General features: G+C 66.1%; 48 protein-coding genes (2 of these 48 only partly in view). 27 read left to right on the plus strand and 21 right to left on the minus strand.

The features are described from left to right. Positions 1-842 carry the 3' portion of a cytochrome c gene (locus XI04_RS02235; RefSeq protein ID WP_271608774.1) on the plus strand. 85 nt of this gene lie to the left of the window's left edge, so 842 of the gene's 927 nt are visible here — the last part of the coding sequence; the start codon falls outside the window, past its left edge; the stop codon is at positions 840-842. 1 nt (position 843) lies between these two features. Here the strand turns inward: XI04_RS02235 and XI04_RS02240 are convergent, their stop codons facing one another. Further along, positions 844-1,089 carry an Lrp/AsnC ligand binding domain-containing protein gene (locus tag XI04_RS02240; protein WP_018317369.1) on the minus strand — a complete coding sequence of 82 codons (246 nt, stop codon included), beginning with the start codon at positions 1,087-1,089 and terminating at the stop codon, positions 844-846. A 95-nt stretch (positions 1,090-1,184) separates the two neighbouring features. Next, complete coding sequence (locus XI04_RS02245) at positions 1,185-3,167, minus strand: PAS domain S-box protein (RefSeq protein ID WP_442869372.1); 1,983 nt, start codon at positions 3,165-3,167, stop codon at positions 1,185-1,187. A 311-nt stretch (positions 3,168-3,478) separates the two neighbouring features. On the opposite strand from XI04_RS02245, the gene thiD reads away from it, so the two are divergent. The 4 genes from thiD (at position 3,479) to XI04_RS02265 (ending at position 7,600) form a co-directional block, all read left to right on the plus strand. Beyond that, complete coding sequence (gene thiD, locus XI04_RS02250) at positions 3,479-4,279, plus strand: bifunctional hydroxymethylpyrimidine kinase/phosphomethylpyrimidine kinase (RefSeq protein WP_271608772.1); 801 nt, start codon at positions 3,479-3,481, stop codon at positions 4,277-4,279. A 405-nt stretch (positions 4,280-4,684) separates the two neighbouring features. After that, entirely contained in the window at positions 4,685-5,497 is an 813-nt protein-coding gene (locus XI04_RS02255; RefSeq protein WP_028143308.1) for a UDP-2,3-diacylglucosamine diphosphatase, read from the plus strand. A gap of 13 nt (positions 5,498-5,510) precedes the next feature. After that, positions 5,511-6,554, plus strand: a complete 1,044-nt coding sequence (locus tag XI04_RS02260) for a glycosyltransferase family 4 protein (RefSeq protein ID WP_028143307.1) — start codon at positions 5,511-5,513, stop codon at positions 6,552-6,554. Positions 6,555-6,616: 62 nt separating this feature from the next. Next, positions 6,617-7,600: a threonine/serine dehydratase gene (locus XI04_RS02265; RefSeq protein ID WP_028143306.1), complete on the plus strand. Its 984-nt coding sequence runs from the start codon at positions 6,617-6,619 to the stop codon at positions 7,598-7,600. Between the two features lie 182 nt (positions 7,601-7,782). Here the strand turns inward: XI04_RS02265 and XI04_RS02270 are convergent, their stop codons facing one another. Continuing rightward, positions 7,783-9,570 carry a caspase family protein gene (locus XI04_RS02270; protein WP_028143305.1) on the minus strand — a complete coding sequence of 596 codons (1,788 nt, stop codon included), beginning with the start codon at positions 9,568-9,570 and terminating at the stop codon, positions 7,783-7,785. 165 nt (positions 9,571-9,735) lie between these two features. On the opposite strand from XI04_RS02270, the gene XI04_RS02275 reads away from it, so the two are divergent. Further along, positions 9,736-10,179 (plus strand): RbsD/FucU family protein, encoded by a 444-nt coding sequence (locus XI04_RS02275; protein ID WP_028143304.1) that lies wholly within the window; start codon positions 9,736-9,738, stop codon positions 10,177-10,179. Here the strand turns inward: XI04_RS02275 and XI04_RS02280 are convergent. Continuing rightward, positions 10,176-10,559 carry a glyoxalase gene (locus tag XI04_RS02280; protein WP_028143303.1) on the minus strand — a complete coding sequence of 128 codons (384 nt, stop codon included), beginning with the start codon at positions 10,557-10,559 and terminating at the stop codon, positions 10,176-10,178. The genes XI04_RS02275 and XI04_RS02280 overlap by 4 nt on opposite strands. 149 nt (positions 10,560-10,708) lie before the next feature. Here XI04_RS02280 and XI04_RS02285 point away from each other — a divergent pair, with 149 nt between their 5' ends. Further along, positions 10,709-11,068 (plus strand): hypothetical protein, encoded by a 360-nt coding sequence (locus tag XI04_RS02285; protein ID WP_038971722.1) that lies wholly within the window; start codon positions 10,709-10,711, stop codon positions 11,066-11,068. A 215-nt stretch (positions 11,069-11,283) separates the two neighbouring features. On the opposite strand, the gene XI04_RS02290 is transcribed toward XI04_RS02285, so the two are convergent. After that, on the minus strand, positions 11,284-12,723 hold the full coding sequence (locus XI04_RS02290; RefSeq protein WP_271608771.1) for a hypothetical protein: 1,440 nt from the start codon (positions 12,721-12,723) through the stop codon (positions 11,284-11,286). 75 nt (positions 12,724-12,798) lie between these two features. Between XI04_RS02290 and XI04_RS02295 the strand changes: the two genes are divergently transcribed. Next, positions 12,799-13,995, plus strand: coding sequence for an MFS transporter (locus XI04_RS02295; protein ID WP_028143300.1), 1,197 nt, complete (start codon positions 12,799-12,801; stop codon positions 13,993-13,995). Here XI04_RS02295 and dgcA read toward each other — a convergent pair. Continuing rightward, positions 13,965-14,960: an N-acetyl-D-Glu racemase DgcA gene (dgcA, locus tag XI04_RS02300; RefSeq protein WP_212428656.1), complete on the minus strand. Its 996-nt coding sequence runs from the start codon at positions 14,958-14,960 to the stop codon at positions 13,965-13,967. The genes XI04_RS02295 and dgcA overlap by 31 nt on opposite strands. Before the next feature lie 134 nt (positions 14,961-15,094). Between dgcA and XI04_RS02305 the strand changes: the two genes are divergently transcribed. From XI04_RS02305 to XI04_RS02335, 7 genes are all read left to right on the plus strand, one after another. Then, entirely contained in the window at positions 15,095-16,228 is a 1,134-nt protein-coding gene (locus tag XI04_RS02305; RefSeq protein ID WP_028143298.1) for an MlaE family ABC transporter permease, read from the plus strand. 2 nt (positions 16,229-16,230) lie between these two features. Next, entirely contained in the window at positions 16,231-17,001 is a 771-nt protein-coding gene (locus XI04_RS02310) for an ABC transporter ATP-binding protein (protein ID WP_212477431.1), read from the plus strand. Between the two features lie 42 nt (positions 17,002-17,043). Beyond that, on the plus strand, positions 17,044-17,916 hold the full coding sequence (locus tag XI04_RS02315; RefSeq protein ID WP_028143296.1) for an MlaD family protein: 873 nt from the start codon (positions 17,044-17,046) through the stop codon (positions 17,914-17,916). Positions 17,917-18,274: 358 nt separating this feature from the next. Beyond that, on the plus strand, positions 18,275-18,451 hold the full coding sequence (locus tag XI04_RS02320) for a DUF3311 domain-containing protein (RefSeq protein WP_028143295.1): 177 nt from the start codon (positions 18,275-18,277) through the stop codon (positions 18,449-18,451). Next, positions 18,441-19,931, plus strand: a complete 1,491-nt coding sequence (gene mctP, locus XI04_RS02325; protein WP_271611387.1) for a monocarboxylate uptake permease MctP — start codon at positions 18,441-18,443, stop codon at positions 19,929-19,931. The genes XI04_RS02320 and mctP overlap by 11 nt, the downstream gene beginning before the upstream one ends. A gap of 149 nt (positions 19,932-20,080) precedes the next feature. Then, the gene (locus tag XI04_RS02330) at positions 20,081-23,626 is read left to right on the plus strand and encodes a hybrid sensor histidine kinase/response regulator (protein WP_271608769.1); all 3,546 of its coding nucleotides are present in this window, start codon (positions 20,081-20,083) and stop codon (positions 23,624-23,626) included. Next, a complete protein-coding gene (locus tag XI04_RS02335; RefSeq protein WP_212477461.1) occupies positions 23,623-24,276 on the plus strand; it encodes a response regulator in 654 nt (217 codons plus the stop codon). The genes XI04_RS02330 and XI04_RS02335 overlap by 4 nt, the downstream gene beginning before the upstream one ends. A gap of 72 nt (positions 24,277-24,348) precedes the next feature. Here the strand turns inward: XI04_RS02335 and XI04_RS02340 are convergent, their stop codons facing one another. Continuing rightward, a complete protein-coding gene (locus XI04_RS02340; RefSeq protein ID WP_271608768.1) occupies positions 24,349-30,189 on the minus strand; it encodes a negative regulator of septation ring formation in 5,841 nt (1,946 codons plus the stop codon). Positions 30,190-30,586: 397 nt separating this feature from the next. Here XI04_RS02340 and XI04_RS02345 point away from each other — a divergent pair, with 397 nt between their 5' ends. Together XI04_RS02345 and XI04_RS02350 are read left to right on the plus strand one after the other, a co-directional pair. Beyond that, a complete protein-coding gene (locus XI04_RS02345) occupies positions 30,587-30,961 on the plus strand; it encodes an Hpt domain-containing protein (protein ID WP_271594866.1) in 375 nt (124 codons plus the stop codon). Positions 30,962-31,125: 164 nt separating this feature from the next. Next, complete coding sequence (locus XI04_RS02350) at positions 31,126-31,446, plus strand: 2Fe-2S iron-sulfur cluster-binding protein (RefSeq protein WP_018317347.1); 321 nt, start codon at positions 31,126-31,128, stop codon at positions 31,444-31,446. Between the two features lie 27 nt (positions 31,447-31,473). Here XI04_RS02350 and XI04_RS02355 read toward each other — a convergent pair whose 3' ends face one another. Further along, positions 31,474-31,944 (minus strand): acyl-CoA thioesterase, encoded by a 471-nt coding sequence (locus tag XI04_RS02355; protein WP_095425598.1) that lies wholly within the window; start codon positions 31,942-31,944, stop codon positions 31,474-31,476. A 182-nt stretch (positions 31,945-32,126) separates the two neighbouring features. Between XI04_RS02355 and XI04_RS02360 the strand changes: the two genes are divergently transcribed. The 3 genes from XI04_RS02360 to XI04_RS02370 all read left to right on the plus strand — a co-directional run bounded on the left by XI04_RS02360 (position 32,127) and on the right by XI04_RS02370 (position 34,536). After that, positions 32,127-33,155 (plus strand): NAD(P)/FAD-dependent oxidoreductase, encoded by a 1,029-nt coding sequence (locus XI04_RS02360; protein WP_038949076.1) that lies wholly within the window; start codon positions 32,127-32,129, stop codon positions 33,153-33,155. 106 nt (positions 33,156-33,261) lie between these two features. Then, positions 33,262-33,855 carry a DUF2147 domain-containing protein gene (locus tag XI04_RS02365; protein ID WP_095425596.1) on the plus strand — a complete coding sequence of 198 codons (594 nt, stop codon included), beginning with the start codon at positions 33,262-33,264 and terminating at the stop codon, positions 33,853-33,855. A gap of 294 nt (positions 33,856-34,149) precedes the next feature. Continuing rightward, positions 34,150-34,536 carry a hypothetical protein gene (locus XI04_RS02370; protein WP_081494309.1) on the plus strand — a complete coding sequence of 129 codons (387 nt, stop codon included), beginning with the start codon at positions 34,150-34,152 and terminating at the stop codon, positions 34,534-34,536. 52 nt (positions 34,537-34,588) lie between these two features. Here the strand turns inward: XI04_RS02370 and XI04_RS02375 are convergent, their stop codons facing one another. The 3 genes from XI04_RS02375 to XI04_RS02385 all read right to left on the minus strand — a co-directional run bounded on the left by XI04_RS02375 (position 34,589) and on the right by XI04_RS02385 (position 37,095). Then, positions 34,589-34,858, minus strand: a complete 270-nt coding sequence (locus XI04_RS02375; protein ID WP_028143285.1) for a hypothetical protein — start codon at positions 34,856-34,858, stop codon at positions 34,589-34,591. Positions 34,859-35,053: 195 nt separating this feature from the next. Continuing rightward, on the minus strand, positions 35,054-36,418 hold the full coding sequence (locus XI04_RS02380; protein ID WP_028143284.1) for a sensor histidine kinase: 1,365 nt from the start codon (positions 36,416-36,418) through the stop codon (positions 35,054-35,056). Then, positions 36,415-37,095, minus strand: a complete 681-nt coding sequence (locus XI04_RS02385) for a response regulator transcription factor (protein WP_028143283.1) — start codon at positions 37,093-37,095, stop codon at positions 36,415-36,417. Before XI04_RS02385 ends, XI04_RS02380 begins: the two co-directional genes overlap by 4 nt. A gap of 350 nt (positions 37,096-37,445) precedes the next feature. Between XI04_RS02385 and XI04_RS02390 the strand changes: the two genes are divergently transcribed. Next, a complete protein-coding gene (locus XI04_RS02390; protein ID WP_271608767.1) occupies positions 37,446-38,333 on the plus strand; it encodes a MipA/OmpV family protein in 888 nt (295 codons plus the stop codon). A gap of 6 nt (positions 38,334-38,339) precedes the next feature. Further along, positions 38,340-39,080: a hypothetical protein gene (locus XI04_RS02395; protein ID WP_271608766.1), complete on the plus strand. Its 741-nt coding sequence runs from the start codon at positions 38,340-38,342 to the stop codon at positions 39,078-39,080. Positions 39,081-39,095: 15 nt separating this feature from the next. Here XI04_RS02395 and garD read toward each other — a convergent pair whose 3' ends face one another. The 8 genes from garD to XI04_RS02435 form a co-directional block, all read right to left on the minus strand. Continuing rightward, complete coding sequence (gene garD, locus XI04_RS02400) at positions 39,096-40,637, minus strand: galactarate dehydratase (protein ID WP_038971697.1); 1,542 nt, start codon at positions 40,635-40,637, stop codon at positions 39,096-39,098. Between the two features lie 124 nt (positions 40,638-40,761). After that, entirely contained in the window at positions 40,762-42,210 is a 1,449-nt protein-coding gene (locus tag XI04_RS02405; protein ID WP_038971696.1) for an aldehyde dehydrogenase family protein, read from the minus strand. 83 nt (positions 42,211-42,293) lie between these two features. Further along, a complete protein-coding gene (gudD, locus tag XI04_RS02410) occupies positions 42,294-43,637 on the minus strand; it encodes a glucarate dehydratase (RefSeq protein WP_271595624.1) in 1,344 nt (447 codons plus the stop codon). Between the two features lie 24 nt (positions 43,638-43,661). After that, a complete protein-coding gene (gene kdgD / locus XI04_RS02415; RefSeq protein ID WP_271608765.1) occupies positions 43,662-44,606 on the minus strand; it encodes a 5-dehydro-4-deoxyglucarate dehydratase in 945 nt (314 codons plus the stop codon). A gap of 129 nt (positions 44,607-44,735) precedes the next feature. Beyond that, on the minus strand, positions 44,736-45,641 hold the full coding sequence (locus XI04_RS02420) for a LysR substrate-binding domain-containing protein (RefSeq protein WP_018317334.1): 906 nt from the start codon (positions 45,639-45,641) through the stop codon (positions 44,736-44,738). A gap of 123 nt (positions 45,642-45,764) precedes the next feature. Continuing rightward, positions 45,765-47,117 carry an MFS transporter gene (locus XI04_RS02425; RefSeq protein WP_271608764.1) on the minus strand — a complete coding sequence of 451 codons (1,353 nt, stop codon included), beginning with the start codon at positions 47,115-47,117 and terminating at the stop codon, positions 45,765-45,767. Between the two features lie 344 nt (positions 47,118-47,461). Further along, positions 47,462-49,414 (minus strand): hypothetical protein, encoded by a 1,953-nt coding sequence (locus tag XI04_RS02430; protein ID WP_271608763.1) that lies wholly within the window; start codon positions 49,412-49,414, stop codon positions 47,462-47,464. 86 nt (positions 49,415-49,500) lie between these two features. Beyond that, positions 49,501-50,583: a lysylphosphatidylglycerol synthase transmembrane domain-containing protein gene (locus tag XI04_RS02435; protein ID WP_271608762.1), complete on the minus strand. Its 1,083-nt coding sequence runs from the start codon at positions 50,581-50,583 to the stop codon at positions 49,501-49,503. A 431-nt stretch (positions 50,584-51,014) separates the two neighbouring features. On the opposite strand from XI04_RS02435, the gene XI04_RS02440 reads away from it, so the two are divergent. The 3 genes from XI04_RS02440 to XI04_RS02450 all read left to right on the plus strand — a co-directional run bounded on the left by XI04_RS02440 (position 51,015) and on the right by XI04_RS02450 (position 55,583). Then, complete coding sequence (locus tag XI04_RS02440) at positions 51,015-51,521, plus strand: YciE/YciF ferroxidase family protein (protein WP_028143273.1); 507 nt, start codon at positions 51,015-51,017, stop codon at positions 51,519-51,521. A gap of 139 nt (positions 51,522-51,660) precedes the next feature. Next, the gene (locus XI04_RS02445; protein ID WP_152102687.1) at positions 51,661-53,070 is read left to right on the plus strand and encodes an MFS transporter; all 1,410 of its coding nucleotides are present in this window, start codon (positions 51,661-51,663) and stop codon (positions 53,068-53,070) included. A gap of 113 nt (positions 53,071-53,183) precedes the next feature. Next, the gene (locus XI04_RS02450; protein ID WP_152102688.1) at positions 53,184-55,583 is read left to right on the plus strand and encodes an EAL domain-containing protein; all 2,400 of its coding nucleotides are present in this window, start codon (positions 53,184-53,186) and stop codon (positions 55,581-55,583) included. A 62-nt stretch (positions 55,584-55,645) separates the two neighbouring features. Here the strand turns inward: XI04_RS02450 and XI04_RS02455 are convergent, their stop codons facing one another. After that, entirely contained in the window at positions 55,646-56,080 is a 435-nt protein-coding gene (locus tag XI04_RS02455; protein WP_271608761.1) for a hypothetical protein, read from the minus strand. Between the two features lie 66 nt (positions 56,081-56,146). Here XI04_RS02455 and XI04_RS02460 point away from each other — a divergent pair, with 66 nt between their 5' ends. Further along, on the plus strand, positions 56,147-56,734 hold the full coding sequence (locus XI04_RS02460; protein ID WP_028144326.1) for a hypothetical protein: 588 nt from the start codon (positions 56,147-56,149) through the stop codon (positions 56,732-56,734). Between the two features lie 62 nt (positions 56,735-56,796). Further along, positions 56,797-57,396, plus strand: a complete 600-nt coding sequence (locus XI04_RS02465) for a YdcF family protein (RefSeq protein ID WP_038951242.1) — start codon at positions 56,797-56,799, stop codon at positions 57,394-57,396. A 14-nt stretch (positions 57,397-57,410) separates the two neighbouring features. On the opposite strand, the gene XI04_RS02470 is transcribed toward XI04_RS02465, so the two are convergent. After that, positions 57,411-57,671, minus strand: partial view of an aminotransferase-like domain-containing protein gene (locus tag XI04_RS02470; RefSeq protein ID WP_028144327.1) — the 3' end only. It continues 1,083 nt past the right edge of the window; 261 of the gene's 1,344 nt are visible here — the last part of the coding sequence; the start codon falls outside the window, past its right edge — the gene reads right to left on this strand; its stop codon occupies positions 57,411-57,413.

The following is a 57,671-nucleotide window of genomic DNA, read 5'->3' on the forward strand; positions in this document are numbered from 1 at the left end:
CGGCTGTGGGCAACGCGCCGGCGCATGTGGCAAACCTCGCCAACGGCGAGGCCATGTTCAACGCCGGGGGCTGCGCCTCGTGCCACGCCACGCCCGACCAGCCCGACCGTGTCAGGCTCGGTGGCGGCCTCGCGATCAAGTCGCCGTTCGGAACGTTCTACGCGCCGAACATCTCCCCCGATCCGAACGACGGCATCGGCAAATGGACCGACGCCGACTTCGTCAACGCGGTTATGCACGGGGTTTCGCCAGGCGGGCAGCATTATTTTCCCGCCTTCCCCTATACGTCCTATCAGCACGCAAGGCGCGAGGACGTGCTCGATCTCTTCGCCTATCTGAAGACGCTGCCGCCCGTTGCAGGCAAAGTGCGAGACCACGACGTCGGCTTTCCGTTCAACATCCGCCGCAACATCGGCGTCTGGAAATTCCTGTTTCTGCACGACAAGCCTTTTGTCGCCGACGGCACCAAGTCGCCGCAATGGAGTCGCGGCGCCTATCTCGTCAATAGTTTTGGCCATTGCGCCGAATGCCACAGCCCGCGCAACGCGCTTGGCGGCATCATCCAGGGCCAGCGCTTTGCCGGCGGGCCCAATCCGGAAGGCGAGGGCTGGGTGCCGAATATCACGCAGAAGCGCCTCGGCGAGTGGAGCGCGAAGGATCTTGCCTACTTCCTCAAGACCGGCGACTTGCCCGACGGCGACAGCGCCGGCGGCGCGATGAAGCGAGTGATCAAGAACACCTCGCAGTTGTCCGAGGCGGATATTGCGGCGATGGCGGACTATCTCAAATCGCTGCCGCCGGTCGACGGTCCGCCGCGGCCCAAGCGCAAGGAAGCTGGTTAGCTCAGCTGGCGCCGAACGCCTTGAAGGTGATGATGGTGAGGGTGTCCTGGATGCCCGGCAGCACCTGCACCTTCTCGTTGACGAAATGGCCGATGTCGGTGTCCTTGTCGACGTAGAACTTCACCAGGAGGTCGTATTGGCCGGCCGTGGAGTAGATCTCGGAAGCGATCTCGGCTTCGGCAAGCGCATTGGCGACCGTATAGGACTGGCCGAGCTTGCATTTGATCTGGACGAAGAAAGGAACCATCGCGGGCACTCCGAAAGCGTATCTGGCGGCTAATAGGCCAAACCCGGCACCATTTAGCAAGCGGACTTGCCGGCCACCAGATGTCGGTCCGGCGCCTAGGAGGTCACCACGGCCGCGGCGAATGCGTCTCTGAGCCGCTGGGCAAGCTCGACCTTGCGATAGGGCTTGGTCAGCACGATCGCCTGCGCATGCGCGTGGCCCTGCTCGACCAGGGTCTCCAGCGCGTAGCCCGAGGTGAACAGGACCGGCAGGCCGGGGCGAATCCGCCGCGCCTGATCGGCAAGCTCCCAGCCGCTCATGCCGCCGGGCATCACGATGTCGGTGAACAGGATGTCGATACCGGGCTCGGTGCGCAGCTGCTGCAGGGCCTCCTTGCCGTTGACCGCGGCAACCACGCGATATCCGAGAGCTTCCACCCTGCGAATGGCGGAGGAGCGAACGAACGGATCGTCCTCGGCGATCAGGATCGTCTCGTATCCTCGGGGCGCCGCGTCCTCGCCATCGGAAAGCTCGGCGTGCGATGATCCGATGTCCGCGCGCGGCAAATAGATCCGGACCGTCGTCCCAAGGCCCGGCTCGCTGTAGATCGAGACGTGGCCATTGGATTGCTTGGCGAAGCCATAGACCATGCTGAGCCCGAGGCCCGAGCCCTTGCCGACCTCCTTGGTGGTGAAGAACGGCTCGAAGGCGCGCCGGGTGACCTCGGGCATCATGCCTTCGCCGTCGTCGGTGATCGAGATCAACACGTAGCTGCCGGATGCGACTTCGGGGTGAAGGGCGCGATAGTCGTCGTCGAGTGTCGTCAACTCCGTGCTCAGGGTCAGGTGGCCACCGGCCGGCATGGCATCCTGCGCATTGAGCGCAAGGTTGAGCACGGCGGATTCGAGCTGGGCCCGATCCGCGAAGGCCACGATCGTGCCGGGCCTGGAGGCCGTCCTGATCTCGATGTCCTCGCGCAAGGTGCGCTTGAGCAGCTTGAACATGGACTCGAGCAGGCCGCGGCAATCGATCGTCTGGGGCTGCAGCAACTGGCGGCGACTGAATGCGAGCAGGCGCTGCGTCAGCTCGGCACCCCGTTCGCCCGATTGGCAGATGTCCTCGGAAAAGCGGCGCAGGTCGGGCCTCGCCTTGAGCTGCTCGCTCAGGTGCTCGGCGTTGCCGATGATGACGGTGAGCAGGTTGTTGAAGTCGTGGGCGATGCCGCCGGAGAGCTGACCGACCGTCTCCATCTTCTGCGCCTGCTGGAGCTGCTGCTCAGTCAGCTTGCGCGCGGTCAGGTCGTGGACGATGCCGACGAAGATCAATTCGCCGTCCTGCCGGGTCCGGCCGACCGACACGTCCATCGAAAAGGTCGATCCGTCCTTGCGCAGGCCGATGGCCTCGCCGGCGGTCGCGAAATGCCTTGCGTGGCTGTCGGGCGGGGTGCCCGCCTCGGGCATCAGCATCCTGACGTTCCGGCCCATGACCTCGTCGGCAGAGTAGCCGAACAAGCGCTCGCAGGCCGGATTGAACAGCAGAATATGGTCCTGCGCGTCGAGCAGGATGACCCCGTCGACCGCGGTCTCGACGATCGCGGTGAGGCGCGCCACGCTCTCGCGCATGGCGCGCTGGGCGTCGCTGACCTGCTGGAGCAGGAGCGTCGCGTCCCGGCTCTTGATTTCCTCCTCCTCGAGCGCGGCCTGGACCTGCCGCAGCTCGAACGGCGAGGGGATCGTCAGGATCTTCGGCAGCAGCGGCCAGAGCGCGCCCGCCGTGACCACGGATGCCACCGCGGTCGCCGCCTTGACCATGCCCTCGATGCCATAGACCGGGACCCAGAGCGTGTAGATCGACAATACGTGGGTCAGGCCGCACGCCATGATGAAGATCGCGAAGGCCCAATAGACCCAGCCGAACTTGAGGTCGCGCCGCTTGGTGACCAGAATCGCAAGGGCAAACGGAATCGAAAAATAGGCGGCGGCGATGCAGGCGTCGGAAACGACGTGAAGCCAGATCAGCTCAGGCTCCCACAACAGGCAGATGCCGTGCGGCGACAGCATGGACGAGTCGAGGAGACGTTCAAAAAAGGCCCACATCATTCCACCCCAAGATTCCGTTCCAGGCGGCTTGCGGGCCGGGAGCCCGCAACATGGGTGTCGCTGGACAGTTCCACTCTCACCTCGCGCTCCGGCGAAGCAGGTAAGGTTCGAGACTATACCAAGGGTCCGGCGCGGTTGCATTTTCAAGTCCGCACGATTGCGGGGCGTGCCGGCCCGCTGCTTGCCTGATTCGCAGGGAATACACGGCGTCGCGAATCACTGTCGAACACGGCTCGGCGCGCTTGCCGGTGTTCCACGGCCGCGCTAGGACAGGCCATGGCGGTGTCCTTATCCAGCAAAGGTGCCCGGCGATGACGACCCCGGTCGCACTCACCATCGCCGGCTCCGATTCGAGCGGCGGTGCCGGCATCCAGGCCGACCTGAAGACCTTTGCCGCGCTCGGCGTCTATGGTGCCTCCGCCATCACGGCGCTGACGGCGCAGAACACGCGTGGCGTTACCGGCATTCATCCGGTCCCGGCCGAATTCGTCACCGCGCAGATCGATGCGGTGTTCTCCGATCTCGACATTGGCGCGGTGAAGATCGGCATGGTGGCTGAGGTCGCCGGCATCGATGCGGTCGCGGCCGCGCTGTCGCGCTGGTCGCCGCGGCATGTCGTGCTCGATCCCGTGATGGTGGCAACCTCCGGCGACCGTCTGCTGGCATCCGAGGCCGTCGACGCGCTCCGCACAAAACTGATATCGCTGGCGTCGGTGATCACGCCCAATCTGCCGGAAGCCGCGGCTCTGCTCGACGAGCCGGTCGCGGCAAGCGAGGCCGAGATCGAACGCCAGGGGCGTCGCCTGCTGGCACTCGGCTGCCGTGCGGTCCTGATCAAGGGCGGACACGGCGAGGGCGCCGAGAGCATCGATTATCTCGTCGATGCCCAAAACACGATCGCGCTCGCCGCGCCGCGCGTTGCGACCCGCAACACCCATGGCACCGGCTGCTCGCTGTCCTCGGCGGTCGCGGCTGGACTGGCCAAGGGCGAAGATCTGGAGCTTGCCGTGCGCAACGCCAAGTCCTGGATCAGCGCGGCCATCGCAGCCGCCGACCGCTTCAGCGTCGGGCACGGCCACGGCCCGGTCCATCATTTCCACAGGTTCTACTGAGGCGGGCCGTCCGCGGAAGCGCGGCCATCGATCCGTTGAGCGCTGGCTTCATCGTCCCCAATGCCTTGTGGCGACATCGAGCAAGCGCCTCTCCTTCGAGACGACCGCTTCGCGGTCTCCTCAGGATGAGGCCGAACTGCGTCGGTCCGCTTTGAATTTGCAGCCGCGCACTCCGCCCTCATCCTGAGGGCCTGCCAACGGCGGGCGTCTCGAAGGTTGTGCCGCGGGGGAGCTGGCCTCAGGGAAGAGTAGGGTCCCGGCGCCTCCTGCGGCGCCATGTCGCCTGATTGTCGCATGCGGCTGATATTCGCAGGCAGGCGAGGCAAGGCGTGATTCGTATCTGAGGGTGCCTCAAAAGTTCAATTGGTCATCCCCCTGTCACGGGACATTGTTACAGGCTGGCGCATGGGAAGTTACGATGTGAGTGACGAGAGCCCGGAGCGGCGCTTTCGCACGTTGTTCATCTCCGACGTTCATCTCGGAGCCCGCGGTTCTCAAGCCGATCTTCTGCTCGACTTCCTACGCTACCATGATGCCGACACGATCTATCTCGTCGGCGACATCGTCGACGGCTGGGCGCTGAAATCGAGCTGGAACTGGCCGCAATCCCACAACGACCTCGTGCAGAAGCTGCTGCGCAAGGCGCGCAAGGGCGCCAAGGTCGTCTACATCCCCGGCAATCACGACGAGTTCCTGCGCAACTATTACGGCACGCATTTCGGCGGCATCGACGTCGTCGAGAACACGGTCCACACCGGCGTGGACGGCAAGCGTTATCTCGTCATCCATGGCGACATCTTCGACCTCGTGGTGCAAAACGCGCGCTGGCTCGCCCATCTCGGCGACAAGGCCTACGACTTCGCGATCCAGATGAATCGCTTCGTCAACTTCTTCCGCCGCTTGTTCAAGGTGCCCTATTGGTCGCTGTCGCAATGGGCCAAGCAGAAGGTCAAGAACGCCGTCAATTACATCGGCGCGTTCGAGCAGGCGCTCGCCGCCGAGGCGCGGCGCCACGACGCCGACGGCGTGATCTGCGGCCACATCCATTACGCCGTGATCCGCGACGAGGGCGGCATTCGCTACATGAATTGCGGCGACTGGGTCGAGAGCTGCACGGCGCTGGTCGAGCACGACGACGGTCATTTCGAGATCATCACCTGGGCGGATCATTTGCAGAAGCCGGCAGCCGTCCCGCAGGTTGCAGCCAGAGCTGCGTAGAAGAGGCCGCGTGATGCGCATCCTGGTCGCAACCGACGCCTGGCACCCGCAAGTCAACGGTGTGGTTCGGACGCTGACCAAGCTCGCCGACGCCGGCAAAAGCCTCGGCGTCGAATTCACGTTCCTGACGCCGCAATCCTTCCGCACCTTTGCAATGCCGAGCTATCGCGACGTGCGGCTGGCGATGCCCCGCCCCGCACGGATCGCGAAGCTGATCGAGGGGGCGCGGCCCGAAAGCATCCACATCGCGACCGAAGGGCCGATCGGCCTGATGGTCCGCCGCTATTGCCGCCAGCGCAAGCTGCCGTTCACGACCAGCTTCCACACCCGCTTTCCCGAATATGTCCGCGCCCGCGTGCCGGTGCCGGGCTCGCTGATCTGGCGGGCGCTGCGCCGCTTCCACGCGCCCAGCCGCGCCGTGATGGCGGCAACGCCTGCGCTCGCCCGCGAGCTGACCGAGCGTGGTTTCGACAATGTCGTGCTGTGGCCGCGCGGCGTCGACACCCATCTGTTCCACCCCCGCGCCATCGACCTTTGCCTGCCGGGACCGGTGTTCCTGTCGGTCGGCCGCGTCGCGGTGGAGAAGAATCTCGAGGCCTTCCTCGATCTCGAGCTGCCCGGGACCAAGGTCATCGTTGGTGACGGCCCCGCGCGCGCCTCGCTCGAAGAGGCCTATCCCGACGCGATCTTCCTCGGCGAGAAGCACGGCGAGGAACTGGCGGATATCTATGCGGCCGCCGACGTCTTCGTGTTTCCGAGCAAGACCGACACGTTCGGCCTGGTCCTGCTGGAAGCGCTCGCAAGCGGCCTGCCGGTGGCCGCCTTCCCGGTGAAGGGCCCCCGCGACGTCATCGGCGATGCCCCGGTCGGCGCACTCGATCACGACCTGCGCAGCGCCTGCTTCGCGGCGCTGGACATCTCCCGGCAGGACTGCGTCGCGTTCGCCGCCAATTACACCTGGGAAGCCTCGGCGAGGGCCTTTGTGGCCAGCATTGAGGCGGTCGGCGCGGTGCTGCCTGGCCGGAACGCCGCGGAACAGCCGCGCTTCGTCGCCTGAAGAGAAAAATCCTCGCGCGGAGGTGTCTTGCCCGCGCTGCGGTGGCCGCGATAAGGTCTGATATGACCGAACAGCTCCTCCCGATCGGCCCTGCCGATATCGACGCCGCAGCGCGCGTGATCGCGCCCTACGCCATCCGCACCCCGCTGTTGTCCTTTCCCGTGCTCAACGAGCGCGTCGGCGCCAAGGTCTTCCTGAAGCCGGAGATGCTCCAGCGCACCGGCTCGTTCAAGTTCCGCGGCGCCTTCAACAAGGTGTTCTCGATCCCGCAGGACAAGCGCGCCGGCGGTGTCGTCGCGTTCTCCTCCGGCAACCACGCCCAGGGCGTGGCGGCGGCGGCAAAGATTCTCGACATGCAGGCGACCATCGTGATGCCGGCGGATGCGCCGCTGTCGAAGCGCGAGCGCACAAAATCCTACGGCGCCGAGGTCGTGCTCTATGATCGCGACAAGGACGACCGTGAGGCAATCTCGCGCGGCATCGCCGAGAAGCGCGGCGCGACGCTGGTCAGGCCTTACGACGATCCGTTCGTGATCGCAGGGCAGGGCACTGCCGGCCGCGAGATCGCGGAGGACATGGCAACGCTCGGTCTCAGCCCCGACATCGTGGTGGCGCCGGCGTCCGGCGGCGGCCTGATCGCGGGCGTCGCAACCGCCGTGAAGGCGCGCTATCCGCTAGCCGAAATCGTGGTGGCCGAGCCCGAGGCGTTCGACGATCACGGCATTTCGCTGAGCGCAGGCCATCGCGAGCCGCATCCGCCGGCGGGCCGCACCATCTGCGATGCGCTGATGGCGCTGATTCCCGGCGAGATGACGTTTGCGATCAACAGCAAGCTGCTGGCGCGCGGCGTTACCGCGTCGGACAAGGAAGTCGGCGCCGCCGTTGCCTTCGCCTATCGCGAGCTGAAGCTCGTGGTGGAGCCGGGCGGTGCGGTGGGTCTTGCGGCGCTGCTGGCGGGGCGTCTCGATGTGGCCGGCAAGAACGTCGTGATCGTGCTCTCCGGCGGCAATGTCGATGCGGATTTGTTTGCGGAGTTGGTCGCCTAGCCGCCATTCCGGGGCTCGCGAAGCAAGAACCCGGAATCCACTTCTCCGCCGTCTCTGCCGCACAATGGATTCCGGGCCTGCGCCTCACGGCGCATCCCGGAATGACGATCGTCGAGGGTCGACATGAAGAAGGGGCAGAGCGTTTCCGCTCTGCCCCTTCTTCGTTGTGTGGCTCGCTGCGATCAGCGCATGAAGCCGCGGTGGTTATTGCCGCCGCCCGTGCTCGGGGCCTGGTTCATCGACTGGCGGAAGTTGTTGCCGCCGTTGTTGACGTTGCGGTTCGTGGCGTTGAACTGCGGACGGTTGTTGTTCTGGACCTGCACCTTGTTCACCGGGTTGTTGTTGGGCTTCACGATGCCGGTGTTACCGTTGTTGACGCGGATCGGGTTGTTCTGCGTCTGGACGTTGACCGGCTTCGTCTCGATCTTCGGGCCGCCCTTGCCGACATTCACCGGCACGCTGACGATCTTGCCGGGGGTGCCGTTGCCGGCGTCCGGCTTGTTGTTGGTCGCGGGCAGGGTCACGATCTTGCCGATGCCGCCATTGCTGGTGGTCGTGTTGGTCGGCGCAGGCAGGGTGACGATCTTGCCCGGGGTCTGCGACGGCGTGCCGTTCGGCTGGTTGTTGCTTGAGGGCAGATTGCCGATCTGGCCGCCATTGCCGAGCTTGCCGATCACGTTACCGTCGACCGGCTTCTGCACGATCGGCAGATTGCCGTTGATCTGGTTGCCATTACCCTGCTGCAGCGGCATGTATTTGGGCTGGCCGAGATTGCCGATCTTGAAGGTCGGAGCAATGTTCTGCGGAGCCAGGAACTTGGTCGCCTGCATCAAGGGGATCTGCTTCGGCTGCGTCTGCAGCTTCAGCGCCATTTGCGCATAAGGGCTGTTGCCGTAGCTGTCGTAGAAGCTCTTGTAGGCAACCGGCGAATTCACCAGCACCGCCTTGTGCCAAGCCTGCGAGAGCAGGATGTTGTTGAGCAGCCAACGGACGTGGTCGCACAGCGGGTCGTGCGGATACATCTGGATGAACTCCTGATAATATTCCGGCCGGCCCTCGGACACGACGTAGTCATAGGCCTGACGCGTCGAGCGGCTCGGCAGGTTGGAGGCCATCTGCACCACCGGCGCCCTGACGGGCGCGCGGTTGGCGGCAACCGCGGTGTCGCCGAAGAAGGTGAAGTCCGAGGTCAGCGAGGAGCTCTCCCACGGGATCTGCGCGCCGCTGGTGGACTGGTTCACCTGCAGGCGGACGCGCTTGAACAACTGCTCGATCGGCACGTTGGGTTCGCGCGCGACGTTCAGGAACGCCTGCGTGTAAGGGCTGTGACCGCCGGTGCCGTCGAGCGCTTCGGCGCCCGGTGCGGTCGAGTAACCGACGATCGAGCCGTTCGGCGCATCGACGATGGCGAGGCCGCGGCCGGCGTCGTTGACATCAGGGAACGGATTGTTGCGGCATGCATCGAGGATGACGATGCGCATGCGGCTCGGGATCGTCTCCAGCGTCGACATCACGTCGACCAGCCGCACCGAATTATTGACGAGCTCGGTCTGGCTCGACACCTTGGCGTCGACGGGAACGAGATAGTTCTCGCCGGCGAGTTGCACGCCGTGACCGGCGTAATAGACCATCGCCACCGTGTTCGGACCGCGCGCGGACACCTTGGCGGAGAAGTCCTGGACCACACGGAGCATGTCGTTCTGGGTCAGGTCGGTCGCGGCAACCACCTCGAACCCCGCCGAGTTCAGGAACTTCGCCATCGACTCGGCGTCATTGTCGGGATTGGCGAGTTGCGGCGCGTTCTTATAGTTCGAATTGCCGATCACCAGCGCCACCCGCTGCTCCGGGCCCTGCAGCGCGGTGGGGGCCGGCTCGACCGGGGCAACTTGCGCGGAAACGGGGCCGCAGGCGAAGCCGAACAGGCTTCCCACAAGGCTGGCTGTCATCAGGAAAGGCTTTAGGCGGAACATGGCGTGCTCCTTTGGCACTGATCTCGATGCGAGATTGGTTGCCGGGGAGCCTCGCCGCGTTCGAGCTTGAGGTCCGTGATCCCCCTCACCATGGTGGCCTTGCGTGATCTGAATCACGCTCGGAACCTGCTATGGTGAGCGATCGATAAGGGGAACTGCCGTCACATGCTGAAATCGATCGATCCGATCCTGACGCCCGACCTGCTCTGGCTGCTGGCCTCCATGGGCCACGGCGACGATCTCGTGGTCGTCGACGCCAACCACCCGGCCACGCACATCGCCCGCAGCACCTCGTCGCAGCGCCTGATCCAGCTGCCGGGCATGACGATGGAGACGGCCGTCCGAGCCATCATGACGCTCTATCCGCTCGACGATTTCGATCCCGACCCGGTGCGCGTGATGGCGCCGGTCGACGATCCCGACCGCGTGCCCGACGTGCAGCGCGCCGTGCTGGCCGAGATCGAGCGTGCGGTCGGACGCGCCGTTGCTCCCGGCAAGCTCTCGCGTCCGGATTTTTACCGCGCGGCGGCGGCGGGGTTTGGTGTCGTGCAGGTGGGGGACAGCAGGGGTTACGGCTGCTTCCTGATCAGGAAGGGCGTGATCGGCTAGCCGGATTGGCGCATCAGCTCCGACGGCCAGCCAACCCGGACGAGAAGGCCGTCGGGGCCGTTGATGCCGACTTCATACATGCCCCATTCGCGGTGGCGCAGCACGCCGCCGGGCCGGATGATGAGATCGTCCACGCGCGCGGCAATGGCCTCGACCTCGGGCGTGCGAATGAAAATGCCAAAGGGATTGTGCTCCGGCACGCGCCACGGGCCATCGCCGGCTTGCGTGAGATGCACCTCGCATCCCCAGCCGCTCATGATGACATAGCCGGCATCGCCGCCGATGCGCGCAAAGCCGAGCCGTTCCCAGAACGGAATTGCGGCGGGAAGATCGTTGCTGGGAACGATCGCAAAGGCGCCGACGCGCGGGCTCTCAGGCATTCGGTCACTCCGGCACATGCAAGCGGTCCGCGCCGCGTTCACGCTGCGCGTTGCGAGCTTATCGAGAGCGGCCGCTCGGCAGAAGCGGCGAAACGTCCCGCACTCGAATTTGAATGGCGCGGCGGGAACTGACTGTCTATGGTTTCTCCATGTCCCGCTTTGTGTGTCTATTCGTTGCCATCATCCTATCGCTGCTGCCGACTGTGGCGTCCGCTGAGCCCGTTCAAAAGCGTCCCAAGCCCGTCTGGAAGGGCTACGGCTTCCTGCCGGGCTATCGTCAGCCGCTGAGCAACAGCATTCCGCTCTACAAGCAAAAGGAAGCGATGCGCCGAATGTCGCGCGCCGACCGGCGCCATTGGTACATCGACCCGGTGCCGCAATATTACCGCTGGGACGGCGAGTGGCACTATTTCGGCCGCCCCGGCTTCAACGGCGGCCGCTACAATGGCGGCAGTTTTGGTCCGTGCTGGACGCGCACGCCGATTGGGGCGGTGTGGAATTGCGGGTGACCAGCTGATCGCGTCGTCGCTGCGCTCGCAATGACGATGCGGAGAAAGTGTGCGCGCCTTCTCGCTTACTCGTGCCCCGGACGCAGCGCAGCGCTTCTTCAGCGGTGCGCTGCTGAGCCGGGGCCCATGTGGCAGCGGAGAGCATAGCCTCTGGGTCCCGGCTCTGCGCTGCAACGCTGGCGCGTTGCAGCTTGTCCGGGACACGATGCTCCCCCTTACGAGAAGAACGCGATCTTCTCGGCCTGGGTCATGCGGCGGATCGGGGCGAGGGGATCGTTGGCCGGCGCGCGGGGCTTTTGCAGGATGCCGCTGGCGAGGATGGTAGCGCCGAGCGAGGTCTCGGGCAAGGAAGCAGACAAGGGCGTGGGCGTGGGCAGCGACGTTGTCGGCGCTGCGGCGAAATTCGCCGTCGCGGCCATGGCCGGGGCCTGCTGCTCCATCACCTCGGCGGCGGCCTCCGCAATGGCGTCGGTGAGGCGCGCGAGCGAATCCATTGCGATCGGCGCGTGGGCGGCGGGCTCCTCCGCCACCGCTGCGACGACCGGCTCTTCCGCGATCGGTTCGGAAAGCTCCGCGGCATCGGGCGCTGCGGCCTCCGCCACCATCAACTCCGCAATGGCCGCTTCCATCTCGACCGGCGCGATGATCTCGTCGAAATCAGGATCGGGCGCGGCCATCTCGAGCGCGATGGCCTCGAGCACGGCGTCGTCCTCGGCTTGCGCGGCTGCATCGAGCGCGAACGCGTCAGCGACTTCCGCGAAGCCGACGGGTTCAGGGGCCGGCTCTTCGAACGAGACGGCTTCGTGCGCGACGTCTTCAGGCGCGGCTTGGTCGAGCGCGGTGCTCTCGACAGCCATCTGGCTCTCGGCCGCAATCGCCGGCGTAACAGCCGCGTCCATTGCCTGTTCCGCCTCGGCGAACCCTTCGGTGGCGACGGTCGCGTCAGCGGCTGCTTCGGGCTCGGCAGCCTCGGCGAGATCCTGCGGTGGCTCCGTAAAGGCCACGGGTGCTTCGCTCGCCATCGCAGCGGGCGCGGTCTCGGCAGGCGGAGCTTCGGCGGCGAATGACGGCGCCTCCTGCACCGGAGCGGACGCGGGAGCCGCCGCCTGCGGCGTTGCGTCGCCGTCGGTCTGCTCGACCCGATCCCTGAGCAGATCGAATGCGGCTTTGAGCTCGACGCGGGGGTCGATGGTCGAAATCTGTCCGCAGGCGGCTTCGATCGAGGCGAGCTGCGAATCAATGAGGTCGCAGATTCGCCCGTCGGCACCGATCTCGCGCCAGCGCCAGGAGATCTCCTTGATGATGCGCACGCCGCGCGGAATCGCGGCGAGGCTCGTCTCGATCGCGGCGGGATCGAAGGCGGCGATGGCGATCGTCTCGGCCTCGCGGATCGCGCGGCGAATCTCGATCAGGGCTTCGGGCAGGCGGTCCTCGACGACGGGTTGCCGCTGTGCCGCAAGGGTTTCTTCGATTTTCGCGACCGCGTCGAGCACCATGCTCGTGTCGGCGTTGCGGTTGCGCTTGGCGTATTCGCCGAGGAACCAGCGGCCGCGCGCCGTCTCCATGAAGGCTTCGCGGATCGCGTCGTAATCCTGCTCGTTCGGCTCGGCCGCGCGGGCAGACATGGGCGAAAGGGCGAATGCTTCGTTGGCCATTGCGATCTCGTCGCGCAAATCACCGCGCGTTACAGTAACGATCACCACGATATCGACCGAATCGCAATTGGTTTGATGGCACCCGAATCACAAATCCCCACGCCAGCATCGGCGAAACGGCGATTCGCCGTCAGCCTCGCCCTGTTCTATTCGGCCGTCTTCGCGGTCTCGGGCACGCATCTGCCGTTCTTTCCGGTGTGGCTGAAGGCGATCGGCATCGACGCGGCCTGGATAGGCCTCATCAATGCGCTGCCGGCGATCACGCGCTTCACCACGCTGCCGCAAGTGACGTCCTTCGCCGAAAAGCGACATGCCATTCGCGCCGGCATGATGGTGTCGGTGCTGGCGACCGCGATCGGTTTTACGGCGGTCGGCCTGCAGCAGCAGCCGCTGGCGCTGTTCCTGATCTACGCGCTGACCTGCATGATGTGGACGCCGACGATGCCGCTGACCGATGCCTATGCGTTGCGCGGCGTCGCTCGTTACGGGCTCGATTACGGACCCTTGCGGCTGTGGGGCTCGGCGGCCTTCGCCGCCGGCTCGCTCGCCTGCGGCTATCTCGTAGACCACATCGCCGCGCGCGACCTGATCTGGGTCATCGTCGCATGGGCCGTCGTTGCGGTCGCCGCCGGCCTGCTGCTTCAGCCGCTGGACGATGTCAGGCGCAAAACCACGGAGAGGCATGCCGGCAAGGCGCTGCTGCGCGATGCCGGCTTCTGGGCCGTCATCGTCTCGGCCGCGCTGATTCAGGGCAGCCACGTCGCGTACTACACCTTCTCCGCCATCAACTGGCAGCTCCATGGGATCAGTGGGCTGACGATCGCGGGCCTGTGGACGTTGGGCGTGATCGCGGAGATCGTGGTGTTCGCGCTGTCGCCGCGCTTCTCGCTGCATCCGTCCACCATGATCGCGATCGGGGGTCTCAGCGCCGTGCTGCGCTGGATCGTCACTGCCAATGAGCCGCCGCTCGCGCTGTTGGCGATCGTCCAGCTCGGCCACGGCCTCAGCTTCGGCATGACCATCGTCGGCACGATGAATCTCCTGGTGCAGCGCGTGCCCTCGCATCAGATCGCGCGGGGGCAGGGCTATTACGCCGCGTGCAACGGACTGCTCGGCGCCGCGACCTCGATCGCGTCAGGTGCGATCTACGCCCGCATCGGCGATGGATTGTATTACGTGATGGCTGCGATGGCGGCGGCCGGCGCGCTTCTGATCTGGTCGGCGCGGCACCGGCTCAAGCCTCAGCCCCAGAGCGAAACGTCCGGCGGATAGACGAGGCTGTCATCGTAACGCAGGCCGTGATCGCGGTCGCGCGCCAGCAGCAAGGGGCCGTCGAGATCGACGAAGCGCGCCTGTGGCGTCACCAGCATCGCGGGGGCCATCGACAGCGAGGTTGCGACCATGCAGCCGATCATGATCTCGAAGCCGAGCGCCTGCGCGGCGTCCGCCATCGCGAGGGCCTCGGTGAGGCCGCCGGTCTTGTCGAGCTTGATGTTCACGGCGTCGTAGCGGTCGCGCAAGGGGACCAGCGAGGAGCGGTCATGCACGCTCTCGTCGGCGCAGACCGCGAGCGGGCGCTTGATCCGTGCCAGCGCCTCGTCCCGGCCGGCCGGCAGCGGCTGCTCCACCAGGGTGACGCCGGCGGCATCGCAGGCGGCGAGATTGTGCGCCAGATTGGCCTCGGTCCAGGCCTCGTTGGCATCGACGATCAGCTCGGATTCGGGAGCCGCCTTGCGCACCGCGGCGATCCGCTCGGGATCGCCGTCGCCGCCGAGCTTGATCTTGAGCAGCGGCCGGTGCGCCGCCTTGGCGGTGGCGGCCGCCATGGCCTCGGGGGTCCCTAACGAGATCGTGTACGCCGTGGTGCGCTCGCCCGGCACCGGGCGGTCGAGCAGGTTCCAGGCCCGCAGGCCCCCCGCCTTGGCCTCCAGGTCGATCAGGGCGCAGTCCAGGGCATTGCGGGCCGCACCGGGCGCCATGGCGGCCTGCAGGGCTTGCCGCGTCAGCCCGTCCGCGACGGCCTGCTGCATGGCCTGGATGGCCGCCAGCGTCGCCTCGGGCGTCTCGCCATAGCGGGGATAGGGCACGCACTCGCCGCGGCCGGTCAGCCCGTCCCGGGTTACCTCCGCTACGATAGTCACGGCCTCAGTCTTGGCGCCCCGGCTGATGGTAAAGCTGCCCGCGATCGGGAAGCGCTCGATTCGCGCCGCCAGGGCAGCAAATTTCATGGAAGTCATTTTGAACTCTGGCGAAATCTGAACCTGCTAGTTACCTCTAGCAACTAACATTAACCACTTGGGGATACCTTCTCTGGGTAAGGGCGCGTGCGCAACTATCTGATTTTCTCCGCCCCGGCACGGGAGCGGACATCTTGAATAGCGATCCGAAGCTGGAACGGATTGCCAAGGGCAACGCGCTGGCACTCTGCGCCACCGGGACGTGGACGGCCAGCTTCGCGCCGGTCCTGGAGCGGATGGTGGCCGACGCCGAGAAGCTCGCCGGCGGCCAGCAAAGCATCTTCATCGACGTCTCCGAAGTCGCCAAGCTCGACACGTTCGGCGCCTGGCTGATCGAGCGGCTGCGCCGCAGCCTGACCCAAGGCGCCGTCGAGGCGCAGATCGCGGGTCTCTCGGCCAATTATTCCAGCCTCGTGGACGAGGTGCGGCGGGTCAGGGCGACGGCCGTGGTCGACGGCGGCACCGTGACCATCACCGGCATGCTGGAGCAGATCGGCCGGGCCGTGGCCGGCGTGGGCGGCACGGTCGCGGGTCTCGTCGACATGCTCGGCGCCGTGCTCGCGGCAGGATTTCGCGTCCTGATCCATCCGCGCTCGTTTCGCCTGACCTCGACCGTGCATCACATGGAGCAGGTCTGCTGGCGCGCGGTGCCGATCATCGTGCTGATCACCTTCCTGATCGGCTGCATCATCGCCCAACAGGGCATCTTTCATTTCCGCCGCTTCGGCGCCGACATCTTCGTGGTCGACATGCTGGGCGTGCTGGTGCTGCGCGAGATCGGCGTGCTGCTGGTCGCGATCATGGTCGCGGGCCGCTCGGGCAGCGCCTACACCGCCGAACTCGGCTCGATGAAGATGCGCGAGGAGATCGACGCGTTGCGCACCATGGGCTTCGACCCGATCGAGGTGCTGGTGCTGCCGCGCATGATGGCGCTGGTGCTGGCGTTGCCGATCCTGGCCTTCCTCGGCGCGATGGCCGCGCTCTATGGCGGCGGTCTCGTCGCCTGGCTCTATGGCGGGGTCGAGCCCGAGGCCTTCCTGCTTCGTTTGCGCGACGCCATCTCGATCGACCATTTCATCGTCGGCATCGTCAAGGCGCCGGTCATGGCGGCCGTGATCGGCATCGTCGCCTGTGTCGAGGGCCTCGCCGTGCAGGGCAGCGCGGAATCGCTGGGCCAGCACACCACGGCCTCGGTGGTGAAGGGCATCTTCTTCGTCATCGTCATGGATGGCGTGTTCGCCATCTTCTTCGCCTCGATCGGGATGTGACGATGGCTCCCGAGATCCAAAATCCGATCATCCGCGTGCGCGACATCACCGTGCAGTTCGGCTCCACGCGCGTGCTCGACGGCCTCAACCTCGACGTCAGGCGCGGCGAGATCTTGGGCTTCGTCGGCCCTTCCGGTGCGGGCAAGTCGGTGCTGACGCGCACCATCATCGGTCTCGTGCCGAAGGTCGCGGGCTCCATCGAGGTGTTCGGCGTCGACCTGGATTCCTCCAACACGTCGCAGCGCCGCAACGTGGAGCGGCGCTGGGGCGTCTTGTTTCAGCAGGGGGCGCTGTTCTCCTCGCTGACCGTGCGGCAGAACATCCAGTTTCCGATGCGCGAATATCTTCGGGTCTCGCAGCGGCTGATGGACGAGATCACCATGGCCAAGCTCACCATGGTCGGCCTCAGGCCCGAGGTTGCCGAGCGCTTCCCGTCCGAGCTCTCCGGCGGCATGATCAAGCGCGTCGCGCTGGCGCGCGCGTTGTCGCTCGATCCGGACCTCGTCTTCCTGGACGAGCCGACCTCGGGCCTCGATCCGATCGGCGCTGGCGACTTCGACGAGCTGGTCAGGACGCTCCAGCGCACTTTGGGGCTCACCGTTTTCATGGTAACCCACGACCTCGACAGCCTTTACACAGCGTGTGACCGCATCGCCGTTTTAGGGAACGGTAAGATCATAGCGGCAGGGTCGATCGCCGACATGCAGGCCTCGCAGCATCCCTGGCTGAGGCAATACTTCCATGGCAAGCGCGCCCGCGCGGTCATGGGTTGAGTGGCGGGGTTGAGTAGCTGTGATGAGTAGCCGGAGCACCTGATGGAAACGCGGGCAAACTACGTCTTGATCGGGTCGTTTACGCTGGCGGTGATCGCCGCGGCGATCGGCTTCGTGCTCTGGTTCCAGTCGCTGCACACCACCAAGCAGCGCAGCCCCCTGCGCGTCGTGTTCGAGGGCCCGGCGGCGGGCCTGCGCAACGGGGGTAGCGTCAACTTCAACGGTATCCGGGTGGGCGAGGTGGTCTCGGTGAAGCTCGACAACCCGCGGCGGGTTGTCGCACTCGCCATGATCGAGAACAACGCCCCGATCCGCAAGGACACCCTGGTCGGCCTCGAATTCCAGGGCCTCACCGGCGTCGCCGCCATCTCGCTGAAGGGCGGAGACGAGGCCGCGGCGCCGCCGCCGCTCGACCAGGACGGCATCCCGACGCTGACGGCCGACCCCAACAAGCTCCAGGACGTCACCGAGGCGATCCGCGGCACGCTGCAGAACATCAACAAGATCGTCGCCGACAATCAGGAATCGGTGAAGAACTCGCTGAAGAATCTGGAGACCTTCACCAACTCGCTCGCGCGCAATTCCGAGAAGATCGACGGCGTCATGGCCAAGGTCGACGGCGTCATGCTCAAGGCCGACAACCTCATGCTCGGCCTCAACACGCTCGCCGGCGGCAAGGACGGCGGCGAGCTGTTCCAGGCGGTGAAGTCGATCCGCGAGCTGGCCGACGATTTCGACAAGCGCTCCGGCGCGTTGATGAGCGACGGCCGCCGCACCCTCGGCGACATCAGCCGCGCCGTGAACAATTTCGACCGCAACCCCACCCGCGTGCTGTTCGGCGCCAGCAACAGCAGCGCCCCACCGCCTCCGCCGCCCGAGCCGCCGAGGCCGGCCGCGCCGGAGCGCAGGCGGTAGCAGCGCGTCGTCCACGGACCTCTCCACTCGTCATTGCGAGCCAACGGGTTCGCGTAGCGCGGACCGATGACAGGCTCCGCGAAGCAATCCGGACTGTCTCTGCGGGACGATCTGGATTGCTTCGTCGCTTCGCTCCTCGCAACGACGATTGGCGTGTCCGCCCCGTTATCGATTCCGTCATCCCTCAATAAGGGTGACGGGTTAGACCTCTCTTCGCAATGACAGGGCCGATACGAAAGTATGGGGGTCTGGCCGAGCCAAGGTAGGGGGAGGGGCTGGCCGTCATTGTCCGCTATATCGCGCTCAAGTCGCGCTCACGAAAAAGCGCGTCGACTTCACACACAGGGGAGGAGAGCGCGTGGTACGCCTGTTGCTGTTGTTGCCGTTCATCGGCCTGATGATCGTGCCGTTCTACAATATCGGGGAGCCGCATCTGTTCGGCTTTCCCTTCTTCTACTGGTATCAGCTCGCCTGGGTGCCGCTGACCTCGCTCCTCACCTACATCGTTTACAGGAGCGCGCGCCGTGCTGACTAATGTCGATAGCGCGGCATTCGCCGTATTCCTCGCACTGTTCGTCCTCGTCACCGGCATGGGCTTCGTCGCCTCGCGCTGGCGCAAGCCGGAGACGCTCGCCCATCTCGACGAGTGGGGCCTCGGCGGCCGCAAGTTCGGGACCTGGATCACCTGGTTCCTGGTCGGCGGCGACTTCTACACCGCCTACACCGTGATCGCCGTTCCCGCGCTGGTCTACGCGGTCGGCGCCTACGGCTTCTTCGCGCTTCCCTACACCATCATCGTCTATCCCTTCGTGTTCGCGGTGATGCCGGTGCTGTGGAAGGTCGCCAAGGAGCGCGGCTACGTCACAGCCGGCGACGTGGTGCGCGGCGCCTACGGATCGCGTGGGCTCGAGCTTGCCGTTGCCGCCACCGGCGTGCTGGCGACGATGCCCTACATCGCGCTCCAGCTCATCGGCATGGAGGTGGCGATCAAGGCGCTGGGCCTGCACGGCGAAGTGCCGCTCGTTCTCGCCTTCCTGGTGCTGGCGCTCTACACCTATTCGTCGGGCCTGCGCGCGCCGGCGCTGATCGCCTTCGTCAAGGATATCATGATCTACATCGTGGTGATCGCCGCGATCGCGATCGTGCCGTCCAAGCTCGGCGGCTACGGTGCGATCTTCACCGCGGCGGATGCGGCCTTCGCCAAGAAGGGTTCGGGCGGCATCCTGCTGTCGCCGGCGCAGATCGTGCCCTATGCCTCGCTGGCGCTGGGCTCGGCGCTCGCCGCCTTCATGTACCCGCACACGCTGACCGGCATCTTCGCGTCGTCCGGCGGCAACACGATCCGCAAGAATGCGATGTTGTTGCCGGCCTACACGCTGCTGCTCGGCCTGCTCGCGGTGCTGGGCTACATGGGCCATGCTGCGGGCCTCAAGCTCGCCAGCAACAACGACGTCGTGCCCGAGCTGTTCAAGATGCTGTTCCCGAGCTGGTTCGCGGGCTTTGCCTTCGCCGCGATTGCGATCGGCGCACTGGTGCCGGCCGCGGTCATGAGCATCGGCGCGGCCAATCTGTTCACCCGCAACTTCTGGAAGGTGTGGGTCGATCCGAAGGTGACGCCGGCAGGTGAGGCGAAGGTCGCCAAGATCACCTCCATGCTGGTGAAGGTCGGCGCGCTGCTCGCCATCCTCCTGATGCCGACGCAGTTCGCGCTCGACCTGCAGCTGCTCGGAGGCCTCTGGATCCTGCAGACGCTGCCGGCGCTGGTGTTCGGTCTCTATCTGAACTGGTTCTCGAGCACGGCGCTGCTGGCCGGCTGGGCGGCCGGCCTTGCAGGCGGATCCTGGCTGGCATGGTCGGACGGCTTGAAGCCGCTGCACAGCATTGACCTCGGTGCTGGCCCGGTTGCGATCTACACCGGTCTGCTGGCGCTCGCGCTCAACATCGTGGTGGCCGTCGCGGTCAATTTGGTGCTCAAGCGCACGCCGCAGGAGCGGCTCTCCCGCGAGGCGGCCTGAGGTGACCTGCGAGCGGCGGCCGGCGATCCTCCGGCCGCCGCTCTCGCCGGAATGAATAGTCTTTCATGCGATTGAAAACGTTTTAGTATCTGCCCTTGCTCCGACCCCGCTCGTCGCGGGCGGATCTGACGGTCTCGGGTGAGGATGTCTTGCAGGCGTGGTTCGTTCTTGCGGTCGCTGCCGGCTATGTGACCACGCTGTTCCTGGTGGCCTGGTGGGGCGACCGGCGGAGCGCCGGTGGGCCGCTGGTCTTGCCAAACTCCTGGACGGCCGCGATCAGCTATTGTCTGACGCTTGCGGTCTATAACACCTCGTGGAGCTTTTACGGATCGGTCGGGCGTGCCGCCACCAGCGGGCTGGACTTCGCCACGATCTATATCGGCCCGACGCTGGTGCTGCTGTTCGGCCAGAGGCTCCTGTCCAAGGTGATCGCGATCGCCAAGGCGCAGAACGTCACCTCGATCTCGGACTTCATCGCCGCGCGCTACGGCAAGAGCCAGGTGCTGGCGGCCTTCGTGACGCTCGCATCGGTGCTTGGCGTGCTTCCCTATATCGCGCTCCAGCTCAAGGCCGTCGGCAAGAGCTTCGACTATCTGATCCTCCAGCCTGAGCGCGCAGGCGGCGAGGCCCTGCGGTTCTGGCAGGATTCGGCGTTCGGCGTGGCGGCGTCGATGGCGTTGTTTGCGATCGTGTTCGGCGTCCGGCACGTCCATGCCAGCGAGCATCATCGCGGCCTGATGCTCGCGATCGCCTTTGAGAGCGTCGTCAAGCTGCTCGCCTTCCTGATCGTCGCGCTGTTCGTGCTGTTCGGACTATCGGGCGGGCCGGCCGCACTGCTGTCGCAATTTCAATCCGAGCCGCAACTGGCGGGGATTCTGAGCTTCGATCCGACGCAGCCGGTGTGGCCAGCGACGATCATCATCTCAGGCATCGCCTTTCTGTGCCTGCCGCAGGCGTTTCATGTCGCCGTCGTCGAGAACGAGAGCCCGAGCCACACGCGCACCGCAGCGTGGCTTTATCCGGCCTATCTCGCGCTGTTCAGCCTGCTGATCCTGCCGATCGCTGCGACCGGGCTGACCCGGTTCGGCGCAATGATGGACCCCGACACCTACGTCATCTCGCTGCCGATCGCTGCGGATGCGAGCACCGTCAGCCTGATCGCCTTCCTCGGCGGGCTGTCGGCCGCAACCGGCATGGTGATCATGACATCCGTCGCGCTCAGCACCATGCTCTGCAACGACGTCATCATGCCGCTGCTGCTGCGCTCGCGCGTCTTCGGCCTGCGCGCGCGGAGCCGGCCGATGACCTCGGTCCTGGTCGCGGTGCGCCGGTTCTCGATCCTCGGCATCCTGCTGCTCGCCTATCTGATGCATCGTCTGGTCAACCAGTCCTATCCGCTCACCGTGATCGGTCTGCTGTCGTTCGTCGCGGTCGCGCAATTCGGCCCGGCATTCGTCGGAGGGCTGTTCTGGCCGCGGGCCAACAAGGCCGGCGCCTCGCTCGGGATCGCGGCGGGTTTCTGCATCTGGGCCTATACGCTGCTGCTGCCCTCGGCCGCGCCGCTCTGGCCTGGGATCGCGGAGATCGTTCGCAACGGCCCCTGGCAACTCGGCTGGCTCAAGCCGAACGCGCTGTTCGGTCTCGAAGGTATCGATCCGATCTCGCACGCCACGCTCTGGAGTCTCGGTGCCAATCTCGTCTGCTTCCTAGTGTTTTCGGCGTTCGGACGGCAATCGACCGTCGAGCGCAACCAGGCTGCCGCGTTCGCCGACGGTGTTGTTCGCGAAACGATCCCGAAGCTGTCCTCGCGCGTGCTGGTCCGTCTCGACGATCTCCGGGCGCTGGCGCTGCGTTTTGTCGGCGCCGAGCGCGGTGCGGCGTCCTTTGACGGCTATCTTGCCGCTCGTGTCTCCGGCACCGGGCCGCGCCTCGATCCGTCGGGGCTCGTCGATCTCGACTCGATCCGGTTCACCGAAAACCTGCTCGCCGGCGCGATCGGTGCGGCATCCGCGCGGGTGGTGATCGCGGCGTCGCTCGAAGGGCACTCGCTGTCGCGGCGGGAGGCGATGGCGATGCTCGACGAAGCCTCGGAGGCACTGCGTTTCAACCGCAGCCTCTTGCAGAGCACGCTCGAGAGCGTGCCGCAGGGCATTTGCGCGTTCGACGCCGATTTCAACATCACGGCCTGGAACGGCCGTTTCATCGCGCTCTTGGACCTGCCGCCGGATTTCGTGCGCGTGGGGCTTCCGCTGGCGGAGCTGATCGCCTTCAACGTCGAGCGGGGGGAGTATGCCGCCTCCGAATTCGCAGCGCTCCTGGTCAACCGTGACGTCGCCACGCAGATCTGGCCCTATCTCTACGAGCGCAAGCGGCCGGACGGCACGGTGCTCGAAATCGTCTATGACCGCACCGCCGAGGGCGGCTATGTCTCGACCTATACCGACGTGACCGAGCGCCACCGGGCCGCCGAAGCCCTGCGACGCGCCAATGAGGGGCTCGAGCTGCGCGTCCGCGAGCGGACCGAGGCGCTCGAACAGGCCAAGGCAGAGGCCGAGCAGGCCAATCTCGGCAAGACCCGTTTCCTGGCCGCGGCCAGCCACGATCTGCTGCAGCCGCTGAACGCGGCCCGTCTGTTCCTGTCAGCGCTCGACGAGAGCCTGAGTGTTTCGTCGCGCACGGCTGACGCCGACAAGGAGCGCGCCCTGGCGAGCAGCGCGGTCACGGCGCTGCGCTCCACCGAGCATGTGCTCGACAGGCTGCTCGACATCTCCTCCTACGATGCCGGTGCCGTTCGCGCCGAGGTCCTCGACTTCCCGATTGCCGACCTCTTCGTGCAGTTGAACGTCGAGTTCTCGGCGATGGCACGGGAACGCGGGCTCGTCCTTCGCGTCGTCGATTGCGGCCTCGCCGTGCGCAGCGATCCGCATCTGTTGCGCCGGATCTTGCAGAACCTGCTGTCCAATGCGCTTCGCTACACGCCGAGGGGGCGCATCCTGCTCGGCTGCCGGAGGCGGGGCAGCGCGCTGCGCATCGAGATCTGGGACACCGGTGTCGGGATCGCGGCGGAGGACCAGAAGCGCATCTTCGAGGAGTTCCAGCGCCTCGCGCCCGGATCGGAGAAGGGATTGGGCCTCGGGCTCGCCATCGTCGATCGCGTGTCGCGGCTGCTGGGCCATGCGGTCGATGTCCGTTCGCGTCCGGGACATGGCTCGTGCTTTGCCGTCACGGTGCCGCTTGCGCGCGGACCGGGCCAGCCGCTTCAGCGCGGTCCGGCAATTGCCGCGCCGGTGGCGGCGGAGCGGCCTCTGACGATCCTGTGCCTGGACAATGACGCGACCATCCTCGACGGCCTCACGGCGCTGCTCGGTGATTGGGGACATCGCGTGCTGGTCGCACCAGACGCCGCCGGGGCGATGGAAGCGGCGGCGGCCGACGTGCCGGACGTCGTGCTGCTCGATTACCATCTCGATGGCGGCCGCAGCGGCTTGGACTTTCTCGACGAACTCAGGCAGAAGGCGGGCCGCGAGGTTCGCGCCCTGGTCGTCACCGGTGATCGCAGCGAAGCGGTCCGCAAGGAGGCGAGGGCGCGCGGCTGCGAGATCCTGTCAAAGCCGGTCAAGCCGGCGGCGCTGCGGCGCTTCCTCGGCAGCGAAGCCTTGAGCCGGCAGCTCGGGACGAAACAGAGGACTTCCTGACGATGCGCATCCTGATCGGCGATGATCATCCGCTGGTGCAGGCCGCCTTGCGCAGCGCGCTGTCGGCCGTGCTGCCCGATCTCGACGTCATTGCCTGCCAGTCACTGGACGAGGCGATCGGCGTGCTGACGGCCCAGTCGGGTGAGATCGACCTGATCCTCTGGGATCTGACCATGCCGGGCATCCAGGGATTTGCCGCGCTGTTCATCCTGTCGGCGCAATTCCCGACTGTGCCGGTGGCGATCATCTCGGCCCGGCAGGACGCCACCACGATCCGCCGCGCCATCGCCTATGGCGCCTCAGGCTACATCCCGAAATCGCTCGGCCTGCCCGAGATGGCCGAGGCGATCACCAGGATTCTCACCGGCGAGATCTGGATGCCGCCCAATGTCGGCGGCCGCGGCTCGATCCAGAGCGCCGATGTCGAACTCGCCGCGCGCATGGCCTCGCTGTCGGCGCAGCAGCTGCGCATTCTCGCGATGATCGTGGAGGGCAAGCTCAACAAGCAGATCGCGGGCGAGCTCGACATCGCCGAGCAGACCGTGAAGGGCCACGTCTCGACGATCCTGCGCAAGCTCGGTGTCGGCTCGCGCACCCAGGCCGCCGTCCTCGCCGAGCGGCTGTCGTTCGGCCAGCCCAACGCGACCTGAGCTCTTCCCGCAAAACAAAACGGAGGCCGCGAGGCCTCCGTTTTTCGTCGTGCGATTGGCGAGCCTTGTCGCTTACCCCAGCCGTCCCGCCGCATGCGCCAGCAGCGTGTAGACCAGTCCCGTCTCCGAGGTCAGGTGGCTGCGCAGTTCCTGCGGGCCGCGGCCGTCGCGGGCGACTTCGTCGAGCAGGCGCTCGAACTCGGCGACGTAGCGGTCAACGGTGCCCTTGAAGTTGCGGTCGGCGCGGTACTTGCGGGCGACCTCGTCGAAGGCCTTCTGGCCGGCGGGCGTGTAGAGGCGTTTGGTGAAGGCCTTGTTCTCGCCGCGCTGGTAGCGGTCCCACATTTCGGCGGCGAGGTTGCGGTCCATCAGCCGGCCGATGTCGAGCGACAGCGATTCCAGCGGATTGCCGCTTGCCTGCGGCGCCTGCGGCTGCGGCGCGGGTGCGGCGCGGCCACGCGGAGCCTCACGGCCGGTCGGGGCGCCCTGATTGGCGTCCGTGCGGTTGAGGAGGTCCGACAGCCAGCCGTCACGGCCCTGGTCGTTACCGGCGGGCGCGACCGGCGGTGCGTCGGTGCGGCGCGCGGCCGGCATGCCGAGGTCCGGCGGCGGCAGCGTGGAAGCGCTGCCGGTGTCGCGCATGCGGGTCTCGGCGCTACGTCCGCCCGCAGCTGCCATGATCGGCTCCTCCTGGCGCTGGACGGCGACGGACGCGCGGCCCGTCGTGGTGACGTCGAGGCCACGGCCGTGCTGGGCCACGATGCGGTTGAGCTCGGCGAGGGCCTCGATCTGGTCGACGATCACCTTGCGCATCTGCGCAGTGCTCTCGGCGGCCTCCTGCGGCATCTCGAGCACGCCGCGGCGCAGCTCGTTGCGGGTGGCTTCGAGCTCGTTGTGCATCTCGAAGGCCATCTGCTTCATGCTGGAGACGAGGTTGGTGAACTTCTCGGTCGACTGCTTGAACATCGTGTCCGCCTCATCCGTGGTCTGGCGGTAGATGTCGTGCATGGCCTCGATGGTCTGCCGGTGCTCTTCCTCGGATGCGACGCGCACCGCCTCGAACTGGCGGGTGATCGCCGCGGAGCCTGCGCCGGCGGTCTCGGCGACGACGCGGGCGATGTCGCGGGCGCGCTCTTCGGCGGCCGCCAGCGATTCATCGAGCAGGCCGGTGAAGCGCGACAGGCGCTGGTCGAGATCGGCCGTGCGCAGGTCGATCGTGGTGACGAGCGATTCCAGCGCCTGCTTGCGCTCGGCGAGCGAGGCGGTGGTGTTCTTGTTGCTCTGCTCGACGACCTGCGCGGCATCGACCAGGGCCTTGCCGTGCGCGTCGAACTGGGTCGACAGCTCGCCGAGATCCTGCAGCGCCTTCGTGGTCTTGCTGTTGAAGACGTTGAGCTGCTCTTCCAGGTTCTGCGTCGCCGCGCCGTTGCGCGAGGTGACGTCGTTCATCGCCGAGACGAAGTCGGCGACGCGCGTCACCAGCGCCCGCTCGAGCGAGTTGAGGTTGTCGTGCGCACCGGTCAGCACCTCCTGAAGCAGGATGTTGCCTTCGCGCAGACGCTCGAACAGCGCCACCGTGTCGGTTCGCAGGATCTTGCTGGTCTCCTGCATCTCGGTGACGGCCGCGATCGAGACCTGGCGCGACTGGTCGATCGCCGCGCGCGAGGCCTGCTCGAGGTCCTTGAGCGACTTGCCGACCGCGCCGGTGGCGATCTCGCTCGCCGCGTTGATGGTGCGCGCGACTTCCGAGCCGTTGCCCATCATGGTCTGCGAGAAGGCCTGGCCGCGCGTCTCGATCGACTTGAGCGCGTCCGAGGTGACGCGGTCGATGTCGAGCGTGAGCTGGCTGGTCTTGGAGCCGATCGCGTCGACCAGGGCGCCGCGCTTGGCGTCGATCATGTTCGACAGGCGGTCGGCCTGCTGCTGCACGTAGGTGACGATCTCGTCGGTCTTGCCGGTCATGGCCTGGCCGAAGCTGGAGCTGGCGGCGAGCACCGAACGCTCGACGTCGGACGAGCTCGACTTGACCCGCGAGCTCGCCTCGTTGGAGGCCGAGATCAGCGCGTTCTGGGCGTTGAGCGCGCTGGTCTGGATGTCGTTGGTCGCGTTCGCGGTGGCCGCGCTCAGCGTCCGTTCGATCTCGGTCGAGATCGTGCGGATCTGGCTCGCGGCGTCTGCCGAGGTCGAGGTCAGCGAGGTCTGGGCCTCACGCGCGCTGTTGAGGATGGTTGAGGCGGTGTCGGCACCGACCGCGGTCAGCGTGCGCTCGATGTCCGTGGTCAGCGACTTGATCTGGCTGGCCGCATCGGTCGAGGCGGAGATCAGCGAGCCCTGGGCCTCGCGCACGCCGCTGGTGAGCGCCTCGATGGTGGCGCCGCCGGCGGTTGCCAGTGCGCGCTGCATCTCGGCCGCGAGCGAACGGACCTGGCTGGTCTGCTCGGCCGAGACGGAGAGCAGGGTGGTCTGAGCGTCGCGGGCGCTGGTGGTGATCGTCTCGGCGGTGGACTGGCCGACCTGCGATAGCGAACGATGCACTTCGGCCGCGAGCGATTTGACCTGGCTGGCCGCCTCGGAAGACGCCGTGACCAGCATGTTCTGCGCCTCTCGCGCGCCGGCGGTGATGGTCTCGGCGGTCGAGGTGCCGGCCATCGAGAGCGAGCGTTGCACATCGGCGGTGAGCGACTTGACCTGGGCCGCCGCATCCGAGGACCCGGCAACCAGCGTGTTCTGCGCCTCGCGCGCGCCGCTGGTGAGGATCTCGGCGGTCGAGGTGCCGGCCATCGTGAGCGAACGCTGCACGTCGGAGGAGAGCGCCTTGATCTGATTGGCGGTCTCGCTCGAGGCCGCGATCAACGCGCTCTGCGCATCGCGAGCGCCGGCGGTGATCGATTCCGCCGTGGTGGTGCCGGCCATCGACAGCGAGCGCTGCACGTCGGCGGTGAGCGTCTTGACGTGGTTGGCCGCGTCCGAGGACGCCGTGACGAGGGTGGTCTGCACCTCGCGGGCGCCGGCCAGGATCGAGGCTGCGGTGGCAGAACCTGCCGCCGACAGCGTACGCTCGACGTCGGCCGCAAGCCCCTTGATCTGGTTGGAGGCCTCGCCCGAGGCTGCGACCAGCGTCGACTGCGCCTCGCGGGCGCTGCTCAGGATCGAGTTCGCCGAACCGGTGCCGACCGCGGTCAGCGCGCGCTCGACCTCGGCAGAGGTCATCTTGAGCTGGGCGTTGACGTCGGAGGAGACCGTCATCAGCGACTGCTGGGCGGTGCGCGCACCGGTCTGGATCGTCTCGCTGGTGTTGACGACGAGGTTGGTGAGCGAGCGCTCGGCGTCCTCGACATGCGAGCGGATCGCGGTCGAGATCATCTCGGCGCGGGACATCATGTCCTCGCTGGCCTGGCGGCCGCTGCTTTCGATGCGGCCGGCGACGGCCTCGACGCGCGAGCCGAGCAGATCCTCGAACTGCGCCACGCGCACGTCGATGTCGCTGGCGACCGAACCGACCCGGGTCTCGATGACCTGATGGATCTCCTGGAAGCGCGCCGTGACCGTGTCGGTCAGGTGCGTGCTGCGGCCGTCGATGATCTCGGTGACTCCGGTGATGCGACGGTCGACCGCCTCGATCGCCTGCGCGGTGCCGTCCGTGAGGGTGGAGGTCAGGAGGGTCAGGCGCGTGTCGATCGACTGCACGGCCTGCGAGGCGCCGTTCGTGACCGCGGTGGTCAGGTAGGTGAGGCGGGAGTCGATGGACTCGAGCGCCTGCGTCGCGCCGCCGGTGAGCGTCGAGGTGAGATGGGTCAGCCGCGTATCGATCGACTGGATGGTCTGCGAGGCGCCATCGGTCAGCGAGCTCGTGAGGTGGTTGAGGCGCGCATCGATGGTTTCGATGGCATGCGTAGCGCCGCCGGTCAGCGACGTCGTGAGGTGGGTGAGGCGGGAGTCGATCGACTGGATCGCCTGCGCGGCGCCATCCGTCAGCGAGGTCGCGAGCGTGTTGATGCGCCCGTCGATGGTCTCGGTCATGGATTGCGCGCGGGTGTCGAACGACTGTTCGAGCGCGGCGACGCGGCCGACGAGCTGCTCGTCGAAGGTCTTGATGTGACCATCGATCGTGCCGTCGAGGCTGGCGATCTTGCCGTTCAGCGAGGCGTCGAGGTGGTTGACGCGTTCGCCGACCGTGGTCTCGAACTGCACCAGGCGCTGGTCGAGCAAGGCCGTGATCTCGCCGCCATTCGCGGTGAAGCGGGTGTCGAAATTCTCGACATAGGTCTTCAGCGACTCGTGGATGTCTTGCGTGCGCTGGCCCATGCGCTCGACGATCTCGCCGCCGAAGGTCTTCACGGTGCGGTCGAACTCGGAGATGTGGCGCGTGATCAGCGCGCCCAGCGTGCCGGAGTCGCGGGCGAACTTCTCGACCAGTTCGGTGCCCTGGTTCCTGACCAGCTCGTCGAACGCGCTCATCTGCAGCGACAGCGAATCGTGCGCGGTCTCGGTCTGGCTGACGACCTTGGCGACGAGGGTGTTGACGGTGGCGTCGAGCGCCTCGCTCGCCTTGTCGCCGCTCGTCAGGATCTGGCCGGCAAGGCGGTTGCCGGCGTCGTCGATCTTGGCGGAGAGGTCGTTGGAGCGCAGCTCGAGCTCGAGCAGCAGCGAGTCCGAGGAATTCTTCAGGCTGTCGTGCACCTGCTCGGTGCGCTCGGAGATGCCGTCGACGATCGCGGCGGAGCGCTGCTCGAACTCGCCGGTGATGCGGTCGATGCGCTCGTTCAGCATCTCGTGGACGCGGTCGGCGAGGTCGACGAACTCGTCGTGGACGTGGCCGGTCTTGAAGTTGAGGCTGGTGGTCAGCCGCTCGCTGGCGTCGAGCACGGCGCGCGTGGTCTCGTTGCTGGCTTCCTCGAGGCGGTCGAGCAGGTCGCCGCCGCGCTCGCCGAGCGCCAGGATCATGTTGTCGCCGGCATTGCTCAGCGCGCTGGTGATGTGGGCGCCGCGCTCTTCCAGCGCGCCGGTGATGGACTTGGCGACCTCGTCGACACGCGAGGCGATCGCATCAGAGATCAGCGCGATGTCGTGGCGCAAATCGATCTGCACGCCGGAGATGGCGCTGCGGACCTGCTCGGCCTGGCCGACCAGATTGTCGCGCTGATGGGCGATGTCCTGGAGCAGGGCGCGGATGCGCACTTCGTTGTCGGAATAGGCGCGTTCGAGCGCGGCGACCTCGTTGGCGACCAGCGTCTCGAGCTCGCCGGCGCGCGCGATGGCGCGCTCGATGCCGTCGCCCATCGCCGCGACCTCGCGGCGGATGGCCTGGCCGACGGTGACCATGGAATCGGAGGCCGAGCCCTCGGGCTCGGAGAAGCGGATCGCGACCTGCGCCATCGCCTGCGCGATCATGCGCATTTCCTGGCCGCGCCAGACGAGGCTCGCAAGGAAGTAGAACAGCATGATCGGCGCGAAGAACATCGCGATCAGGCCGGCGATGACGAGCACGCCGCCGCTCTGGCCCATGGCGGCCTGGATCGAGGGCAGGAAGCCGAACGTCAGCGCGGCGCAGGCGGCGAGCCAGACGCCGGCGAAGATGGTGGCGAAGGTGTAGACGCTGCGGGCAGGGCGGCCCTTCTGAAGCGCCTGGAGCAGCTGGCCGATGGTCTCGCGGTCGTCATTGGCGGCGCGGCGCGAAGAGCGCGGCTCCTCGACCGGGTCGAACACGGTCGAGCGTTCGTTGGCGGCAGGGCGCGGCTCGAAGCTCGGTTCGTCGAAGATCGGGGGCGGCGGCGCCACCGAAGGCGCGGTTTCGTTGCGCATCGCGGCGTTGCGGCTGGTGTCGGCAGCCGTGTCGCTGATGTTCAGGGCTTCCTGGATCGCAGAAAGCGCAACTTCTGTGGGGTCTTTGACCTTTTTCGGAGTGTTCGCCATGTTCAGTCCGAGCCCTCGTTACTTGTACGCGTCCCCCCGCGAGCCCTGCGCGCTACGCAAGCCCACAGACCGGATCATGCCGCTTGTGCGGATCTCCGAGCCGTCCCCACCCGGACGGCTTGTCCGCCAATTTCCGCAACATCCTATTGGCAGAGCGTCGCGAATGAAATGCCCGCGATTAAGACAATCTTAATCATCGTTAACAGGATCGCGCCGTAACGCCTTAGCAGTAAATGCAATTCTCCACTGGACTCGGCCGATTGCGGCAACTTTTCGTCAATAATCCGGCGGAACTGCGTTCAAGACCTCCAACATTTCGTTAACCATTTCCATGCTTGGGTGAGGCGAACTGACCGCCGAACCGGCGGAACCGTCGCGCGATGCCGGGGCCTGCGCCATGACGCCTGAACTGCAACGGATGGACTGGATGCCCTCGCCCCCGCTTGCACCCATCGACAGCCCGCTCGACCTCGACCATCTCTCCCGGATGACGCTCGGCGATGCGGATCTGGAACAGGAAGTGCTCGCCATGTTCGCCGAGCAGGCTGTCCGCCTGATCGCGGCGATGGCGGCGCTGCCGGCCGAGGCCGGCGCATTGGCCCACAAGCTCAAGGGCTCGGCCCGCGGGGTCGGCGCCTTTGCGGTGGCTGATGCCGCAGCAAGCCTGGAGATCGCGGTCCAGACCGGCCATGACCAGCGCCACGCCCTCGCCGCGCTGAAGGAGGCAGTGACCGAGGCCCGTGCCGCCATCGAGGCGATGCTGAAGCCTTGAGGCCACGCGGCCGAGCCGGACTCTAGTCTCTTGTTTTGACGCGTTTTCTTCCCGCAAAGCGGGATTCACTTCGGCTGAAAACCCTATGGCGCCGGGCTGATCGACCCGTTATAGGACAGCCCGGACCCTCCTTCATTCCCAGCACCGCGGCAGCACGAGCACACATGGCCAAGATTCACTTTGTCGACCACAAGGGCGAAACCCGCACGGTGGAAATCGAGAACGGCGCAACCGTGATGGAAGCCGCGATCCGCAACAGCATTCCCGGCGTCGAGGCCGAATGCGGCGGCGCCTGCGCCTGCGCGACCTGCCATGTCTATGTCGACGAAGCCTGGCGTGAGAAGGTCGGCAGCCCGACGCCGATGGAAGAGGACATGCTCGATTTCGGCTTCGATGTGCGCCCGAATTCGCGCCTGTCCTGCCAGATCAAGGTCTCCGACGATCTCGACGGTCTCGTCGTGACGACACCGGAACGCCAGGCCTGATCTTTCAAGCCTGCTCCTTCTTGCGATTTACGAAGCGCTCGGCGGCGCGACTTCGATGCCGCGCTTGTGCCAGGGTCTGAATTTCTCGATCACCTCCGCGGTCAGCGGGGCCGGCCGGCGCGTCGCCTCGTCGAGCAAGACGCCGACCGAAATCGCCGAGGCGATGCATTTTCCCTCCGAGAACACGACCTGCTCGAAGGTCACTGACGTCCGTCCGAGCTTCACTACGCCGAGGCCGAGCTCGATCGTGTTTGGCCAGTGCAGTTCGGCGCGGAAATGCATGTCGAGCCGCACCATGATCCAGGCGAGGCCCGGCGGGGTCAGACCGTACTGGGGAAGCTTCATCAGCGTGACGCGGCCGGTCTCGAAATAGGTGGCGTAGACAGCGTTGTTGACGTGCTGGTTGGGGTCGAGATCGCCAAAGCGGACATTGTCGCTGAGGCGGAAGGGGAAGTCCTCCAGACGCGGCGTCGTGTCGAGGCGGCTTGGTGCGTTCACCGATTGATCTCCGTCATATCCATCCTCGTTACAACCCAGTTATCCTGACCCGGCAAGTGGGCGCGGCTGCGGGGCGCTCCCGCTTTTATGCCTTCCCTGATCCATCCCCGTTGGCTAGACAGGCAGGGTCACCTCTGCCCGCCGGGCGCCGTCCAACCGATAACGACCGATAAAGAGACGACATGAGCGACGTGATCAAAACCGATGTGCTGATTATTGGCGCCGGCCCGTGCGGTCTGTTCGCCGCCTTCGAGCTTGGCCTTCTCGACATGAAGACGCATTTCGTCGACATTCTCGACAAGGTCGGCGGCCAGTGCGCCGAGCTCTATCCGGAAAAGCCGATCTACGACATTCCCGGCATTCCGCAGGTTTCGGGGCAGGGCCTCACCGACGCGTTGATGGAGCAGATCAAGCCGTTCCATCCGACCTTCCATCTCGGCGAGATGGTCGAGACCGTGGAGAAGATCGGCGATCCCGCCTTTCGCTGCATCACCGACGCGGGCAAGGTGTTCGAATGCAAGGTGCTGGTGATCGCGGCCGGCGGCGGCTCGTTCCAGCCCAAGCGTCCGCCGGTGCCGGGCATCGAGGCCTATGAAGGCACTTCAGTCCATTACGCCGTGCGCAAGATGGAGACGTTCCGCGACAAGAACGTGCTGGTCGTCGGCGGCGGCGATTCCGCGCTCGACTGGACGCTCAATCTGCATCCGATTGCGAAGCGCATTACGCTGTTGCACAGGCGTGACGAGTTTCGCGCCGCGCCCCACAGCGTCGAGCAGATGCGTGCGCTGGTCGCCGGCGGCAAGATGGATCTCCGGCTCGGCCAGGTCACCGCTCTCTCAGGCACCGAGGGCAAGCTCACGGGCGCTACCATCAAGGGCAACGACAACAGCGTCACGGAGATTTCCTGCGACACCATGCTGCCGTTCTTCGGGCTGACCATGAAGCTCGGCCCTGTCGCGAACTGGGGCATCGCGCTGGAGAACAATCTGGTGCCGGTCGAGACGTCCGCGTTCGAGACCAATGTTCCCGGCATCTTCGCGATCGGCGACATCAACACCTATCCCGGCAAGATCAAGCTGATCCTGTGCGGCTTCCACGAGGGCGCGCTGATGTCGCAAAAAGCCCATCGCTACGTCTATCCGGAGAAGCGGCTCGTGTTCCAGTACACGACCTCGTCCTCCAGCCTGCAAAAGAAGCTCGGTGTCAACTGACGGCGGCGGGGTGGGGAGGGGATGCCCCATGTTTCTGGCGCTGGAACCGTTCGCGAAATCGCCGTAGTCTGCGGCCATTCCGGTCGTGGAATTACAAGGTGACCTAATGCGGATTTTTTCCAGCTCTCGGCTGCTCCCCTTCCTCGCGCTCGCATTGTCGCTCGCGACGGTGACGCCGTCTGCGGCACAAATCGCCGAGCCCACGGCGGCGGGCCTCTGGCAGAAGGTCGAGGACGGCAAGACGGTCGGATGGTTCCTCTTCATCGACCATAACGGCATCTTCGAAGGCGTGATCGCAAAGACCTTCCCGCGGCCCGGCGATGATCCGAACGAGATCTGCGCCAAGTGCACCGACGATCGCAAGAACGCACCGGTGCTCGGCATCTCCTTCGTCCGCAACATGAAGCGCGAAGGATTGAAGTACGAAGGCGGCAACGTTCTCAATCCGCGCGACGGCCAGATCTGGAAGGCCAACATGAAGGTCAGTCCTGATGGCCAGACCCTGACCCTGCGCGGCTATCTCGGCATCGCGCTGCTCGGCAAGGACGAGGCCTGGACGCGCCTGCCTGACACCAACATCGCCCAGGTCGATCCCGCCATCGTCGCAAAATATCTGCCCGCGCAGGCTGCGGCCACCAAGCCGCCGGCGCCGACGAAGAAGAGTGGCGGCACGATGATGGCGCCGGCGCCCAAGCAGTAAGGGTGTCCGTCGCGCGCTGGGCCGCCTGATCGGCAGTAGCTCCGCACATCGTCGTCATTCCTCGCGCAGGCGGGACGACGGAGAGTCGGCGGCGGCCATATCCGCCGAAAGACCAACGGGCCGCGGGCCCGCTCCAGTAGTTGCCCGGAATGCATGCTGGCGCCGGATTTGCATAGCTATCCGCAGAGCTGCTGGGGGAATGAGTCGCTGCCCTCCGCGCCTTTCGCGCAAGCTGCGGAAGGCGGGCGGCGTGCGTTGTCCCATGCGGCGATCACGTCGACCCGCGGAGACGATATGCGACCTCCAAGATTGCGACTTGCAAGATTGCGACCTGCAAGATTGTATGCGGCGCCCTTGCTGGGCCTCGCCGCGCTCGTGACGACATCGGCGCAGGCGCGCGATGACGGACGCTATGCCAACTCGCCGTTGAAGCCCTGGTTCGAGAGCCTGTACAGCGAATACGGGCAATGCTGCACGGATGCGGACGGCTACGTCATTGCCGACGTCGATTGGGAGTCCGATCACGGCCGCTTCCGCGTCCGCATCGACAACGAGTGGGTCGTGGTGCCCGACGGTGCCGTCATCACCGTGCCGAACAAGATCGGTCGCACCATGGTGTGGAAGCACTATATCGACGGCCATCCGCGGGTACGCTGTTTCATGCCGGGCAGCATGACCTGAAAACGCTGACGGCGCCCGCATCAGATGCAGGCGCCGAAGGCGAAGGGGAGGCTTAGCGCGCTTCGCTTCCCGAGCCGGCGCTCGCAAGCTGCTTCACGCGCGGCGACAACACCGAGACCTGTGCGGGCGAGGCGGGCATGCCGGCGACGGTCATCGCCGGCGCGGTCGACTGCTCCTCGACGCCGGCGCCGCCGAGCACCTGCACCTGCATCGCCGAGATCGGCAGCGACTTCAGTTCGTAAGAGGGAAGCTCACTGGCGAAAGCACCGGTCGAGCTCGCAATCGCGGCACTGGCGACGGCAATCATTGTGAGAACACGCATTGGAAAATCTCCGTTGAAGGTGTCAATCGGAGGTTTGGTCGTGGCGATGCCGGGCCAGGTTCGCTTGTGAGAGAACATTCCCGTGGCCGTCGACGAACATATTGATTGCTTGATGCGCAACGACGAAACGAGGAAGAAGTTTTTGGCGCCAATGTTTCCGGACGGTTTCGCCGCATCGATCGAAGCAGCTCGCAGCTAGCTTGTCTGCAACTCCAGCTGCGCAGATATGGTCGGCGCGGCGGCGACGGGAAAGCGCAGGCTCATGCTCGTGCCGCGGCCAGGCGTGGAGGAGGTGATCAGCTCGCCGCCGTGGGCCGCCATGATCTCGCGGACGATCGACAAGCCGAGGCCCGCGCCGTCGCCGGCGGTGTTGCCGGTCTGAAACGGCTCGAGCAGTTTGTGTTCCGCGCCATCGGGCAGGCCCGCGCCGTCGTCGTCGATCGAGACGCCGTCGCGGCGGAGCGTGGCGACGATGCGTCGCGCGCCATGGGCGTGGATGAGCGCGTTTCCGACGAGATTGGCAAGCGCGCTGCGAACCGCGGCATCCACGCCCTGCACCAGGAGCGGACCTTTCTCGGCCTGTTCCAGCGCGAGCTCGATGCCGGCGTCCAGTGCCGAGGGGCCGAAATCGGCCAGCACGTCCAGCGTGATCTGGGCGAGATCGATCGGCCGTTTTTCGATCGCATGATTTTGCAGCCGCGCCAGGTCCAGCATGGCGGAGACCAGCGACGTCAGGCGCCTGATGTCGCGCACCAGCTCGACCTTCAGGGCCGGCTCGGACACGTCCTCGACCTTCGCGCGCAGCAGCGTCAGCGGTGTGCGCAGCTGATGGGCGGCGTTGCCGAGGAAGCGGCGCTGCATCCTGATATAGGCGTCGATCTCGCCGAAGGCGCGGTTCAGCGCCTCGACCAACGGCTTCAATTCGCGAGGGACCTCGGACAGGGAGATCAGACCTTGCGGTGCCGACGGGTCGATCGCGAGCGCGCGAAGCGCCACCCGTTCGATCCCACGCGAGACGAAACGTGCAGCAAGCGCCGAGCCGATGGCGACGGTCGCCGCAAAGGCCAGCGCTACTAGGATGATCGAAAAAATCCTGTTGACGAGGAAGTTCCCGGCCATTCGTCCGAAGCGGACCTGAGGCTCGCCGACCATCATCGCGAGCTGCAATGAGCCCCTTTGCGCGACGGCGAGGCAGAAGGTGCTCTTCTGGTCGAGTGTGTTGAAGACCGATGAGCCGACAGGCCCGTGATAGGGAAAGGCGAAGGGGAGGGCCGGCCGGCGTTCGCTGCCGTACTCGCTGACCATGTCGCCTGCGGACACGACGTACCAGAGGTTCGGGCTGTCGGCCTTCAACTCCGCGAGTGCGGAAGTCGGGCGTATCGTCAGGTTTCGTCCATCGATCTCGGTAGCGCGATCGAGAACAGCGGCGACGACCCGGCAGGCCCTGAACTCGCGTTCCTCCAGCGGGTACCTCGAGACGAAGATCGCGACCATGATCAGGAAGATCATTGTCGCGGCGATGCCGAGCGACAGCGCAAACGTTCGGGCGATCGACGTCATCGCGGCGGCGCCAGCCGCAGGATGTAGCCGATGCCTCGCATGCTGCGGATCTCGACATCGCCGCCGAGTTCGAGCAATTTCTTCCTTAGCCGCGAGACCTGAGCTTCCAGCGTGTTGGATTCGATCTCGTCGTCGAAGCCATAGATCTCCTCGATCAGGGCGGCGCGGGTGATGACGCGGTCGCGCCGCATCAGGAGAGCTCCGAGGATCAGCGCCTCGCGCCGCCGCAGTAGGATCTTGGTGTCGGCAACCACCGCCTCGTTGCTGCCGAGATGCAGCTCCACATTGCCGAGCGACAGCACCGAAGGGGCGAGCAGCCGGGGTCGCCGCAGCACCGCGCGCACCCGCGCGATCAGCTCCTGCGGCTCGAACGGCTTGCCGAGATAATCGTCGGCGCCGCTGTTGAGGCCGTCGACGACATCCTCCTTGGCGTCCTTGGAGGTCAACATGATGATGGCGGGGCGTTCCGGCGATCGGCTCAGCGCCGTGACCACCTGGAGCGCATCGCCGTCGGGCAGCATGCGGTCGACGATCGCGAGATCATATTTGAAATTGTCCAGCGCCTGGCGGGCATCGGCAATCGAGCCGACGAGATCGACGATCCCGTGCAATTGCCCGAGCAGGCGGCTGACATAGGCGCCGATCTGCGGTTCGTCTTCGATTACGAGGGAACGCACGCGGGTCGTCCTTGACTCTGCTGGGCAACAAAACCCCGAGCGTGACGCTCCCTGGCCGAAGTCTGGCGTTTCGGCTCCTGCGCAGGGTTCCCATAAAGGCAGCGAGCTTGGCGAATAAAAGGCAGCGGTGACGGCGCTGGCCGGCACCGGCGGTCAAAGTTTGGCGGCGTGAGCGCCGCGCGGCAATGTTCGGGCAATGTTGGTTCGGCGGCCGTCGCCAGGTGCGCGCCGGGAGCATGGTGGGGCGGCGGTTTTCGGCTTGCAATCTTGGGGCAATTTTGCCGGACCACATACTGGAGCTCCAACCACACGAGTCGACCAGGCCAGGAAGGCCGGTCCGGGGCCCTGTAATGAAGCATTTTGACGACGCCGCTCTTCGCCTCACGGTGAATGTGCGGCTCACGACCACCTTGCTCACCGCACTCGGCGCGATCATGGCGATCCCTCAATCCGCATCGGCGCAGACCGCGTTCACGCTGCCGGCGCCGCCCTTCGAGCTGCCGATGCTGCCTTCGCCTTCCGGCAACTGGACGGTCATGGTCGGCATCGGCGGCGAGTACATGCCTGACTTCGTCGGATCGAAGAACGGCAGGTTCATGCCGATCCCGATCTTCTCCATTCGCCGCGCCGGATCGATCGACCAGTTTCGCGGGCCGCGCGACAGCGCCAGCATCGCGCTGCTCGACGTCGGCAATTTTCGCGCAGGGCCTGCGTTCAAATACGTCGCCTCGCGCAAGGCCGACAAATATGCCGAGCTGACCGGCCTTGGCGACGTCAAGGCCGCCTACGAGCTTGGCGGCTTCGTCGAATATTATCCGGTCGACTGGCTCCGCCTGCGCAGCGAACTGCGCCAGGGCGTGGGCGGCCATACCGGCACCGTCGCCGACATCTCTGCCGACGTCATCGTGCCGCTGATTCAGAGGTTGACGATCTCGGCCGGCCCGCGCTTCACCTGGAAAAGCACCAAGGCGACCGCTCCCTATTTCGGCGTCGACGCCCCGCAGGCGCTGGCGTCGGGATTGCCGTCATACAACGCCAGGGGCGGCGCGCACTCGGTCGGCTTCGGCAGCCAGGTCTCCTATCGCATCAATCCGCAGTGGGAGGTCCATGCCTATGTCGAGTACGAGAAGCTGCTGGGCGATGCCGCGGACAGTCCGCTGGTGAAGCTGCGGGGATCGTCGAACCAGACCACCGTCGGTCTCGGCGCGTCGTATTCGTTCGATTTCAGGATCCGATAGGTCACCATGCGTCGCACTGCTTTTCTATGGATTGGCCTCGCAGCCGCTTGCGTCGCCCTCGGCGCCGCGGCGGCGTTCGAGACGCGGGCGAGCCGGCTCCAGGCGATCAAGACGGTGGGCATCGTCTCCGCCATCGGCGAAGAGATGAGCCTTTCACAGGCAGGCCTTACCAAGCTCGGCTCCACCGGGCAAGGCGCCTCGATCAGTGCATGGGGGCTGGATGAGCTGATCGTCCAGCAGGTCACCCGGCTGCTAGGCGGACGCTATCGCGTTCAGGCCGTCAACTACACCCGCGCCGCCTTCGCTGCTGTCAGAGATTCGGCGGTCACGCCCGTCAATCTGCTGCGGAGCGATCCGTTCAAGGAGCTGGTTCGCACCGACGTCACGCCCCAGGGACTGGATGCGTACATCGTCATTACCCGCGCGAAATCGAAACTCGGAAACGGTCGTAACGTCGAGGGGGTCGGGATCGCCGAATACCGGACGCTGCTTGCGGACTACGGCCTGATCCACGCGCTGTACGAGGTCCGCGTCATCGACGGCAAGACGTTCGACGTGATCGAGAAGAGGGCGGCCGCGCCGCTCGACAACACCGGGACCATAGGGATCGCCGGCCCGAGCGGGCCGGTGGACGGGACGTTTGACGGTCCGGCTTCGAGCGAACGGCTGCGCGCGGCGATTGCGGATCTCATCACGCGCAGCCTGCCCGTCACGCTGGACGACATGCATCTGATCGGTGGTCAGTGAAGCCGGCTGGCGGCCTCAGGTCACCGGCGCGGGATTGAACAGCGTCAGATCGTTGTGGATGCCCCAGCGGTCCGACCATGGCTTGGTGCGGCCGGAGGCGACATCGAGGATCAGGCGGAACAGGTCCCAACCCGTCTCCTCGATGGTCTTCTCGCCGGTGGCGATGCGGCCTGCGTCGAAGTCGATCAGGTCTTTCCAGCGCCGCGCCAGCTCGCTGCGGGTCGCGACCTTGATGACAGGCGCGGCCGCAAGGCCGTAGGGCGTGCCGCGGCCGGTGGTGAACACCTGCAACGTCATGCCGGAGGCGAGCTGAAGCGTGCCGCAGATGAAGTCGGAGGCGGGGGTTGCCGCGAACAGCATGCCCTTCTGCGTCGCCTTCTCGCCGGGCGAGAGCACGCCGGTGATTGCGCTCGAGCCGGACTTGACGATCGAGCCCAGTGACTTCTCGACGATGTTGGCGAGGCCGCCTTTCTTGTTGCCGGGCGTGGTGTTGGCGCTGCGATCGGCGCCGCCGCGGGCAAGATAGGAATCGTACCAGGCCATCTCGCGCACCAGCGCGCGGCCGACGTCCTCGTTGATGGCGCGTCGCGTGAGCAGCTGGATGGCATCGCGCACCTCGGTCACTTCCGAGAACATCACGGTGGCGCCGGCACGCACCAGGAGGTCGGCGGCGAAGCCGACGGCGGGATTGGCGGTGACGCCGGAGAAGGCGTCGCTGCCGCCGCATTGCAGGCCGATGACGAGATCGGAGGCCGGGCAGGTCTCTCGGGTGCGCTTGTTGAGAATTTTCAGCCGCGCCTCCGCCTGCGTCATGATCGCATCGACGATGGCGCCGAAGCCGTCGAAGGCTTCGTCCTGCATGCGCACGATGGCATCGCTGACGCCTTCCGGCACCAGCCGCTCCGGTGCGAGCTTCTCGCAGCCGAGGCCGACGACGAGGATCTCGCCGCCGAAATTCGGGTTGAGCGCGATGTTCTGCAGCGTGCGGATCGGAATCACTGCGTCTGGCGCGGTGATGGCGACGCCGCAGCCATAGGCATGGGTCAGCGGCACGACGTCGTCGACGTTGGGGTATTTCGGCAGCAGCTCGGCGCGGATTCGCTTGACCGCATATTCCATCGTGCCCTTGACGCATTGCACGGAAGAGGAGATGCCGAGGATGTTCTTGGTGCCGACCGAGCCGTCCGGATTGCGATAGCCTTCGAAGGTGAACCCTTCGAGCGGCGGCAGCGGCGCGGGGACGGCGGTCGAGATTTCGAGCTTGTCGAGGTCGGGGGCATCCGGCATGCGAATGCGTGCCTCGTCGACCCATTCGCCGGCCAGGATCGGCGACAGCGCGTAGCCGATGATCTCGCCGTAGCGGACGATCGGCTGATCTTGCGCGATGTCGACCAGCGCCGTCTTGTGCCCCTGCGGCACGAAGGCGCGCAGTGTCAGGCCGCTGGCAAAGCGGGAGCCGGCGGGAAGCCCAAAATCATTGACCACGATCGCGACGTTGTCGCGCTCGTTGAGCTTGATGTAGCGGGGCTGCTCTTTCGCTGCGACGTCCTGGTCCATCTACGCTTGCCTCCGAAGCCGTAGGGTGGGCAATGGCGCAACGCGCCGTGCCCACCATGCTTCATACCGAACGTAAGCGGTGGGCACGCTTCGCTTTGCCCACCCTACGATATCTTCCCGGTGGTCAGCCCGGGAACGTATAAGCCGTCTTCACCGTCGTGTAGAACTCGCGCGCGTAGGAGCCCTGCTCGCGGGCGCCGTAGCTCGAGCCCTTCCGGCCGCCGAACGGCACGTGATAGTCGACGCCGGCGGTCGGCAGGTTGACCATCACCATGCCGGACTCGCTGTTGCGCTTGTAGTGCGAGGCGTATTTCAGGCTGGTGGTGCAGATGCCGGAGGCGAGGCCGAACTCGGTGTCGTTGGAGATCGCCAGCGCCTCTTCGTAGTTCTTGGCGCGGATGACGGCGGCGACCGGGCCAAAGATCTCCTCACGCGCGATGCGCATGTTGTTGTTGGCTTCGGTGAACAGCGCCGGCTGCAGGTAGTGGCCGGGGTTCTCGCGCTTGAGCAACTCGCCGCCGAACGACAGCTTCGCACCCTCGTCCTGGCCGATCTTGATGTAGCGCAGGTCCTGGTCGAGCTGGCTCTGGTCCACGACGGGGCCGATATGCACGCCGGCCTTGAGCGCGTCGTCGACCGACAGGCCGTTCAGGCGCTCGGCCACCGCCGCGACGAAGCGGTCGTGAATGCCTTCGGTGACGATCAGGCGGGAGGAGGCGGTGCAGCGCTGGCCGGTGGAGAAATAGGCACCGTTGACGGCGACCTCGACGGCGGTCTTGAGGTCGGCGTCGTCGAGCACGACCAGCGGATTCTTGCCGCCCATCTCCAGCTGGAACTTCTTCATCGGGTTCGAGAGCACGCAGGCCTGCGCGATCTTGCGTCCGGTCTGCACCGAGCCCGTGAAGGAGATCGCCGCGACGTCGGGGTGGTCGAGCAGGGTCTGGCCGACCACCGAGCCGGAGCCGACCACGAGGTTGAACACGCCGGCGGGAATGCCGGAGCGGGTGATGATTTCGGCCAGCGCGTGACCCGAGCCCGGCACCAGCTCAGCCGGCTTGAATACCACGGTGTTGCCGTAGCACAGCGCGGGCGCGATCTTCCAGGCCGGGATCGCGATCGGGAAATTCCAGGGCGTGATCATGCCGACGACGCCGACCGGCTCACGGGTGAGCTCGACGTCGAGGCCGGGACGCACGGAGGCGCCCTTCTCGCCGATCAGGCGCAACGCCTCGCCGGCGAAGAACGCAAAGATCTGGCCGGCACGCGCGACCTCGCCGACGCCCTCGGGGAGCGTCTTGCCTTCCTCGCGGGCGAGCAGGCGGCCGAGCTCTTCCTTGCGGGCGAGGATCTCGAGGGAAATCTTGTTCAATGCGTCATAGCGAACCTGCGGCGTCGACTGCGCCCAGGCGGGGAAGGCGGCCTTGGCGGCTGCAATGGCCTTCTCGGTCTGCGCCTTGTCGGCCTTGGCGTATTCGCCGACGACGTCGTTGGTGTTGGAGGGGTTGATGTTCCTGGTGACGCCGGAGCCGTCGACCCATTCGCCGCCGATGAAGTTCTTCAGGATCGCAGTCATCTCATTCCTCCAAGTCGTTTAAGGGGCATGATCCCTATCGGAAACCCGGTGCCCACATTTCCGGGATCATGCCTGAAGTTTGTCTAACGCACGAGGCACGGACGCTTGTCGTCAAAGGTCCAGCCGGGGATCAGGTCCTGCATGGCAATAGCGTCATCGCGGGCACCGAGTCCATGCTGCTTGTAGAGGTCATGCGCCGCGTCGATGGCGGCCCTGTCGATTTCGATGCCCAGGCCCGGGCTATCAGGGACGGCAATCTTGCCGCCCTTGATCTGGAGCGGCTCTTTGGTGAGCGCCTGGCCGTCCTGCCAGATCCAATGGGTGTCGATCGCAGTGACCTTGCCGGGGGCGGCGGCGCCGACATGGGTGAACATGGCCAGCGAAATGTCGAAATGGTTGTTGGAGTGCGAGCCCCAGGTCAGGCCGTTGTCACGGCAGGTCTGCGCCACCCGCACCGAGCCCTGCATGGTCCAGAAATGGGGATCGGCGAGCGGAATGTCCACCGCGCCGAGACGCAGCGCATGGGAGAGCTGCCGCCAGTCGGTGGCGATCATGTTGGTCGCGGTCGGCAGGCCGGTGGCGCGGCGGAACTCGGCCATGATCTCGCGGCCGGAAAAGCCGGCCTCGGCGCCGCAGGGGTCCTCGGCATAGGCGAGGATGCCGTGCATGTCCTTGCAGAGGCGGATTGCCTCGTCGAGCGACCAGGCGCCATTGGGATCGAGCGTCACGCGCGCGTTCGGGAAGCGCTTTGCGATCGCGGTGACGGCCTCGATCTCCTGCTCGCCGCGCAGCACGCCGCCTTTCAGCTTGAAGTCGGCGAAGCCGTAATGGTCGTGGGTGGCTTCCGCGAGCCGCACCACGGTCTCCGGGGTCATCGCCTCCTGATGGCGGAGATTGAACCATTCCGCCTTGCCGGTCTCGCCCTGGACGTAGTTCAGCTTCGACTTGCGCCGGTCGCCGACGAAGAAGAGATAGCCGAGCGTCTCGACGCTGTTGCGTTGCTGGCCTTCGCCGAGCAGCGCGGCGACGGGCAGGTTGAGATGCTGGCCAAGCAGATCAAGCAGTGCGGATTCGATCGCGGTGACCGCGTGGATCATGACGCGAAGATCGAAAGTCTGCTTGCCGCGGCCGCCGGCGTCGCGGTCGGCGAAGGCGGTGCGGACGTCGGCGAGGATGTTGTTGAGCGCGCCGACGGTCTTGCCGATCACGAGATCGCGCGCGTCCTGCAGCGTCTGCCAGATCTTCTGCCCGCCCGGCACCTCGCCGACGCCGGTGTGGCCGGCATTGTCGGTGAGGATGACGATGTTGCGGGTGAAGAATGGCGCATGCGCGCCGCTCAGATTGAGGAGCATGCTGTCGCGGCCCGCGACCGGAATCACCTGCATCGCCGTGACGACAGGGGCGCCAGAGATATCGGTCACGGCCATCGCTCGCTCCTCGCTGTTGTCGCCCTATTCTGCCGCCTGTTGTGTCGATCGGATGGCGGGCAGGTTCTTCACCAGCGCGGTCACTTCGGCGATCTCCTGCTCGGTGAGGTCGGTGAGCGGCGGGCGGACCGGGCCGGAGTCGCGGCCGATCACCTTCATGCCGGCCTTGATGATCGAGACGGCATAGCCCTTCTTGCGGTTGCGGATCGCGATCAGCGGCAGGATGAAGTCCTTCAGCCCGGCCTGGATCGTGGCATGGTCGCGCTTGCGCACCGCGGCGTAGAAGTTGGTGGCGAATTCCGGCACGAAATTGAACACGGCCGAGGAATAGGTCGTCACGCCCATGTCGAGATAGGGCAGCGCGAAAGTCTCGGCGGTCGGCAGGCCGCCGACATAGGTGAGACGATCGCCGAGCTTGGTGTAGACGCGGGTCATCAGCTCGATGTCGCCGATGCCGTCCTTGTAACCGACGAGGTTCGGGCAGCGCTCGGCAAGCCGCGCGAGCGTGTCGGGCTGCAGGATCGCGTTGTCGCGGTTGTAGACGATGACGCCGATTTTCACGGCGGCGCAGACCGCCTCGACATGGGCGGCAAGGCCCTCCTGCTCGGAGTGGGTGAGGTAGGGCGGCAGCAGCAGCAGGCCGTCCGCGCCGGCCTTCTCCGCGCCGATTGCGATCTCGCGGGCGATCGCGGTGCCATAGCCGGTGCCGGCGAGCACGGGCACGCGGCCCTTGGTCTCGTCGACGGCGACCTTGACGACTTGAGGGACCTCGGTCGGCGTCAGCGAGAAGAATTCGCCGGTGCCGCCGGCGGCGAACAGGCCTGCGACATCATAGCCGCACAGCCAGTCCATGTTGGCGCGATAGGTCACCTCGTCGAAGGAGTAGTCAGCCTTGAAGGGCGTGACGGGGAAAGACAGGAGGCCAGATCCGATCTTCTGGGCCATTTCCTGCGGGGTCATCTTGCTCATGGGCGCGGCTCCCTCATTGCGTGTTGTGGAGGACGCAAGCAGAAGGCTGCGCGTCCATGCGCCGTGGTTTAGGAGACCGTTCGATGCGGGTCCAAGCCAAAGCCTATATCGACCGATGCGAAATCAGCATCAATCTTCCGCGGGCTCCGCAGAGGCCAGTTCGCCGGCGATTTTGACGAGCGCCGACAGCAGCGGATTCTCGTCGTCGCGGCGCCAGACCATGAACAACTCGACGGGGACGCGCGTGCGCAGCTTCAGCGGGCGCAGGCGCACGTCGGAAATCTTCAGGCTCGCAGCCGCCGCCGGCACGATCGCAAGGCCGAGGCCGGCGCGCACCATGGCGAGGATCGAGTGGATCTGGCTCAGATGCTGGACGTAGCGCGGCAGCACGTCGGCACGGGTGAACAGCGCCACCAGGAGATCGTGGAAGTAGCGGCTCTCATAGGGCGAATACATCACGAAGGGCTGGTCGTCGAAATCCTTGATGGTGATGCTGTCGGCATTGGCGAGCGGATGCTTCTTCGGGATCGCGGCGAGCAGGGGTTCGGCGACGACGCGGCGGCTGGTGAGCTCGGGGCGCGCGATCGGCGGCCTGAGCAGGCCGGCGTCGATCTGGCCCGAGGTCAGCGCCTCGAACTGGTCGCCTGACACCATCTCCTTCAGCGAGAAGTCGACCTCGGGCAGTTTTGCGCGGCAGGCCGCGACCAGTTCCGGCAGGAAGCCATAGGCCGCGGCCGCGGTGAAGCCGATCTTCAGCGAGCCGGTCTTGCCGAGCGCGATGCGGCGGGCGACCTGCGAGGCGCTTTCGGCAAGCTTGAGGATGCGCCGCGCCTCCGGCAGAAAGCTGCGCCCCGCCGGGGTGAGGCGCACCGAGCGGCTGGTGCGCTCCAGCAGCGGCGCATCGATGATGTGCTCGAGCACCTGGATCTGCCGGGACAGCGGCGGCTGGGTCATGTTCAGCCGCGTCGCGGCGCGGCCGAAATGCAGTTCCTCCGCCACCGTGACGAAACAGCGGAGCTGGTTGAGGTCGAACATCGATACATGCCTTAGATGGATAAGGCGTTTCCCCGGTACTTCTAGCATCGATCATCCCCAAAACAAAGACGGCGGCTTTTGGGCCGCCGTTGAGTTGCCTGGTCAAGCTCCCATCGGGAGCCCTCAGGAGGAACGTTTGAGCGTCACCCGCTCGATCTTGCCGACGATGACGAGATAGGCGAACGCCGCCACCAGCGCGTTGAGGCCCACGAACACCAGCGCGCCGTTGAACGAGCCGGTCGCGGCCAGGATGTAGCCGATCACGATCGGCGTGGTGATCGAGGAGAGATTGCCGAAGGTGTTGAACAGGCCGCCGGAGACGCCGCCGGCTTCCTTTGGCGAGGTGTCGGAGACGACCGCCCAGCCGAGCGCACCGATGCCCTTGCCGAAGAAGGCGAGCGCCATGAAGCCGACCACCAGCGCCTGTCCATCGACATAGTTGCAGGCGATGATCGACATCGACAGCAGCATGCCGCCGACGATCGGAATCTTGCGCGCCATGGTCAGCGAGCCGGTCCGGCGCAGGATCGCATCGGAGATGATGCCGCCGAGCACGCCGCCGATGAAGCCGCACAGCGCCGGCAGCGTCGCGACGAAGCCGGCCTGCAGGATCGACAGGCCGCGCTCCTTGACGAGGTAGACCGGGAACCAGGTCAGGAAGAAATAGGTCAGCGTGTTGATGCAATACTGGCCGAGATAGACGCCGAGCATCATGCGGTTGGAGAGCAGCTGGCGGATGTGGTCCCAGCCGGAGCCGGCCTCGGGCGCACGCGCGCGCGGCAGATCATCCTTGGGCGCGTCGAGATCGACCAGCGCGCCGCCTTCCTTGATGTAGTCGAACTCGGCATCGTTGATCGAAGGATGCTCCTCCGGGCCGTAGATGGTCTTGAGCCAGACCAAGCCCATGACGATGCCGAGCGCGCCCATCACGAAGAACACGAAGCGCCAGCCATAGGCGTGCGCGATCCAGCCCATCAGCGGCGCAAAGATCACGGTTGCGAAATACTGTCCCGAGTTGAAGAAGGCCGACGCGGTGCCGCGCTCGTTGCCCGGAAACCACGCCGCGACGATGCGGGCGTTGGCGGGGAAGGAGGGCGCTTCCGCGACGCCGACCAGGAGGCGGAGCGCGAACAGCACGACAACAGCCGTGCCGGCGCTGAGGAAGCCGACCCAGCCCTGCATCAGCGTGAATAGCGACCAGATGATGATGCTGAAGGCATAGACGAGACGCGAGCCATAACGGTCGAGCAGCCAGCCGCCCGGTACCTGCGCCGCGACATAGGACCAGCCGAACGCCGAGAAGATCCAGCCCATGGCGACGGGATCGAGATGCAGCTCCTTGGACAGCGCGGGGCCTGCGATCGACAGCGTGGCGCGGTCGGCATAATTGACGGTGGTGACCAGGAACAACATGGTCACGATGAACAGCCTGACGCGAGACCTCCTCACGTCCGCTGCGGACACCACTGCGCTCATCAGGCGCCTCCTCAAGTCGAAATGTTTCCTCGATCCGACTCCTAGAGGCGCGCGCGGCAAAGTGTCCAAGTTCAAGGGGGTATCGATCGATACCGTTTTTGGATTGATGAAACGGCAGGTAGCGGGGAACGATGGTAAGGGAGTGAGATTGCGCGAGTGCAGTTTGTGGCAGCGCGCTACACCACGCACTCCGCCGTCATTCTCCGCGACCCGGCTACGCCAAGGCTTCGCCGTGGTTGAGGTCGTGGGGCGCCGAAGCTTTAGCGTAGGCGGCAGGCGGGGAATCCAGTACGCCGAGGCGTCTCGATTCAATCACTGCCGTCACGGCGTACTGGATCGCGCTTCTACTGCTTTGCGCTCGGCAACAGCTGCGGCAGAAATCCGCGCGTGACGCCCGGCGGCACGGCATCGAGCCCGAGCACCGCGCTCGCGGCCGGCAGCGCCGCATCCGCCATCGCCGCATGCCCTTCCGCGCTCGGATGCACCGCGCCGCCATAGACGGCGGAGAGCACGCCCCAGGTCGCGTCGTGAATGTCGGTCGGCTGGCTCGCCGCCGGCAATCCCTGCGGATAGGTCATCGCGGCAAAATAGCTGTCATTGGCGTCACGGATCCAGCGCGCGCGGGGCAGATAGGCGCGGTATTCCGAGGCGCCGCGGCCGCACAGCATCGGCTGGCTCGCCGCGCTCACGATATCAGGATTGAAGCTCTGGCCGTTCTCCGCAAAGCAGCTGCGGTCGAATTCGGGGTCGTTGCCCGAATGGGCGCAGAAGCCGTGATCGGCGAACGCCGCCTGATGCGCATCGACGAAGGTCATGCGGTCGGCTTCGGGATCGCGGCACAGCGCGCCGCGGCTGCAGGTGGCAAGCCCCTTCAGCTGCGGCAAGAACTCGGTATCGACGAAGGTCGAGACGCGGGCAAGGCGCTGCGGATCGGCGTTGAAGGCCGGATGTATGTCGAAGCCGGCCCGGCCGCCGCGGCAGGGTACGCCGCCGTCGGCGAGCGCGGGGTTGGCGTAGGAGACATAGACGACATGCGAAAGGTCGCCGCCGACCAGCGGCTTGAGCGCCTCGCGCAGCTTGACGAAATTCTGCGGCAGTTCGCGCGCCAGCGCATCGCGGGAATCGTCGACGCTCGCCATCACGCCGGAGCGGCGGAACAGCGCGCGCTCGGTCGCGGTCTCGACGATCACGTCGGCGACGAGGCCGGAGAAATAGACGTCGTTGGCGCCGACCGAGAGCAGCACGAGGTCGAGCGTGCGATCGGGCTGGCGCTTCTTCGCCGCGGTGAGCGCCTCGCGCAACTCGGCGACCTGTGCGTTCACGCTGGTGTTGCAGACACCGGTCTTGCCGGGTGGGCATTCGCGGGCGCGCTGCGAGCCGAGCAGGCCGTCACCGATGCTGGCGCCGGTGCAGGCGAGCGGCAGGTAGGTCACTGCGATGTGGGTGTAGCGCACCGCGAGTGCGAGGGCGGTGCGCGTCTGGTAGCTGTAGAGCGAGCGGTGGCAGGGCGAGTTGAACCAGAGCGCGCTGTAGCGCTGCCAGTTGGCGAGCGTGTCCGGCGCCTCGCAGGCGCGGCCGCCTTTGAAGCCGTGGCGGCTCGGCCGGTAGTACTGCGCACCGGCGGTGCCCAGATAGGAGCGGAAGCAAAATCCTTCGTCCGACAGCGCCAGTGGCCGGTCCGGATTGCCTTCGCCGGACGCGATGCTGTCCCCGAGGCCGGCGACGAAGATGTCACGCACCTGGATCTCGGTCTGGACGCGCTGGGTCGGATCGGAGCCGGAGGAGACGTCGACGGTCGCGACCGTCTGCTTGCCGTAGCGGACGCGCAAATTGATCGGCTCGGCGCAGTCGAAGGTCGATTGCTGCGGCCCGTCGCCGTCGTCGAACGACCAGGCGCAGGTGGCGCCGACCGGCACCGCGCCAACGAGACGGACGGTGACGGGGTGATCGATCGGGGTGAGGTAGTTTTCCTTGGTGTTGTCGCGGGTGCAGGGCTGGTTGACCCGGCCCTGGAGGTCGATGCAGAGCCGATTGACCATGTTGCGGGCCCACCCGCGGCCTTCGCTCTGGAGCTCCAGCGATTGCTCGGCCGCCAGGATGCTGCGGTTGCGCGCGTTCTCGACATGGAGCAGGAAGTCGCGCTCCTCGCGGAACAGCCGGAAGCGGTTACGCACCTCCCAATTGATCTGCAGGGCGCCGGCGTCCTGAGCGCTCGCGCGCTCGGGCGGCATGGCCGTCAGAATCCCGGCAAGCAACAGGGCGCCTGCGGAGAGGGTACGAAGGAATACAGGGATCATGGCCCGCGTCTTCAACGGCAAAGTTGAGGCGGAAATAAGAGAGCATTGCTCCGCCCCCCGCAACCCCTCCGGGTCCAGATCGTGGCCTACCGCTTGTTGGCCTGGCGCAGTATCCGCTCGCGCTCCATCGGCGTCACCTGCTTGGGCAGATTGGCCTGCGCGCAGGCCTCTGCCAGCCGCCGCCGCTCCTGCCAGGGCTCGACCACGTTCATCCAGAGCTCGCGCGTGCCCATGATGGAGATGGCGAGGCCGAACGGGATCACGAAATAGAGGATGCGGAACACCAGCAGCGTTGCCAGAAGCTGCTCGCGCCCGAATTCGGGCAACGCCAGCAGCATGGCGGCATCGAACACGCCGATCGAGCCGGGGGCGTGGCTGGCGAAGCCGAGCAGCGTCGCCAGGATGAACACCACGGCCAGCGACATGCAGTCGATCGGCGGATTGGCCGGCATCAGCAGATACATCGCCGTGGCGCAGAAGCCGAGATCGACCACACCGATCAGGATCTGGACCAGCGTCAGCGGCGCCGACGGCAACACGACCTTCCAGCCCTTCTGGCCGAGTTCGCGCCGCTTTTCGCCCATGCAGAGCCAGACCAGATAGGCACCGATCGAGGCAAGGCCGCCGAGCGCGATCAGCCGATTGATCGAGGAGGGGAGCTGGTCCATCGAGGACGCCGCATCCGGATGGATCGCCATGCCGATCGAGAGCACGAAGATGTTACCGAGCCAGAAGGTCAGGCCCGACAGGAAGCAGATCTTGGCGACGTCGATCGCGTTCAGCCCGTAATCCGAATAGATCCGGAAGCGGATTGCGCCGCCGGTGAAGACCGTGGCGCCGATGTTGTGGCCGATCGAATAGGACGTGAAGCTGGAGAGCGCCGCAATGCGGTACGGAACGTGCTTCTTGCCGATCGTTCGCAGTGCAAAAAAATCGTAGAAGGTCAGCGTACAGAACGCGAAGAACACGCAGATCGCCGCCAGCCCGATGCTGCCGCGGGGAATCTCGGTTAACGCAGTCAGGATGACCCCGGTATCGATGCCCTTGAGGGTCCGCACCAGCGAGGTGATCGCGAAGGCGATAATGAAGATGCTCGCGGCAACTCCGAGCCGTCGCCAGCCGATCCATCTCTTGAAGCCGCGTTTCAGCGCGGGCAGCAGTCCGTGCATTCATCCTCCCGGCGGGGGGCAAGACCGACCCGGCCAGACATTGGCCAGTCGGGTACGATCACGGCCAAAAGCAGGCATCGATCGCTGGGCATGATCCAGCTCATTTAAGGCAAAAACACCGGCTTGTGCAGCCCTTGACAACAATTGGTTCTGCGTCGGACCGGTCACTTTTGTCATACGCGGTTCACATCGGCGGCGCGTTAAGCATATGAGTCGTGAAACCGGCTCGGCCCCGCGCGTTTCGTATGCCGACATGATTTCAGATGCCGGCGCCGTCCGCATTGTTCCAGCGCAAGCCAGCCGGGTCTTTTTTGGAACGTCGATACCGCGTGCTCGTTGGGGCCCCATCAGCAACCGAACATGGTGGAATAAGCGGCTTTTCGTGCAAGCCGCTGCCTTCGTGTTCCACAAAACCGGAAGAGGACGGAACGATGGGACTGTTCACAAAAGACATCAAAACCATGAACGACCTGTTCGTGCATCAGCTCCAGGACATCTATTACGCCGAGCAGCAGCTGACCAAGGCGCTGCCGAAGATGGCCAGTAAGGCCACCGATCCGCAGCTGAAGCAGGGCTTTTTGACGCACCTCGAAGAAACCAAGCAGCACGTCGCGCGGCTCGAAGAAGTGTTCAAGATGCACGGCGTCCCCGTGAAGGCGGTCGACTGTCCGGCGATCGACGGCATCATCGAGGAAGCCGACGAGACCGCCGGCGAAGTCGCCGACAAGGCGGTGCTCGACGCCGCCCTGATCAACGCGGCGCAGGCCGCAGAACATTACGAGATCGTACGCTACGGCAGCCTGATCGCCTGGGCCAAGCAGCTCGGCCGCAACGACTGCGCGACCGTGCTCGCCAAGACGCTGGAGGAGGAGAAGGCGACCGACCAGAAGCTCACCAAGCTCGCAGAGAGCAAGGTGAACCTGCGCGCGGCCAGCTAAGCTTAGGCTTGACCAGCATGGCGCCGCGCGGGTGTCCGCGCGGCGTTTGCATGCATTACGTCATCGTTCGGTCGTTATCGAAGCATGACGGCAGGCTAGAAGCGTATATTCCGCATGGGGCTGCAACCGAGGTGGCAGCATGCGCGCGAGCACCATCAAATATGAGACCTTCGACCACGGAGCCGGCGTAGCGCATGCCGGTTCGCGTCTTGCGACCTCGCTCACGCTCGCCGCGATGAGCCTCGGCTACGGCGTGGTGCAGCTCGACGTCACCATCGTCAACACCGCGCTTGATGCGATGGGCCGGACGCTCGGCGGCGGCGTTGCCGAGCTGCAATGGGTGGTCAGCGCCTACACCATCGCGTTTGCCGCCTTCATCCTGACGGCAGGCGCGCTCGGCGACCGCATCGGCGCCAAGCGCGTCTTCATGGCGGGGTTCGCCATCTTCACCGCGGCTTCGCTCGCCTGCGCGCTGTCTCCCGATGCGACCGTGCTGATCGGCGCGCGGCTGGTGCAGGGGCTGGCGGCGGCGATCCTGGTGCCGAATTCCCTCGCGCTGCTCAATCATGCCTATCCGGACGACCGCGCGCGCGGCCGTGCCGTCGCGGTCTGGGCTGCCGGCGCGAGCCTTGCGCTCACCGCCGGCCCCTTCGTCGGCGGCGCGCTGATCACGCTGGTCGGCTGGCGCGCGATCTTCCTGGTCAATCTGCCGATCGGGCTCGCCGGCCTGTGGCTGAGCTGGCGATACGCCAGCGAGACCACGCGGGCCCGCTCGCGCGAGATCGACCTGCCCGGCCAGCTGGCCGCGATCGGGGCATTGGGGGCGCTGGCCGGCGCGATCATCGAAGGCGGTGCGCTCGGGTGGGATCATCCGGTCGTGGTCGCAGCCTTCGTCGGGGCCGCCGGTCTCGTCGCGCTCTTCATCTGGCGCGAGAGCCGCGCGGCGCAGCCGATGCTGCCGCTGTCGCTGTTCGGCCACCGGCTGTTCGCGCTGACCTCGCTGGTCGGCCTGCTCGTCAACATCGCGATCTACGGCCTGATCTTCGTGCTCAGCCTGTACTTCCAGCGGATCAACGGGCTGTCGGCGTGGTGGACCGGGCTCGCCTTCGTGCCGATGATGGCGGCGGTGCTGCCGGTCAATCTGCTGGCGCCGCGCCTCGCCGAGCGCATTGGCCCGTGCCCGACCATCGTCGTCGGTGCCAGCGTGTCGGCGGTCGGCTGTCTCGGCCTGCTGTGGATCGAAGCCGACACCAGCTATTGGGCGATCTGCGCGCAGATGATCGCGATCAGTGGCGGACTTGGGCTGCTGGTTCCGCCGCTGACCTCGACCTTGCTGGGCAGCGTCGACAAAGCGCGCTCCGGCATCGCGGCGGGCGTTCTGAACGCGACGCGGCAGACGGGCAGCGTGCTCGGCGTCGCGCTGTTCGGCTCACTGGTGGCCGCGGAGGGGGCGTTCATGGCGGGCCTGCATCTAGCGCTGGTCGTGTCCGCGTCCGTCCTGCTGCTCGCCGCCATCGCGATCGGCCTCGGTGCGCCGGCGCGAGGATGAACAATCCGAGTGAATGAACACATCTTCCGTTCACCATTGCCGCAACAGGCGCGTAGCCGGTTACCACCTGTCCATATTGATCGGGTCAAGTGCGGGTCCATCAGAGGCCTGCGATGCATCAAATTCTCTACTGTCTCACCGAAGAGCACGATTGGCGGCTCGTCGCGCTTGGCGGCGCGGTGTGCCTGCTCGCCAGCGCGGCGGCCATCAGCCTGTTCCACCGGGCGCGCGCGACGCAAGGCGTCGGCCGTCTGGCCTGGCTCGGCCTCGACGCCGCTGTCAGCGGCTGCGGCATCTGGGCGACGCATTTCATCGCGATGCTGGCCTACGGACCGGGAGGCGCGGGCGCCTACAACATCCCGGTGACGATCCTGTCGTTGGTCTTTGCGATCTCCGTGACCTTCGTGGGGCTGAGCATCGCCGTGTCGTCCTCGCGGGCGGTCGGGATCGTTCTCGGCGGCGCCATCGTCGGCACCGGTGTCGCGGCGATGCATTACACCGGCATGGCGGCGCTGGAGATACCGGCGCGCGTGGACTGGATCGGAAGCACGGTCGCCGCCTCGGTGCTGTCAGGAATTGTCTTTGCGGCACTTGCACTGTTCGTGGCCGCGCGGCGCGACGACCTCTTCCATGCGCTGACGGCGACGGTCCTGCTGACCGTCGCTATCGTCGCGCATCATTTCACCGCAATGGGCGCGGTGCTGCTGACGCCGGATCCGACGCTCGCGATCGGCGGTCTGTCGATCCCGCCGGCGTCGCTGTCCTTCCTCACGGCCAGTGCGGCGGTTGCGATCATCGCGATCGCGCTCGTGGCCGCGCTGCTCGACCGCCGCGCCAGGAGTGAATTGGGCGCCCAGCAAATGGTGCTGGATACGGCGCTCGAGAACATGTCGCAGGGTCTGTGCATGTTCGACGCGGACGGCAAGGTCATGCTGTTCAACGAGCGCTATGCCGCCATGCTCCGCCGCACCGACATTGCGCTGACTGGCCGCCTGCTGGTCGACGTGCTCAGGGACGAGCAGGCCAAGGGCCAGTGGCAGGGCGACGCGGATGAGTTCTTCGCCCGCCTCGTGGCCGACGCGCGCGAGGGGCGCACCACGACCGACATCGTCAGCCGGTTCGGCCGCTCCATCCGGGTCGTCAACCAGCCGATGCAGGGCGGCGGCTGGGTCGCGACCTTCGAGGACATCACCGAATGGCTGGAGGCGCAGGCCAAGATCTCGCACATGGCGCGCCATGACGCGCTGACCAGCCTGCCGAACCGCGTGCTGTTCCACGAGCAGCTCGAGCAGGGACTGCGCCGGACCAGGTCGGGCGATCAGCTCGCGGTGCTGTGTCTCGATCTCGACCACTTCAAGGACATCAACGACTCGCTCGGCCATCCCATCGGCGACGCGCTGTTGAGGGAGGTCGGCCGCAGGCTGAAGGCGACGGTCGGCGAGAGCGACACGGTGGCGCGACTGGGCGGCGACGAGTTCGCCGTGGTCCAGATCGGCCGCTCCGAGGAAACCGCTGCGAGATCGCTTGCCGGCCGCCTCGTCGAGGTCATCTCGGCGCCCTACGAGATCGACGACCATCAGATCGTGATCGGCGTCTCGATCGGCATCTCGCTGTCGCCGCAAGACGGCAGCGATCCGAGCGAATTGTTGAAGAACGCCGACCTCGCGCTCTACCGCGCCAAGGCGGATGGCCGCGGCACCTATCGCTTCTTCGAGACCGGCATGGATGCCCGCGCGCAGGCGCGGCGCCTCCTGGAAATGGACCTGCGCGCGGCGGTGCAGCGCGACGAGTTCGAGGCGTATTATCAGCCGATCCGCGACGTCGCCAGCGGCCGCGTCGTCGCCTTCGAGGCGCTGCTGCGCTGGAACCATCCGCAGCGTGGCCTGATCGCGCCCATCGACTTCATTCCGCTGGCCGAGGAGACCGGACTGATCGTCCAGCTCGGCGAATTCGTGCTGCGCTCGGCCTGCACCGATGCCGCCACATGGCCGGACGATGTCGACCTCGCCGTCAATTTGTCGCCGGTGCAGTTCAAGAATCCGAACCTGATCGCATCCGTGATCGCGGCGCTCGCAGCTTCGGGACTTGACGCGCGCCGCCTCGAGCTCGAGATCACCGAATCCGTGCTGCTGCAGAATAGCGAGGCGACGCTGACCACGCTGCATGATCTGCGCGCCATGGGCGTGCGCATCTCGCTGGACGATTTCGGCACCGGCTATTCGTCGCTGAGCTATCTGCGCAGCTTCCCGTTCGACAAGATCAAGATCGACCGCTCCTTCGTGTCGGAGCTGGCGACGCGAGAGGATTCCATGGCGATCATCCGCGCCGTGACCGGTCTCGGCCGCAGCCTCGGCATCGTCACCACCGCGGAAGGCGTCGAGAACGACGCGCAGCTCGAGCTGCTCAGGCGCGAGGGCTGCACCCAGGCGCAGGGCTATCTGTTCAGCAAGCCGCGGCCCGCCTCCGACGTGACGATCATGCTGGGTCGCCCGCGGCTGCTTGCATCGGCTTGAGGACCCTATTGTTTGAGCATGATCTATTCGGAAAACCGCTTCGCACTTTTCCGGATCATGCTCTAGCCGCGGCGCAGGGCGAAATGGGCGCCGCAGAATGCCATGACGGCGCCGAGGCACAGCGCGGCGAAGCCGGCCAGCACGCCCGAGACGGTCGGGACCGGGCTCGGCGCCGAGGCCACCTGGCCCGCACCGGCGAGCAGCAGCACGCCGACCGCGATCAGGAACTGCCGCATCCGTTGCGGGATCTGGCCGTCGGCGGCGCTCTGCATCAATGTCGCCGTGAAATAGCCGCCGGAGAAGCCGACCGTCGCGATCAGCCACCACGCGATCGCCGCGCCCGCGGGTATGAACTCGTGCGTGTCGGAGCGCCAGAGACCACCGAGGTCGAGCCCATAGCGCGCGCCCAGCATGTGCACCGCCAGCGCGAGCAGCACTCCTGATATCACGGCGGCGCCGAGAATCAGGCGGCGCGGAAAAAAGGTCGTCTCAGCCATGCCTCGCTTGTAGGATGGGCGAGGGCGATCGCGCAAGCGGATCGCGGGCGGGATTGATGAATCGAGATGCAGGTCTTGGAAGCCGAGGTCACGTCAGTCACGAGCTATGCCTATAAGGCGTCGCTGATCGGCTCGGCGCATCGCTTCGAGCTGACGGAGCAGGGGCTGTCCTGGCACATCGGCGGCCGCACCTCACTGTGGCCTTATGACGAGATCAGCGCGATCCGGCTGTCGTTCCGCCCGGTGTCGATGCAACAGCACCGCTTTCGCGCCGATGTCACTCACAGCAGCGGCCGCCGCATCGCGATCCTGTCGACGAGCTGGCAGACCGCGGCACTGATGGCGCCGCAGGACAACGGCTTTCGCGCGTTCATCCTCGCGCTGCACGCCCGGATGGCGAAGGCGGGCAGCCGCGCGGTGCTGACGGCGGGGCTCGGCCGCACGGCCTATGCGGCGGTGCTGGCGTTCCTGGCGGTGCTGACGGTGGCGATGGCGGGCCTGTTGATCCGCGCCCTCGTGAGCGGCGAGTTCGCCGGCGCGCTGTTCATCCTCGGCTTTGCCGCGCTGTTCGCCTGGCAGGTCGGCGGCTTCGTCCGGCGCAACCAGCCGCAGAGATACAGCTTCGATCAGGTGCCGAAGGCCCTGCTGCCCTAGGTGCAATCGGCCGCAATCAAACGTGACTTCGCGCAACCGCGCCGATGCCGCATCGTGCCGCCATGTCAGTCATGGACCGCAGCACGCGTCTGCCGACGGCAGACGAGATCGCGGGAATCAACCGCACCCATCTGATCGAGACGCCGCTCCGGCCGGCCGACCTGCTGTTCATGTTCGGCACCCGCGAGGACGTCGGCTTGCGCGCAGACACCGCCGCGCGGCTGTGGCGCGAGGGCTATTTCCGCTGGTCGATTGTCAGCGGCGGTGTGACGCCGGGCTCGGAGCAATCCGAGTGCACGGTCATCAAGGCTGCGATGATTGCGGCGGGCATTCCGGCGGACCGGATCCTCGAGGAGCATCGCGCGATGAACACCGGCGAGAACGTGATCTTCTCGCTGCCGATCATCGATGCGGCGCTGAGCCTTGCAAACATCCGCAGCGTGATCTGCCTCGGCAACACCTGGACCGCGCGGCGCTATCCGATGACGCTGCACCGGCACTGGCCGGAGGTGACGAAGATGCTGCTCACCGTCGACAGCTTTGCGACGCCGCGCGCGCTCTGGCACACCGACGCCGAATTTTGCCGCCGCATGCTGCACGAATGGGACAAGATCGAGCTGTACAGGGCGAAGGGCTTTATTGCGGAGTGGCCGGAGGCCTGAGAGGCCTCCGCGAGCTACTCCGTGGAGTCGAAATCCTCTTCCTTGGTGCCGAGCAGCGAGACGAGCGTGCGCAGGCCGGAATCGAGCTGCTCGAAGGTGGGCGGCGCGAGGGCGAGGCGCACCGCGTTCGGTGCATGGCCATGGGCGATCGCGAAGGTGGAGGACGGCGTCAGCGCGATGCCGCGCCTCGCTGCTGCTCCGACGAAGGTCTGGGAGCGCCAGTGCGGCGGCAGCGTCAGCCAGAGATGATAGGAGCGCGGATCGGCCGCGTGCTG

It is taken from the genome of Bradyrhizobium sp. CCBAU 11430 (assembly GCF_028128855.1).
GTDB lineage: Bacteria > Pseudomonadota > Alphaproteobacteria > Rhizobiales > Xanthobacteraceae > Bradyrhizobium > Bradyrhizobium ottawaense.

Excerpts from the sequence above, each read along its gene's own strand:
- XI04_RS02240 (WP_018317369.1), bottom strand. The coding sequence starts at position 1,089 with ATGGTTCCTTTCTTCGTCCAGATCAAATGCAAGCTCGGCCAGTCCTAT.
- XI04_RS02245 (WP_442869372.1), bottom strand. The coding sequence starts at position 3,167 with ATGATGTGGGCCTTTTTTGAACGTCTCCTCGACTCGTCCATGCTGTCG.
- thiD (WP_271608772.1), top strand. The coding sequence starts at position 3,479 with ATGACGACCCCGGTCGCACTCACCATCGCCGGCTCCGATTCGAGCGGC.
- XI04_RS02255 (WP_028143308.1), top strand. The coding sequence starts at position 4,685 with ATGGGAAGTTACGATGTGAGTGACGAGAGCCCGGAGCGGCGCTTTCGC.
- XI04_RS02260 (WP_028143307.1), top strand. The coding sequence starts at position 5,511 with ATGCGCATCCTGGTCGCAACCGACGCCTGGCACCCGCAAGTCAACGGT.
- XI04_RS02265 (WP_028143306.1), top strand. The coding sequence starts at position 6,617 with ATGACCGAACAGCTCCTCCCGATCGGCCCTGCCGATATCGACGCCGCA.
- XI04_RS02270 (WP_028143305.1), bottom strand. The coding sequence starts at position 9,570 with ATGTTCCGCCTAAAGCCTTTCCTGATGACAGCCAGCCTTGTGGGAAGC.
- XI04_RS02275 (WP_028143304.1), top strand. The coding sequence starts at position 9,736 with ATGCTGAAATCGATCGATCCGATCCTGACGCCCGACCTGCTCTGGCTG.
- XI04_RS02280 (WP_028143303.1), bottom strand. The coding sequence starts at position 10,559 with ATGCCTGAGAGCCCGCGCGTCGGCGCCTTTGCGATCGTTCCCAGCAAC.
- XI04_RS02285 (WP_038971722.1), top strand. The coding sequence starts at position 10,709 with ATGTCCCGCTTTGTGTGTCTATTCGTTGCCATCATCCTATCGCTGCTG.
- XI04_RS02290 (WP_271608771.1), bottom strand. The coding sequence starts at position 12,723 with ATGGCCAACGAAGCATTCGCCCTTTCGCCCATGTCTGCCCGCGCGGCC.
- XI04_RS02295 (WP_028143300.1), top strand. The coding sequence starts at position 12,799 with ATGGCACCCGAATCACAAATCCCCACGCCAGCATCGGCGAAACGGCGA.
- dgcA (WP_212428656.1), bottom strand. The coding sequence starts at position 14,960 with ATGACTTCCATGAAATTTGCTGCCCTGGCGGCGCGAATCGAGCGCTTC.
- XI04_RS02310 (WP_212477431.1), top strand. The coding sequence starts at position 16,231 with ATGGCTCCCGAGATCCAAAATCCGATCATCCGCGTGCGCGACATCACC.
- XI04_RS02315 (WP_028143296.1), top strand. The coding sequence starts at position 17,044 with ATGGAAACGCGGGCAAACTACGTCTTGATCGGGTCGTTTACGCTGGCG.
- XI04_RS02340 (WP_271608768.1), bottom strand. The coding sequence starts at position 30,189 with ATGGCGAACACTCCGAAAAAGGTCAAAGACCCCACAGAAGTTGCGCTT.
- XI04_RS02345 (WP_271594866.1), top strand. The coding sequence starts at position 30,587 with ATGACGCCTGAACTGCAACGGATGGACTGGATGCCCTCGCCCCCGCTT.
- XI04_RS02350 (WP_018317347.1), top strand. The coding sequence starts at position 31,126 with ATGGCCAAGATTCACTTTGTCGACCACAAGGGCGAAACCCGCACGGTG.
- XI04_RS02360 (WP_038949076.1), top strand. The coding sequence starts at position 32,127 with ATGAGCGACGTGATCAAAACCGATGTGCTGATTATTGGCGCCGGCCCG.
- XI04_RS02365 (WP_095425596.1), top strand. The coding sequence starts at position 33,262 with ATGCGGATTTTTTCCAGCTCTCGGCTGCTCCCCTTCCTCGCGCTCGCA.
- XI04_RS02370 (WP_081494309.1), top strand. The coding sequence starts at position 34,150 with ATGCGACCTCCAAGATTGCGACTTGCAAGATTGCGACCTGCAAGATTG.
- XI04_RS02375 (WP_028143285.1), bottom strand. The coding sequence starts at position 34,858 with ATGCGTGTTCTCACAATGATTGCCGTCGCCAGTGCCGCGATTGCGAGC.
- XI04_RS02380 (WP_028143284.1), bottom strand. The coding sequence starts at position 36,418 with ATGACGTCGATCGCCCGAACGTTTGCGCTGTCGCTCGGCATCGCCGCG.
- XI04_RS02390 (WP_271608767.1), top strand. The coding sequence starts at position 37,446 with ATGAAGCATTTTGACGACGCCGCTCTTCGCCTCACGGTGAATGTGCGG.
- XI04_RS02395 (WP_271608766.1), top strand. The coding sequence starts at position 38,340 with ATGCGTCGCACTGCTTTTCTATGGATTGGCCTCGCAGCCGCTTGCGTC.
- garD (WP_038971697.1), bottom strand. The coding sequence starts at position 40,637 with ATGGACCAGGACGTCGCAGCGAAAGAGCAGCCCCGCTACATCAAGCTC.
- XI04_RS02405 (WP_038971696.1), bottom strand. The coding sequence starts at position 42,210 with ATGACTGCGATCCTGAAGAACTTCATCGGCGGCGAATGGGTCGACGGC.
- gudD (WP_271595624.1), bottom strand. The coding sequence starts at position 43,637 with ATGGCCGTGACCGATATCTCTGGCGCCCCTGTCGTCACGGCGATGCAG.
- kdgD (WP_271608765.1), bottom strand. The coding sequence starts at position 44,606 with ATGAGCAAGATGACCCCGCAGGAAATGGCCCAGAAGATCGGATCTGGC.
- XI04_RS02420 (WP_018317334.1), bottom strand. The coding sequence starts at position 45,641 with ATGTTCGACCTCAACCAGCTCCGCTGTTTCGTCACGGTGGCGGAGGAA.
- XI04_RS02425 (WP_271608764.1), bottom strand. The coding sequence starts at position 47,117 with ATGAGCGCAGTGGTGTCCGCAGCGGACGTGAGGAGGTCTCGCGTCAGG.
- XI04_RS02430 (WP_271608763.1), bottom strand. The coding sequence starts at position 49,414 with ATGATCCCTGTATTCCTTCGTACCCTCTCCGCAGGCGCCCTGTTGCTT.
- XI04_RS02435 (WP_271608762.1), bottom strand. The coding sequence starts at position 50,583 with ATGCACGGACTGCTGCCCGCGCTGAAACGCGGCTTCAAGAGATGGATC.
- XI04_RS02440 (WP_028143273.1), top strand. The coding sequence starts at position 51,015 with ATGGGACTGTTCACAAAAGACATCAAAACCATGAACGACCTGTTCGTG.
- XI04_RS02445 (WP_152102687.1), top strand. The coding sequence starts at position 51,661 with ATGCGCGCGAGCACCATCAAATATGAGACCTTCGACCACGGAGCCGGC.
- XI04_RS02450 (WP_152102688.1), top strand. The coding sequence starts at position 53,184 with ATGCATCAAATTCTCTACTGTCTCACCGAAGAGCACGATTGGCGGCTC.
- XI04_RS02455 (WP_271608761.1), bottom strand. The coding sequence starts at position 56,080 with ATGGCTGAGACGACCTTTTTTCCGCGCCGCCTGATTCTCGGCGCCGCC.
- XI04_RS02460 (WP_028144326.1), top strand. The coding sequence starts at position 56,147 with ATGCAGGTCTTGGAAGCCGAGGTCACGTCAGTCACGAGCTATGCCTAT.
- XI04_RS02465 (WP_038951242.1), top strand. The coding sequence starts at position 56,797 with ATGTCAGTCATGGACCGCAGCACGCGTCTGCCGACGGCAGACGAGATC.